Raw genomic sequence first — 56,134 nt, 5'->3', positions numbered from 1 at the left:
TCCGACCTCATTACCAATTGGCGGGTAGGCGGTCCCATCGTCTTCCGCAATGAGTGGGAGGGCGCAGTCTTTGAGCAAAAAGGCACGATCCTGGAAGTTGAGCCAGAGAAGTTGGTCAAGTACACTCTCTTCTTTCCTCACCCGGGCCTGGAGGATAAGCCAGAGAACTACTTTACCATGACCTACCTGCTAGAAGACACCAGCGACCAGACAACACTCACTATCATTCAGGATGATCCCAGAGAGATGCTGCCACAGGAATCGTCTGAAAAAGGTGATAATGGGGTAGGTGAGGAGAGCGAGAACAGCGTACTGACTACCCTGAAGCGGCTCATCGAGGGATAACCTTATGGCAAGTACTGAAAATTTGCCCACCATTGGGTTCACCACACAACAAGACTGGGAATCATGGCTACACGAAAAACATGACGAGGCAAAGGGCCTCTGGCTTAAGCTCGCAAAGAAGGAGAGCGGCATCCCATCTATTTCGTATGCAGAGGCTCTGGATGTAGCCCTCTGCTACGGTTGGATCGATGGGCAGAAGGCCTCATTAGATGAGCAATACTGGCTGCAAAAATTTACACCGCGAGGAGCCCGGAGCATGTGGTCGCAGGTCAATCGCGAGAAGGCAATGGTGCTTATCGCGGAGGGCAGAATGCAGCCAGCGGGACAGAAACAGATAGAGCGGGCGAAAGCTGATGGACGCTGGGAGCACGCCTACGAGTCACAGAGCAAAATAGGTATCCCTGACGACTTCCAAAGCGAGCTGGACCAGCACCCACTGGCAAAGGAGTTTTTTGCTACCCTAAATAACAGGAACCGCTATGCCATCCTCTATAGTATTCAAACAGCGAAGAAGGCTGAGACCCGCTCAGCCCGCATCCAGAAGTTTATAGAAATGCTCTCTAGACAGGAAAAAACCTACCCATAGTACTTGAAACAAAACGAGGCAGCCACTCGCCTGGGAGGCACCGCAGATTTAGCAAACAAGCCATTTAGCGCCTCCCTTCCCACAAAACGCGCTCGGCCTGGTGAGGATCGTCGATGACCTCTGAGAGAGTATTGAAGTTCATCGTAGCACGCCGCTTCAGGTCGTAGCGCGGCCAGCCTGGATCGCCATATTTGGCGAAAGTCACCCAGGAGGCATGCATCTCGTTGGCTAGCTCCTGCGGAGGATTGTCGCCCAGAAGGTTATAATATTCCGGCATATGCAGATTATCAAAGACAAAGGGAATTTCCAGGGTATGGGACGCGCCCAGGCGATCATCAAACTGGCGTGAGCGCCAGGTAAACTCATACATATAGGCCGCGTCTCCACGTTCCGCGACTGCTTCGGCCAGGCGTATAGCCGGAATACGGAAGACCTGGTCCGTCATAATGGATGTCAAGATATCACCACGGCTCCCCTCCGGCAGCAAGGCGCGATAGGTTGCCAGCGTCTCCTCTAAGGGAAGTCCATACGCCGCGATGATCGTGGATAGGTATTGATCGGTGACGGCGTCGACCAGCCCAGGAGGGACAGTGAAGAAGCGATACTCTTCGCTATTCGTCCCCACCAGCACCTCAACACCCTTACCGGCCCCGGCAAAAATATGCTTGATCGGCAACTGGGGCAGGACATTACCATCAATGGTCGGCTCAAATGGCATCAGGTTGACAAGCACCTCGCCCCAGAGCTCAGGATCAGGGCGCTTAATAACATCATTCGCTAACTCTACCTGAGCCGCGACCAGGCGCTCAAGCGGAATAGCCGCCAGGGCATCGGGAGCAGCTTCGACCTGGAGTAGTTCAGCGAGATACTGTGTCACCAGTCGCGCGGTCTCAGGTGTATGCGCATGGTGGCCCGCGCCACTCTGCGCGATAGCCCGGCGGAAAAGCCCCTCCGCGCGCGGCATGGAAAGTAGCGAAGTAACGCTCATACCACCCGCGGATTCACCAAAGATCGTTACATTACCAGGATCACCGCCGAAGGCTGCTATATTCTCGTGCACCCATTCAAGCGCGGCGACCTGGTCAAGCAGGCCACGATTGGCGTTCCCATCGCCCAAATAGAGAAATCCATCGATTCCGAGGCGGTAATTAATGGTTACGCACACCACGCCATCGCGCGCGAAACGACTGCCATCATAGGTTGGGATCGCGCCCGTCCCATTTCTAAAGGCTCCGCCGTGAATCCAGACCATGACTGGCAGACTGGCGTCTCCTATGCCAGGCGTCCAGATATTCAGATTCAGACACTCTTCGCCAGCGATTACTGGCTCAGGAAGCAGGACATCGAAAGGTGGAAAATAAGGTGGCTTAGGTACGGTAGGGCCATAGGTAAGCGCATCGCGAACGCCATCCCAGGCCGGAGCTGGCTGAGGTGGCAAAAATCTACGCGAGCCAAAGGGTGCAGCCGCATAAGGAATTCCCTTGAAGGCGAACACGCCATCTACCAGGCTCCCGCGCACCGCTCCCTGGCGTGTCCTGACAACTGTGTTCATAGACACCTCCTGTGTATTGGCAGGTCTTCCTCGACCTACCTGCTTATAAACCAGCAAGGGCATACTCTTAAAAGCAGAAATACTTTACTGCTTGTTTGTGCATCAAGTGTATCACACGCGTATTTCTCTTTTCAAGAAACAAACAGGCAAAAAAGACTGGCTTCCCGTGGCAAGCATAAGAAGCCAGCCCCCTACAACTTGGTAGTGGGAGTGTAGATAAGAAGGAAACAACTTAGCTTACGCGAAGCGCGAGCTCTTTACTGGCGAGCTATCCCATAGTCGCTGGCGGCGACCCTCTGTTCTCAAAGCCGCAGATACGGCGCTACCATACGCGCCAGCCATCGTTTGTGTCAGCGTTTGCAGCTACGGCACGCCTCCGCATTTAAGCCTAAATGCTCCAGGGCGCTTACTAGCTCATTGAGCACGCCTGGGGAATCTGGAGCCTGGGCGTGAGCCTGTGCCAGTGCTGTTGCCGCCAGGTCTGGAAGCTCCTGCTCAATCAGTTGATAGCCCAGATCATACAGCGCGCGAACATCCTCGGGGTTACGTACGACTGCGCGCACAAAATTGGCAAATTCCTCACCCGCCAGGGCCGCTGCGATCTCTGCAAAGACGCTCCACGCCTCCACAAAGTCGCTTCGCCCCAGGTCTTTCCCGAATAGCTCAACACGGGACGAAAAATACGAAAGGCCTCCTGCGGCTTCCCCTCTCGCAACTCCTGCCGCGCCTGCTGTAATATGGCCATATCATCGCTATGCATAAACCCTCTCACAAAAATAATGATCTACTCGCTTTAACAAACGAGGATACGACTTCTCCATATGAGAAGAAGCTACTGTTGATGCAGGTGGCAAACCTTCAGAATCTCTTCTTACTACGCCATACTGTAAAATACAGAACCAAGCGTACGCAACGTCTCCTCAAGCACAGGGAAGAGCTCGGGCGTAATCGTTGGTGGCTCCGGGGCAAATTTGAGCTGGAAATAGAGGCTACGCACAAATTCCCTGATATTGTTAGAAGCCGAGACATCAGTTTCTTTAAAACTAGCCTGAAACCAGTTGGATAGCCCCTCTGACGCAGTCAAGCGCTCCAGCCAGGCAGTGAGAAATGGCATTTCTAGCAGGTCGCGCTTCAGGGCTTTGCGTACGGCATAGGCCAGGCGATCATCCTCACCATAGAGGTAAACATGTGCCACGCGCTTACGCACCTTGTCCGCAATAGCATTGAGGATGCGCTCCAGATCAGCCACGCCGAGATAGCGATTCTGTGCCAGTATCATGAGGAGGTCAGCAGTATGGGCAGCCGAATGCGCCCAACCTTTAACCTGAACGTATCCACGCAGATCCTGTTCCTGCTCCAGGTACTGCAATGAAGCCTCCAGCCAGGCTCGCACCTCCTGCTCTTCGAGAAATGGCTGAAGCTGATCATACTCAATCACACATTCGAGAATCAGGGCCGAAAATGTGCGCAGAAAAACAGCATCACTCCCAGGCTCTGTGATGCCTACCTTCAGGTTATCCTCCATCTGTCGTCCCATGGCTCGCAATTCTGCGGGGGTATAGAGACCGCGCTCGATCCAGACTGCCAGGATCGGATAGCAATACTCATCACGCAGAACCGGGTCTGTCGAACCCAGCATGGCCAGTAGTTCTGGCAGGAGCGCACTTGCACTTTGCCCTTCAGGGACGGCATAATCAGCGTCAATAATAGCTTGCCAGAAAGTATTTTCCAAGAAAATTCTCCTCAAAAAGGGCATTGGTGCTACCTCTGCCCTGACAGGCAAAAAGAGAACATCTTCAGCACCTGGCATGAAGATGCTCTCTTTTACTAACTTAGTGCTTACTTGCTAAAAATACTCAGGGGAAGGAAGGCTCCCACGAGAAAGTTAGGCATATCGACTACTTCGCAGAGCTTGAGATCAACAGCTACGCTACAGAGCATATAGGACTCCACCCGCGATAAGCCATAGGTGGTGTGTAGATGCTCAATCATATGGCGCACGGCGCTGCGTGTGGCCTCCAGTAGATCGGGAGCGATGCCATCAGTAGCATAATATCTATCGGTATTCGTGCGTGGCGTCAAAGGACCGGCGGTCAGAAAGTGGGGCTGCTGGACCTTTTTGTCTTTATGCACCGTGAGGCGAACGGTCGCCCGCATCGGTGTTTCGATAGCGGTACCACAGACCTCGCCATCGCCCTGGGCGGCATGCCCATCGCCCATCGAGAAAAGCGCGCCGGGAACTTGCACGGGCAGATAGAGATGCGCACCCTTCGTAAGATGCTTGGTATCCATATTGCCACCATGATGATATGGCGGAATGGTCGAGAAGGCGCCAGGCTCAGCGGGAGCCAGGCCGATCTCGCCACAGAAGGGGCTCAAGGGAATGCGAATACCAGGCGCGAACTCGCCCCAACCATCCGCTCCAGCACTCAAGTCCCAGATCTTGAGCGCAGGCTCGGGAAACTCATCGGCAAGCAGGCCAAAGCCCGGAATATTCGCGGTCCACCCCCAACTAGCTGGCTGCAAATCGAGCATCTCGACTTCGAGCGTATCACCAGGCTCGGCCCCTTCAACATAGATAGGCCCATTGACCTGGTCCACCCGCGAGAAATCCAGCGCCCGCAGGGTATCAACCGTGCTATCTGGCTTTATTTCGCCATTGGAAGCATCCAGCAGGTCGAAGAAGACCTCTTCGCCCGACTGAATAGTGGCTAGCGGAGGAATGCTGTTATCCCAGGCCTGGTGCCACTGGTGCTGGTGAATCGTACGCCTCGTCTTTTTTCCGGAATCCGTTGTCATAATACGTAACCATCCTTCCTATTCAACTTCGACAACCGTGCTATCGCTCTCCTCCAACAGATGAGGAGCGCGCCTCGTCAGCACAGCTACGGCGATAATCCCAACCACCAGCCATACCGCCACGATGGGGCCAGCCAGGTTCAGGGGTGCCGCTGGCAGGGGCACAAACTGGAAGTACAAGACAAACAAGAGGATGATAAAGGGAATAAGCGGCACAATCACGTGGCGCAGAATGTTGAACTCCTCTGGATAACGCCTGCGATAGAAGAAAGGCACCGAGACGCAGGTAGCCATATACACCAGAATGATAGGCAGGGTCAGGATGGTACCCAGCAGGGCGAACGCCGTGGTTGTACCATAAATGAAGCCCGGCAGTAGTGAGAAGACGAGAGCAATCACCATCGCGAAAATGATCGCCACATAGGGAGTGCGCGTGTTGTTGAGGCGGGCCAGAACCTTTGGTAGCGCCCCGGTACGCCCCATGGCGTACAACATGCGAGATGATGCTGTCACGCCTGCATTCGCATTCGCCAATGCACTATTGAGAATAGCGAGAATAACAATAAAACTGAAGCCACCCCAGACATTCTTAGCCATTGTGCCCCAGGGATCGGCGTCCGCCGAATACTTGGCAATCTGCGCCGGTCCCCAGCCTACAACACCTGCATAAGAGCAGAAGACATAGAAGATACCAATGCAGAGCGCCGACAGAAGGATGGCCCGTGGAACTGTGCGGCGCGGATTACGCGCCTCCTCCGCCAGTGGGGCCGACGACTCAAAGCCCGCAAAGGCCAGGAGCACGAAGATCATGCCAAAGAACACGCCCTGCCAGCCATTGAGACCAGGTAACAGGCTGGAACCTGGATTGAAGACCGCCAATGTATTGTTCGGCGAAGTAGCAATCAACCAGATAGAGAGCGCGACAAAGACGACAATTTCAATGACGCCCAGCACGATACCTGTATCGGCAGAAATTTTGATGCCAAATATCGTCAGCGCAAAAATGAGAAGTGCAAAGGCCACGGTCCAGAACGGCCATCCCAACGAGACATGAAAGAGGCCACTCATAAAGGAGTCCGCGACCGGCCCCAGCACCAGGAGCTGAAAAGGCACAATCAAGAGATAGGCCAGGTTAAACAGCCAGCCCGTCAGCCAGCCTGCCTGTAAACCAAGCGATTGCCCCACGTAGGTGAAATAGCCTCCAGCCGAGGGCAAGTGTTTGGCCAGGGAACCAATGCTCAAGGCAATCAGGCAACAGACCACCAGCGCAATGATGACCGCCAGAGGCAAGGCGCCTCCCGTAAAGGCGATAGCAGCTCCCAGGCTGAACGAAACGGCGGAGGCCGGCGCCATAGTGGTAATGGATTGAAATAAAACACCTGGAAGACCGATTGTGTTTGCCCGCAACTCTTGCGGTGCTGAGGGTTTAACAGAAGAAGTTTCCATAAATGCTTCACGCTCCTTCTCATGAATAAATGCATACGATGTACATAGGCGAGTTTGGGCGCTTTACACATTTGCATATGCTTGCCTCTAGGAGGCGACCAGGCTATAGGGATAATTATATCTTTTTGATTTGTACAGTTTCAACAAAAAGCGCTTTTAAAAGCAAAGTTGCGAGATTTGCTACCTGGCGCTTATGACAAATGTCATAAGGAGCTTATGACACCCTTCACTACTGGAAACAGCTTCCTCCAGCTACACTTAGAACTGTCGAGGATACCTGAAGCATAGAGCATTCAGACCTCACACAACACTTTGGCAATCCAACATACTCATAACAAACATCTATACGCTTTATACAGCAAGGAGGCACTTATCATGACCACACATCGCTCAACCTACATCCTGGTTTCACTCTGTGGTATTCTGGGAACGATCGCTCTGACGACCTACTTTGCCGCCCCGTGGACCTTTATGCCCCTGCCTGCCGCCAACGCCACAATTGCCCAGCTACAGTCCTTTGGCATTCAATACCACAACACTATTCTCTTTGATGCCTGGCTACAAGCAATTGGTTCACTGCTCAGCGTCATCTTTAGCCTGGCTATTATTCACCTGGCCGGTGCGTCACAACGCTTCTTTGGGCGTATGACTCTCCTGACGGCTGGCACCATTATGGCCCTCTCGCTCGCGGAGGTAACCTTTGAGATTGGGGCTGTTATGTCTGGGGACAACGGTCATCTCCAGGCCGCGCAAACCTGCTTTGACCTGACCAATACCTTTATTCACGTCTTCCTGCTCGCGCCCTCGCTTTTCCTGATGCAAGGCCTGGCACTGTGGAACACACGCCTGCTCCCACGCGCCTTTAGTTACCTGGCCATCGGCCTGGGTATCCTCTTCCAGGTTCTAGGCGCCCTGGGACTCTTCAATACCGCCTTCCTGCTCATAGTGATCATTATCCTGATGATCCAGAATATATGGACTATCGCCGCCGCTATCACGCTACTCTTCCGTATGGACAGGGGAGCCAGGAAAGAGTACGCGCTCTTTCCTGCAGATAGTGTAAAATAAAGCTAAGCATCAAGCGGCAAGGAGGCTTCCGAAGTTTGCTAGATACACAAAAAGCTCAAGACACAAAGATAGATTTAATGGAGAAGGCCCCTGGCCCTTCTCCTTATCTCTTATGGTTGATCTGGGTAATCTGGCTGCCTTTCTTCACCCCTGGCATCATAGGCCTCTGCCTGGCTCATCCGCCGCTACCGATCCTGCTTATCAGCTTCCTCGGCGTGGCACTCTTCTTCACGCTCTACCTCAGGGAGACACTGGTGAACGCCCAACGCCTCACAGGGCAGATACGTTTAACACCTGGCAGTCATGTTCGGAGCTGGCTATCCTTTGCAGGCATGGCAACCTTAAGCTTCGCGCTTCCCCTTATCTCGCATGGAGATCCCGGCGACTGGCTCGACTTTTTTATCTTCACAGCCTCCTATGTTGGAGGGCGCTTCCAGACGCGGCAAACCACGCTGATGCTGATCCTACTCGTCCTGTTAAATGTGGGGACTGGCTGGCTGGTGCATTTCTCCTGGATAGGCATTGGTAGGTCAGTCGTATTTGTCATTGCAGTCGGCTATGTCGTGAAGGCTATTGTCTGGTCCTTGACTATCCGCCGGGAGCTACGCCAGGCGCGAGAAGAGATCGCACACCTGGCTGTGATGAATGAGCGGCTACGCATAGCTCGCGATCTACATGACCTGCTAGGCCATAGTCTCTCGCTCATCGCCCTTAAAAGCGAGTTGGCAGGACGCCTGCTAGTAATGGCGCCGGAGCGAGCCGCGACCGAAGTCAGGGATATCGAGCAGGTTGCGCGTACGACGCTGCAAGAGGTTCGCGAGGCCGTTACCAGTTATCGCCAGCCTACCCTTGCCAGCGAGATCCAGGCGGCGCAGGAGATCTTAGCCGCAGCAGGCATCGTCTATAACTATGAGGGTGACGAGAAAATTATTCATACACTGCCAGCCACCATTGAAGCCGTCCTGGGCTGGGTGATACGTGAGGGAGTCACCAACATTATCAAACATAGCCGGGCTCAGCACTGCACCCTAAGCATTTCCCAGCATCCTCACAAGATCCACCTTGTACTTACTAACGACGGCCCTGTAGCAAGTAGCACAACAAAGGGAAATGGGCTGCATGGTATCACTGAGCGCGTAGCAATCCTGGGTGGAACATGCGAAGCCAGAGCAGGCCTCAAAGGCGGCTTCTGCCTCACAGTTTCGCTACCTACACCTTGACATGGCGATAAGAATAATGAGGAGAATTCCAACTATGATTCGCGTACTGTTAGCAGAAGACCAGGCCATGGTACGTGGTGCGCTCGCGGCCCTGCTCACGCTAGAAGGTGATATCGAGATTGTAGCGGAAGCGGGGTCCGGCGATGAAGTGCTTCCTAAAGCCCTTGAGAGTAAACCCGACATTGCGTTACTCGATATTGAGATGCCTGGATGTGATGGACTTACCGCTGCCGCCTCTCTACATGCGCAATTGCCCTCCTGCCGCATACTCATTCTCACCACCTTTGGGCGTCCTGGTTATCTACGACAGGCCATGCAGAGCGGCGTCGTAGGTTTCCTGCTCAAGGATGCCCCTTCTGCTCAACTCGCTACAGCCGTTCGTCGCGCCATGGCCGGTGAGCGCATCGTCGATCCAACCCTGGCCCTCTCCGCTCTCAGCGAGGGAAGCAATCCGCTTACAGAGCGGGAGCGCGCCGTGCTCGCCGCCGCGACCGAGGGTGCAAGCATCGCTCAGATCGCAGCTAAACTTTTTCTCTCTGAAGGAACTGTACGCAACTATCTCTCGGTCGCCATCCAGAAATTGGGTGTACGCAACCGCATCGAAGCCGCGCGCATGGCCGAGCAGAAGGGTTGGCTATAGTATCTGCCTAACGTAGGTAACGCAGGGGGTCATTTGCAATGTGATGCTCCCTGGATAGAAACCAGAGTTACTCACGTGCAGATCGCACGCCGGAATAAAAGCTATAAGCGATAAAGGAGACAGCCCTTGAGCCAGATCACTATCAGCCAGCTCACCGGGGATGAGTGCTTCACTGTTTCTCGCGACCTTATGAGCTACGCCTTCAGAGCCACACCACCTCTTCCTTCGCTAGAGGAATGGTCAAACCCTGATTATATGAAAAGCGCTACGATCCTGGGTCTCTTCAGTGATGAAAAGCCTCTTGCCTGTGCGGCCTACTCCACTATGATGCAGAACGTGCGCAGCGAGCTCTACCCGAACGCTGCTGTGTGGGGTGTGGCGACCCATCCAGCGGCAAGACGCTCCGGATACTCACGACAGATACTCAGTGAGCTTATGCGCCATATGCACGAGGCGGGCATTCCCTTCTCTAATCTCTATCCTTTCCGGGAGTCTTTCTACGACCGTCTTGGCTATACGACATTCCCCCAACCACGCACGGTACGCATCCCCGCTGAGGCCTTCGCGCCACTCCTGCGCAAAGAGCTCAAGGGACATGTAGAGCTCACCTCAGATAGCGATGGATTCGGCACGCAAAAAGCTTATCTGGCTCATCAGCACCAGCAAACACACGGCATGGCCCTCGATCCCTCTGCAAAGAGCTATGGACATACCTCCTGGCAAGCAACCGCAATCATCAATGGCGAGCCACACGCGATGATGCTCTACACGATTATAGGCGAAGAGGAGGACAGGGAGATGGAGGTTCCCTGTTTCTTCTACGACGATAGCCCCGGCAAGTATCTGCTGCTCGCCTGGTTCGCTCGCCATATCGACCAGGTGAAGTATGTCAAACTTCACCTGCCACCTGGCGAGCTTCCCGAGACCTGGCTCCCTGACCTGCGCCCTACGATCCAGGCAGAAGAGGCCCCCATGGGACGCATCATCACGGTGGCAGACATCGGCGGAATGCGTTGTGGAGGAGGAGAGTTTAGTGCCCATATCAGCGATCCCATCTGCCCCTGGAACAACGACACCTACCATTTCGCGTGCCTGGATGGCACACTGCAAGTCAGCATCACCACTCTGGCTGACTGCCAGCTCACCATCCAGGGCCTCACCGCCCTGGTCTATGGCACACACGATCCCGAGACCTTCGCCCTACGCGAATGGGGCGATCCCTCGCCCGAACTACAAGCGCGCATGCGTGCCATGTTCCCGCCACAGCTCCCTTACCTATATAGTAGGTATTAAGCGTGCTACTTGCGTACGCACCTACATTTTGCAGTAGGTGCGTACGCAAGTAGCACTCCCCCTTCTATCCCTGATAAGCCACTGGTTTGCCGCTGCCGGGCTGGGCAAGCACTCTCCCCTGGTCATAGGCCAGGGTGCCACGCACGAAGACGCGCTGGACCTTGCCTTTGATACGCGTTCCAGCGAAGGGAGTCCAGCCACAGCGCGAGAGGATCTGCTCGTTGCTAATAACGTACTCCTCCTCGGGATTGACCAGGACGATATCGGCATCCTTCCCCACCTGTAACGCGCCCTTGGTCTTGAGACCAAAGATCTCCGCCGGGTTGACGACACAACGCTCGATCACGGCCTCCAGGCTGACTTTACCCTGGCTTACGGCATTGAGCAGCAGGGGGAGCATAGTCTGCACACCCGTCATACCCGATGGTGCCTTGCTGTACGGCTGCTCCTTCTCTTCACGGGTATGGGGAGCGTGATCGGTACCAATAGTATCGATGATATTGAAGTAGCGCCAGAGCGCCGCCTGATCGCTTTTGCTTCTCAAGGGAGGGTTGACCTTGCCAAAGTTGCCCAGGCGATGCTGGTCCTCCTCGTTTAAGAAGAGGTGCAGGGGTGTGACCTCGCAGGTGACGCGTACCCCCTTCTGCTTGGCCTCGTGAATCAGTTCCATCTCACGCTGGGTCGTGGTATGCGCAACGTGGAGACGCCGCCCGGTCTTCTCGGCGATGGCGATGGCTCGGCTCAAAGCAATCTGCGCACTGACAGGGGGACGCGCCTGGTTATGGTCTTGGAGACCCAGCGCACCAAAATACTTGAGCGATTGCTCATCCTCTGCATGGACGACAATGGGTTTCTCCAGGGGAAAGGTCGAGAAATGGCGGTAGATGGGAGAAAACTCGGTCACCAGCAGCGAGCCAGTGGAGGAACCCATGTAGAGCTTCATGGCCGCGACCTCGCGCGCGATGGTGGCGGCCTCTTCAATATTGGTATCGGTCGCGCCCAGGTAGAAACCATAATCGACCACGGCCTTGGTGCCGGCAATAGCTGCCTTCTCGGTCAGATGCGGCAGACTATCGGTTGGCGGTTGGGTATTGGGCATATCCAGAATAGTTGTCACGCCACCCGCCAGCGCGGCCAGCGTTCCCGTATAAAAATCCTCTTTGTGAGTCGCGCCGGGATCGCGAAAATGCACATGCGTATCAATAAAACCGGGCAGAACAAGCAGGCCTTCGGCGTCAATCACGTCCTCGCCCGGCTCAGGCGTAAGTTCGGGCGCAATCTGGACAATACTTTCATTCTGCACACGAATATCGAGCCGCGTTGGCGCATATGTCGAGGCCACAAGCCCATGACGAATCAACATATCCATCTCTCTCCTTCTATACCTGAGTCAAGTGTATGGGTTCTGTTTGCTGGCCTCCGGCTAGCAAACAGAACCCATACACTCACCTCCTATTGCCCATTTCTTGAATTACCATTATACTTGAAACGCTGTTCTATTGCTTGATGAGTTTGGAGAGATAGGAGCCCATGCTATATAAAGCCCTTATTCGCCCTGTTATGTATCGCTTATCCGCTGGTGACCCCGAGGACGCGCACCACTGGTTGATGAATCGCCTGGCCTGGATCTCTCACTATCCAGCCCTGCTCAAGACTATCGAGGTAGCCAACGCGTACAACTCACCCAGCCTGGCACGCGATGTCTTTGGCGTACACTTTCCCAACCCGATTGGCCTGGCGGGCGGCTTTGACAAGAATGGGATTGCGCTTCCGGGGCTGGCTGCAATGGGCTTTGGCTTTATCGAGGCCGGCACTGTAACGCGTTATGCCCAGCCCGGCAATGAGCGGCCACGCATCTTCCGCTTCTCAGAGAACGACGCACTCATCAACCGTATGGGTTTTCCCAATGATGGAGCCGACGCCATTGCGCAACGCCTCTCCCGACTTCCTCGCCCCTCGATTCCCATTGGCTGGAGCATCGGCAAATCTAAGGTTACGCCTCAAGAAGAGGCCATCGAAGACTATCTCTACTCCCTTCACAAGCTACACGACTTCTCCAACTTCTTCACCGTCAACGTCAGTTCACCCAACACACCCGGCCTGCGCAAGCTTCAGGATAAAGAGCCACTGGATCGCTTGCTCCACGCCGTCGTCCAGGAAACACAGAGCATCGCCTCAGAGAAGGTCACAACGCCCAAGCCAGTCCTGGTCAAGATCGCGCCCGATCTCACCCAAGAGCAGATCGATGACGTCATTGAAGTCTGCCTGGCGCGTGGCATTCGGGGCATCATCGCCACCAACACCACGCTCTCACGCGAGGGCCTGACGCGCAGCACCAGCGAGGCTGGCGGGCTGAGCGGGCGCCCCCTGCACACACGCTCCCTGGAGATCGTGCGCTACCTCTGTAAAACGCTAGACGGACGAATTCCTGTCATCGGGGTCGGCGGCATCTTCGGTCCAGACGACGCCAAACGCATGTTTGACGCGGGCGCCAGCCTGATCCAGATCTATACCAGCTTTATCTACGAAGGACCCGGCATCGTCAAACAGATCAGTAAAGTCCTAGACAGAAAATAGGCTGCCCGACGCACAGGGCCGTTTAGCCAACATCCCGGCGCTGGAAGCCGAGCAACCCGGTGAGGGTGAGTATCGCGGCTACACAGACCAGACCCACGAGGGGCGCGATGCTCAGTTGCGCTGCTGGCAGACGGGAGGCGTAGACAAACGGTGAGATGATCAATATGGGTGAGTTTGCTAGATGCAGCTCAACAAGTAGTTCCAGGACCAGGAAACCCGCCAGTACAATCCAGCTTAAGTATCCGGCCACACGAGGCCAGAAGCCGTATAACGCCATCGTAATCCCGACTAGCACCCAGATTGAGGGCAGCCGTACAAGCGTAGCAAGCAAGAGGCGCAGGAGCTCATAAACTACATCGCCCGTGCTCAATCCATATACAAGGCCCATCGCCAGGCCAAGCGCGCCCAATACAACCGCTGGACCAGCAAACGCCAGAAGCAGATGACTGGTTACCCACTGTACACGACTAACTGGGGTCGCCAGGACAAGATCAGCATGCGTTGCCGTCTCCTCAGAGCGCAGCCGGAGCGTGGTCTGGATCGCGTACACTGAGAGAGCCTGGGTCAGGAGATAGATGATCAAGGCGAAGAAGCCATCGACCGGGCGCGCGTTAGTGCCTACATTGGCAATCAGCGCGTTAAGCTGGCTACTGGCGTTCAACTGCTCTGTCGCACTCTGAGCGACACCACCTAGAGCCGCACCAAACCCGGCAAAGGCGATAACCCAGATAAGCAGCGTCCCCCGGTGTAGTCGCCAGGCTAAAGCAGGTGCGTTACGCAAGCCTGGTGAGGCCGTCGCAGAGGCGAGCCGTGATGGCAGCAAGCCAGCGCCAAGGTCGCGTCGTGAGGCAAGTGTATAGGCCACAGCAATAAGTATGATGGCAAGGCCAAGCATAGGTACGAAGAAACCCCATGATTCGTGAGCGAAGGGATGAGCATTTTCAGCCCAACTGAACGGCGACACCCATACCAACCAGGAGGCTCCGCGCACATCACCCAAGGCGCGCAATACATAGAGCAGAGCCAGAAAGGCGCCCGTGATGCCCCTGGCGGTTCCAGCGCTTGTCGTCAACTGAGCGGCTACGCCTCCAAGTGCGGCGAAAATCCACCCGGCGGCGGCAAACGATAGGCCGAGCGCAATAGATCCTGAGGCTGGGAGACCCAGGCCAATCAATCCGCCAGCGATAAGAGCGAACACTACCAGGTTAGCGGCAAATGTCACGATCAGGCTGGCCGATAACGCTGCATGCCGACCCACCACAGTCGAACCCAACAATTCACTTCTGCCTGATTCCTCTTCTGTGCGGGTATGGCGAATGACTGTGAGCAGGCTTGCCAGGCCTAATCCGAGTAAGCCCCATCCTCGTGTTCGCCACGCTGTAAGGCCACCAATGGATGGGTCGAATACGGGTCCGATCATTATGATCTCCGTTGGATTGTTTGTCGTCTCATTGGCAAATGCCTGGCGTGCCTCAAAGGTGGGATACGTTTTGGGTAAGGCTGCCGCGACGCCAATAGTGAGTGCTGCCAACGTCACGATCCAGATGAGTAGTATGAGCCGGTCCCGCCGCAAGATCAAGCGGATCAGCGAGCCGGTGCCAACAAGGGTATTCATTTGGATATCTCCACGGACCTGCTACGCGAACCATTGTCCGCCGATTCCTGCGTCTGGTAATGCCTCAAGAACAATTCCTCCAAAGTCGGTGGCTGGCTTACCAGGCTTCGCAGACCAAGCGACGTAAGGTAGTGCAGCACACTGTTCAGCTCAGCAGTATCTACCTCGCAGCGCACCTGGCTCCCCTCGACCCGCAAGCCATGCACGCCGGGCAACTCGGCCAGCCCGGATGGCACCTTTGCCAGCTCAGCCCTGAGCGAGGTGCGTGTGAGGTGGCGTAGTTCGGCCAGCGTCCCACTCTCCACCGTTCGACCATTGCGAATGATGCTAACCCGGTCGCAGAGGGCTTCCACCTCGTCGAGAATGTGACTGGAGAGCAAGACGGTACGCCCTTTCCGGCGCTCCTCCGCGATGCAATCACGGAACACAGCTTCCATGAGCGGGTCGAGACCGGAGGTTGGTTCATCCAAAATGAGAAGCTCCACATCGGAAGCCAGCGCCGCGACCAGGGCAACCTTCTGCCGATTCCCTTTCGAGTAGGTACGAGCCTTTTTCCTTGGATCAAGCTCAAATCGCTCCAATAGTTCCGCACGACGTTGCGGGTTAAGGCTGCCTCGCAAACGACCAAGCAAGTCAATCACCTCGCCACCAGAGAAGTTGGGCCACAGAGTGACATCGCCGGGAACATAGGCAAGGCGGCGGTGCAGCTTGATAGCATCCTCCCACGGGTCTCCATCAAGCAGCCGAACAGAGCCAGCATTGGCACGTAACAGACCGAGCAGTATACGCAAGGTCGTAGTTTTTCCGGCTCCGTTGGGACCCAGGAAGCCATGCACCTCACCGGCACGCACGGACAAATTAAGTCCATTCAGCGCGCGCGTCTGGCCAAACGCTTTGACCAGGCCAGCGACTTCAATCGCTATTGTCATGACTATTCTATCTCCTTATATTGGCGTGCGATGGCGTTGGCAAATTGGTCCAGTAATTGATTAAAGATGTGCATTGCCTTATCAAGGGCCTCGGGAGCGGGCGGTCCTTCGGGCTCAAAGGTGCGATGCAGCGTTAGCGCGAGCGCCTCCGCTAGCTCTTCAGGGGCCAGGCGAGAACCAGGTGGCAAGAACCTGTCTGCGACAAAGAAACCAATATTGATAGCCGAGATCATCTTAATCTGCGTCTCCATATCGATGTCGCTGCGCAACAGGCCATTAGCGTGTAACAGTTCCAGGTATGGCATAGATGTTCCCAGGCGGATCTGTACGAGATTTTGTCCCGCGCCGGAGTGGATCAAGTCGCCCAGTGTCTCAGTATCACGTAGCAGCACGGCCCGAAACAATGAATTGTCGACGGCAATCAAAACCAGGTTCCTGGTCAGTGAGCTGAGCATCACCCCAGTAGGATCGTTCGCAAGCCGCTTCCGGAGATCCGCGAGGACGGATAGCCACTCGCGTACCAGCAGCGCCTCAAAGAGGACTTCACGTGTCTTCCAGTGCAGATAGATTGTTCCCTTCGCCACATTGGCCTGTTTCGCGATATCGTCAATTGTCGTCTTTTTGTATCCCCAGCGTTGTAACAGTTCCTTCGCGGCATCCAGAATACGATCAGCACGCGCCTGGCGTCGTGAGCGTTCCTCGCCTCTCTCCTGCTCCCTCTCATCTAAGCTCGGCAATCTCTATCTCCTCTTTTATTCCATGACCAAATCATCAAAATTAGTCACCATGCTTATCTGGTCATAGCGTATATCTTTGGAAGCTAAAAGTCAAGGGCAGAATAAAGGGTCAGGTTATCTGGAAGCAGGGCTTCCAGATAACCTGACCCTTTATTCTGCCCTTAAAATTTCAAGCCTTATTCGAGCAGGAGTGCTTTGTAGAAGATAATGGTGCCATCCAGTTCGCCGTTCGCGTTCAGGGCATAGGAGGGAATAACGCCGACTTCTTGATAGCCAATTTTGCGATAGAGCTTCTCGGCGACATCGCCCTCACGGGTATCCAGCACGAGCAGGGTACGCTTATGCTCGCGTGCCACCTGCTCGATTGCCTGCATAAGGGCGCGCCCCGTGCCGCGACGGCGCTGACTCTGCAAGACGAAGAGCTTCTGCACCTCGGCTCGGTGCAGAGCGTTGGCCTTCATTGCCAGTTCCAGCTGCACACTACCAACAACATGCCCATCCTCACGCGCCACAAGCAGAATATGCGTACCATGCTCTACATTGCGGAAGACTCCCTGCCAGTACTGGTGCGCCTCGTCCTCACCCAAGGGTGGGATAAAGCCCACGGAGGCGCCCGAGTCCACAGCATCTTGCAACAGTGCTACCAGCCCGGGTAGGATGCGCTCTGCCTCCTCTGGACGAACCACGGCGATTGATGAATCAGTAAACGAAGTCATGCTACAATACCACCTTTTCTTTGAATGTGACAGCGGGGCGTAAAAAAATTAATCTCGTACTCTCGGTTGACGCGTGCTTCAGCAGCGTTGTGCCACTTTATCATTGCACATTCTCATGGCCTGATACCAGTAATATGCTGTACAAGCATCCTGAACACCTCGATGTTTGGCACGTCACCTAAACTGACAGAAGCCCAGCGAAAGAGCTTCCCATGCTTTTTAATAACGATGTTGCCATGGCTTTCGTCGATGTTGATGCTTTTCAGTTCGCTCCAGGACAACATATCATTTCTCAGATAGAAAGCCTGGGGAGTGAGAGATACCGGACCGAATTGAACTGTCTGATAGGTCTGATATGTGCTCAATGCCGTGGGGAAGATAAGACGGGCTGTCTCGACTTCGATTGTCTTGCCGAGTTCACGCAGTTTAGCAAAGGTCTCATCAAGCTTAAGCGTCGACCCGTCAGTTAAGGCCAGGACATAGACATGGTTATATGTTGTTGTTGTACTCGTATGCCCCTCGCCATCGGTCGATGTATGGGTCTTCACAATCACGTTATGCCAGACGGCCTGGATACTCTGCCAACGTACGGCCTGGGTAGATAGGCGTCCTAGGTAGAGCAGGCCCGCATCGTAGACAAAGACGCGCAATACACGATTACGATAAGCCTGAACAATACCTACACCGGGAAAAATAATGAAAAGTAGCCCGACAACTGTCGCGATCAGCGGGAACAGGCTATTCGCCATGAAGACAAAAGCTATGCCAAAAAACGTCGCCAGGACGCCCATAGTCACCAGTATTGCAAGCATAATGATTAAACATGAGGTTGACGGCTTATAAGTAGCTCTCAGATTACCTAACTCGTATTGAGAGCCAAGAAGGAGGGAATCATTTGTTATAGACGAGGATGCCTGCATATGTAAGACTCCTTTACAGAAAACGCCTCTCCCTTGTTACCACAGCTATTCATAAAGAGAGAGACGCTTCTGGAGGCTATACATCAAATAGCTCTCATCGCGTGGTTGCCATTTCTGCACGGATGCTCTGGAGCAAGCCCTCATAATCGTAGTCGCGCACATTGGTGGTGTCGAGGTCGATCACGGGGCCGCCAAGGGCGATGTCGGCCAGGCGCCTCTGCATGAATATGCCCCGGTTGTTTTCGGCAAAGGCTACATCGCGATGATAGGGATGCCGCTCCGGCGTACCAATGCGAGCTAGAAAACGCTCGCGTAGCACATTCCCATCCGCTTTACATTGAATCTGCAAGGGGGCAAAATCGTGCTCTTGCTTCAGTTGTAAAAACTCGCTGGTCGCTAGCTCTGCATGGCGGAAAAAGCCTTCTATAATCAAGGGCTGGCCTGCCGCCAGGACCTGGCCTGCGAAATAGTACATCATTTGAAAGCTGGCCGGTCCAATCATAGGCGGGCGACCATGAGTCTGGCTGTCCAGCGCGTCAAATATTTTCTCCGCCACCTCATCGCGATGAATGACAGGAAAATTTAGATCGGTCGCCAGTCGCTTTGCCAACGTGGTCTTGCCCGCTCCAGGTGGACCATTGACGATGATTAGCCAGGGTTTCTGCATTTTTAAGTTTACCTCCGCCCTAGTTTAACATAATCTATAACGCGAGGTGGATCTCCTTCGCCTCCTCTTCCTCTTCGTCCTCTGCGGCGCCGAAGACCTGGAGGTGCTCGTTGACGCGGCGCACGGCAGACCAGAAGGCACGCGTCTGGCGGAAGATGGGCTTGATGTCGGGAATCAGCACACAGACGCAGAGCAGGAAGACCGGGATGAGCTTGCTGAGAACCATGAACTGCCAGGCCCGCTCGCCTGGGATAAGCCCCCAGTAGCCCTGGTTGGTAACATCGATGTGCAGGACGTTGAGGAGCGCAAAACAGCCTGGCAGGCAGACCAGGAGCATGCAGGCCTTCGCCCAGCGCGTCTGGAACTCGGGGCAGCAGACGACGCAAATGGGAAGTACATAGGCCAGCGTGCTCCAGTGATATTCAAAGGTCATCTCGTAGAAGAAGAGATAATAGACTATCACCAGGCAGATAACTTTGCTCCTATGCACACGACGAAACGCGGCCCAGAAAATAGTTATAACCAGCATACTATACTGGATAATTTTATAGACAATGTCAGGCCAGTGCGTAAATGAGGTATGCCGCAGCAGGGCATTCAAGGTGATGATCTGGTTAGGTCCCGCGCCCCCTGGGCCAAAGAGCGTCGCCTTGAGGTTATCGATATAATAGCCTCCAATGCCAGATAAGATCCAGGTTGTCAGGCCAAAGCAGAGAGCGCCAACCACGATGGTGCGCCATCTCCCCTTCGCAAACAAAAATGGAATAAAGAGGAAGCCAATTGGCTTCACAATCAGACTCAGCCAGTACCAAATACCACGCCAGACCACGTCTCTATTCTTTACGAGATTGATCAGGAAGAGCAAGAGAAAGACATTGAGCACAAAATGGAACTGCCAGGCCGCCAGCTCCAGGTAGACGCTAAAGTTGGCGAGCAGCATCAAGACGGCAAAGCCCAGGTGCTTACTCTCACGAAAACTCCAGATGAAATAGCCTGTGACCAGTACCGTAATGACCAGCTTACTCCAGAGCCAGATATAGGGCGCAGAGGCGGGATCAAACTGCATCAGAAAGGTACCAACAATAATGGTAAAGAATGGGTGATAGACATTATTCTGTGAGAACTCCGCCTTCGCATACTGCGAACCATTCCAGAGCGGCTCGCCCGTCAGCGAACCGCCATGCCAGAAGGCCCAGGCTCCACGCGGGACCTGGTAGAAGTCTATACCCTTGGCCCCCTCATGCAGCGCAGCCCCGCTGAAAAAGAGATTGAACCAGCCTGTCTTGCTCACAGAGATATAGAACAGCAGATGTATAATACAGGCGATGTAGATCAAGTAATAGGCCGCGAGATGCCGCGCAATACGTTTCATCCGTTTTCCTTCATACATATACTTTTTTAGCGCCCGCGACGCTGTGTTTACTGGCTGGCACATAAAGCCTGCTCCTAGCGAACTACCTATCTCATATCAACCAGCCAGTATAAAATAGACACATCTATATATATTAACGCTCGGACCAAGAAAAAATTACCGCCTCGCCAAAAAGCCAAAAATTAAGAGAAAAGCCATGACTCGTTTAGCTGGAAAAGTTGCCCTGATTACTGGCGGTGCTAGTGGTATTGGCCTGGCAACCGCAAAGGAGTTCCATGCTCAGGGCGCAGAAGAGGTCTGATTGGCCTACGCGTCCGTTTCCCTCAACTGTTCCTCAATATCCCCTTCTCATCAAAAACACATGGCGATTCTACAAAATCCTGCCAGCTTCGCAGCACTGTCGCTTCGAGGGTGGAAGGATACTCAAAGCCATACTGCTGAGCCAATTGGCGTCCAAGCTCGGCGACCACTTTACGATTCATCTCAATTACCTGAATGAGTTCTTGGTGATCCCTCATGGGAGCGCCAAGGATACGAAGTGCATGCGGGACTTTGGCACGTACTGTGCATACCACCTCTGTCAGGCTATGCATTGTCTGTCGTGCTGTACTGTAATCCCTCCCACTACTGTGAATATACCAGAACCTCAAGAGGAGATCTCGTTCGTGTTGAATGCGTCGTATACACAGAAGGTCGAGGTCACGATACAAGACTTTGCAATGCTTATGGGTATTGATCCAGAAATCAATGAGGAGGCGACTGAGTATCTCTGGGCTAGGTGGGTGAGACTCCATACCGGTCGATGCTCTCTGGTTTTGCAGAAGTCTACTGGCAAAGAGATCGCTGCGACAGCCTAAAATCTGTCGCGGCTCTGGCATCAATTCACGCTCAGTGCTCTGAATGCAAAAATCGAAGAGTTCTCCGTTGGAGAGGAGTAGGTGATGTAAAAAATCGTCATCGTCAAAACGGAGAAATTGCTGCCCCACGATAGAGGTATGCTCAAATATCTGCTCAAATAATGGTGCTTCCCAGCGAGCGAGATGGCAGGGAGCAACAGCGATACGAAAGTCAATGTCGCTAAAGACATCCCCCGTTCCGCGTACTAAACTGCCACCGAGCCAGAGTGCGATCACCTCCTTCTGCTGCCAGAGAGCCGTTGCAACTTCTCTGATGGTTTTCTGCTGAGGCAGTTCAGGCAGGTGATTCAAATGCAATTCTTCCATGTTTCTCTTTTCCTTCGTTTACCCCACTCTGCTCATTCTTTCTCCCTCCTCTGTCTTCCTTGCCAATCTCATTAGTGTTCTGTCAATCTTCATGGAAAAGGTTTCATGCCGCCTGCGGCGGCATGGAATTGAGACGCAGAGGGGCTGACGCCCCTCTGCACTCCCCACATTTCCAATCTGAGTACTAGAAGGTCGAGCGAGTACTGTAGCGAAAACTGTCTGCTGACGCCAATTCGGAAGCTGCGTACCAAGATGCTTATCAGAGTGAAGACGATTATCCCTGTGAAAGGTAACATGCTCTTTTTCATCTGAATGAGCAGCATACAACAGAGAAACACGATGTATTAAGCACGCATCACCACTATCGAGGGCAAAAGGAGAAGGCAACCACTCACGCCAATTAACGTACCCTATCATAGCACCTCGTTGCACAACCCGTGGGCCTGTAGGGTCCAAGCAGGCTTGGACTCCGAGCGAAGCGATCTTCCAGCGCCAGGGTATCGGCCTGCGGACCTCGGAGTCCAAGCCTGCTTGGACCCTACAGTTTGGTGATTTCGCTAGCTAGTGAGTCTGGTACCAGTCAGTGGTCGTCAGCGTGGGATAGTTGACCGTCTTTTTCACAACATCGGCAGGTGGAGCGGGGAAAGCCTTCACAGGGGTATTGCCCTCCGCCAGCAGCATTGTATCATGCCAGATCTGCGCAGCCCCATCCAATCCTGTAATCCCAGGCATCATCAGTGAATGATTGCTATTGCCGGTCCAGGCACCGACAACCAGATCGGGAGTATAGCCAATAGCCGAAGTATCCTGAAAGTTTGCGGACAGGCCACCCATCACGGCGGCAGGTCGCACAGCGCCGGGATTACCAGTCTGACATTGTGAGTGACTTGTAGAATACAGTTCAAAGGGACTGCATGAAGCAAAAAACGAAGCCTGCTTGGCTGTACCACTCAGGACATCCGTAATCATAAAAGCCGCTTCAGGGCTTAAGGCACGCGTTCCCCGTGTGGACTCTTGGTAGAGAACGTGGTTATCAGAGGAGGTAACTTTTACAATAGAGTGTGGATCCATGCGCATACCGCTATTAGCCATTGTAGCGTAAGCTGATGTTTCATCCAGTAAGTTCAGCGAAACCGCTCCCACGGCCCAGGAATAATAAGGTTTCCCCACGTTTTTTATCCCTAACGCCTGCACTTTCTTGCTTACTGTTTGAAGCCCAAGTCTGACAGACAGTTTGAGCGGCGGAATGTTCAGCCCGGTCTGCAAGGCGGTTCGATATGACATAAACCCATGAAATTTTTGGTCGTAGTTATAAGGGGTATAAGTGCTACCATTTGTGCTTCCACCAGTTACAGAAAAGGGACCATCATACACCACCTCACCCGGGCTGATGCCCTGCTCAAAGGCGGTCGCGTAGATAAGAGGTTTAAAGGCCCAACCTGCCATAAATGGTTGAGTTGTCAAATTAGCCTGGCTTCCCCCATAGCTCGCATCCATGTTGCCAATCAGCACACGGATGCCGCCACTATGTGGATCGAGGGCAACGACCGAGGCATTATGCATGTTGAGAGTAACAGCCATCGTCGCGATATACTGGCGTGCCTTCTGGTATGTCTGCTGTTCCAGTGCAAGGTCCAGTGTGGTCGCGACATGCAGCGCGGTCGTAGGCAAATGGTCCACATCTACATGTAGATCGCTGGCCAACTCACTGACCGCAGTGTCGATAAAATACGCTGGCGACAGGTCTTTATGTTGCAGGCAATCAAGCTGCGAATTCTGGCCATGCAACTGGCAGATAAGCAGGTTGTGAATGTCATAAAACTGAATAGGTCCATTTTGTGGTTGAGGCCGACCAAGGCTAATGTTGTTTGCACAAGCGCTCAAAAGGCTGAGTAGCATGCTTATCAATAGCATATAAAATGCATATGTTAAACGCTTCTTATACATAATATCTCCTCACAGATCAGGTAGTGCTTGTAAAACCCCCATTCGGGGGCACGGCGGCACAACCTACCCTCACTTCCCAGGGAACGCCCCCGCTCATGCAAGAGGGCCAGGTAGCACATCTTCTTGTAGGGTCCATGCTGGCATGGACTGCGAGCGTAGCAATCTGCCCAACGCCAGGGTATAGGCGTTTAGTCCATGCCAGCATGGACCCTACAATATACTGGATACACCTGTCAGGGTTTAACGGAGTGAAGTATCGTTGAGACATCCGCGTTCAGCGCCTCAGGCGATGGCGCGTTAAGCTCGACCCCAATGAGTAAATGTCCATTGCTTTGGGGCGTGAAAATGGCATGATAACCAATTTCCTTATCATGTCCAGACTCAACGCCTGGCTCGCTTCCGAGTGGTGGATTGGCATTCCCCCAGACATAGGCATGATTATATGCTGACGCTTGCAGTGTCCAAATTGTCCCAGTGATATCTTCGCTAAAAATTTCCAGCTGCAGACCATAGCGCATCATACTCGCCAGATCGGCGGCGCTGGTGTAGTTGTCTGCGCTGCTAATGGCATAGGGACTGCTAAAATGAGTGTCGTTGAGCTGCAACTGGTGTGCCTCTTCGTTCATCATGGCGACAAAGTTTTGCGAATTGCCTCCCACTGCGCGTGCAATCACACCTGCGGCATCATTACCTGACGGAAGGAGTAGTCCATAAAGCAGAAATTGCAGTGGGATCTGGTCACCAGCGACTAGCTGAGCCGTGCTTAATCCCTTTGGTACCGCGTCCAGGCTCGCCTGGTCTATGGTGATCATTTGATTGGGGTCGGCATTCTCAAGCGCGGTTATGGCGACCATATATTTAGCGAAATGAGCCGCTGACACACGTGTATGACCATTCACATCTACCAGAACTGTACCCTTATCCGCATCCAGGAGAAAGGCGTTACTCCCATGCAAGACCGGCTTCGCAACGACCGTTGACGTCTGCTGCTGAATCTTCGGATGGGTCTGCTCCTGCTGTGGTTTGATGCGCGCGAAAACTGTGAGCATGCTCACGAGGAGCAGCACGGCTACCAGGCCAGTTAAAACTGTCACCAGGCGGCGCCTGGCTCCCGGCGCTTTTCGTGTGCGAGGCTGAGAACCTGAATGAAGGGGGGGAGCCGTTTCCGCTTGATATTCTCGAAGGTCTATAGGCTTACGCTTCTCTCCATTCTCCACAGCATATCTGGCAAGACGCGCTCTCACCTGCGCGATCCGCTGGACATCCTGCTCAGCTATTTGCTGCAAATCCTTGAGCATCCGCGTATCTAGTGAGGTATGCGAGGCTATAGGTAGCTGTTGCAGGTGCAACTCAATCTGCTCATCGACGGTTTCAGGAGCAAACTTTTCATCGTGATGATCCATAACTATACTCCCTCCTGCCGACGATAGAGCTTACGTAAGAGATTGAGGGCGCGTGAGAGTGTCACCCGGATAACCTCGTCACTTTTGTTCAGGCGTTGCGCGATCTCCTTTGTGCGCAGGCCATGCCCAAAGCGCAAACGCACGATCTCCTGTTGCAGGTCGGAGAGATTCGAGAGGTGTGCACGCAGCACCGCATGCGCCTCGTTGCGCAGCGCGACCTGTTCTGGTGAGCGCTCATCATCGCTAAAGTGCGTCACTATGATCTGCTCCAGAGCCACGGATGGATGACGGGCATTACGTCGATAATAATCGATAGCTTTGTTGTAAGCGATGCGGCGAAGCCAGGCAAGCTGCTCCCCCTCACTCCAGGTCAACCAGACCTGGTTCTCCAGCGCCGCGACATATACGTCCAGTAACAGGTCATCGGCGTCTTCCCTGGAAGAAATATAGCGCGCGATATACATCAAGATGATGGGCGCGTAACGATCATATAGGAGCGCAAGTGGTGAATCCTCAAAACCTACCTCCGCTTGAAACTGGCGCATGTGTTCCCTCAGCATTGCTTTTTCTGCTTTATAAATCGCTCTGCTAGCAAAAATGTTAACACATCCCTGCTTTTTTAGCTCTTCCACACTTGTGGCGCTCCCTGTGAGCACTCCTCAGAAGAGAAAGAGCAAGATAGAAGAAGTTTTAGGCCCTCCTGCACGCTATGATTACCAGGTCACCACTCATGGCAGCACAACACTAGAAGCAAGGAGCATATACATATTGAAGGAACAAGCACTCCCACTTATTACGTTCTACAAGGGCTGGCAAACCTACCAGCGCAACCTCGTCGAAATCATCGCGCCGCTTTCATCCGAACAACTGGCATTACCCGCCCCGTCGCATCAATGGACGATTGGGATGCTAGCCCAGCATATAGTAGCCAACCGGGTCTGGTGGTTCCAGGTCTGGATGGGCGAGGGAAGCCCCGATCTGGCCCCCATCGCTCACTGGGATCCCGCGGATAAAGTGGAGCAACCCCCGCTTACAGCCGCTGAACTGGTTACTGGGCTTGAATCCACCTGGCATATGATTACCGATGCTCTGGCACGCTGGACGCCCGCCGATCTTGAGCATGTCTTCCAGCCTCCAGCAGCCTTGAGAGAAGAAGAGCGTGAAAACTTCCCTCCATTCTCACGGCAATGGATTATCTGGCACGTTCTCGAACACGAGATCCACCACGGAGGCGAGCTTTCCCTCGCCCTTGGCAGCCATGGCCTGACGGGAATCTATGGCAATATGTAACTGACCCTTTCAAGAACTTAGAGAGTAATAGGAGTGATGCCGGTTGCTGGACAAATCCAGCAACCGGCATCACTCCTATTTTATTACGCAAGAAGGGGCTACTCTTGACAAAATCAATACCTCGCTTTACTATATAGTTATGCGTAGTAAGTAATATAAAGTAATGGCAGGAGATAATCAAGTATGCGTATCACACGCAACTCTATGTCGGATCTGGGGCGCTTCTCTGATCCTTCACTCCTCATCCTGTCCAGCCTGGCGAGCGGCCCTAAACATGGGTATGCCATGATACAGGATATTGAGCAATTCTGTGGTACACACCTGGAGGTGGGAACGCTCTATGGCGCGCTTGCGCGGTTGGAGAAGCAGGGCTGGATTGAAGCCCTAGAACTGGAGGAGCGGCGGCGCCCCTACCGTATAACACAGTTGGGCGCAACCGTGCTGCGCGAACAGCTCTCAACGATGAAACAGGTTGTCAGCACTGGCCTGCAACGGCTCGCCACGTCCTGAATACAGAGAAGAGGATATTGTAGGATGCATGACACTTCTACCCCATCATTCTATCAACGCTGGGCCTGCAGATTGATCGGTTTCTATCCTGCTTCCTGGCGTGAGCGCTATGCCGACGAAATGCTTCAAATTCTGGAAGACTCGCCACCCTCGCTAAAAACTATCTTTGATCTCTCATTCAATCTCTTTGATGCCCATACTCACCAATCTCTTATACAAGGAAGGATCCCTTCAATGCTACAAAAATTGCGTACTAACGAACTTGCGGTGTATGCCTCGGCTATCTTCTTCTTCCTGGCCTGGATAGTGGAGCAGACTCGCATCATACATACCATTATTCCCAGCACCACGCTTTTCAATTTTAGCAGCGCCTCGCCTACACTGATGCAGTGTCTCGCTTATGGTTTCTATATCTTATTAGTGCTTATTCTGCTTGGTGGACTTCCTTTGCTTCTTGCTGCCTGCTGGCAAGCTCTCAAAGGGAAAAATTATCGCTTCCTGCTTCTTTGCTTACTGGCGCTGGTGAGCCCAATCCTCGCGACAATAGTTACGATTGCCTCCACAATTTTGTTTTTTAGATCTGGTATTGCGGGGTTTACCTCTAGTTGGGTCGAGCTGGTCGTTTTTGCGATCTGCATGGGACTGAGTGTAACTTTCATTATCTCTACCATTAAACGTATAGAGCCCATCCGGCTTATCACCCATTACGCACTCTACGTTGCTCTCATACTGACCCTGGCAATGCTCATTGGCGTTGTGACACTGCTTATCGCCTTTCTACCAACGCTCGTCAATTTCTCCACCGTCCCTGGCGATGAGATTTCATACCCAGCGCGCCATCTTCTCCTGTTACTGGTCATGATAGTAACTACTGGAGTAGCAATCAAATCGCTTATCAATGCCTTCCAGACCAGGCAAGGCGTGCGAACCACCGCCTGATAGAAAAAATCAGTTCTGAATAAGAGATGGGCTGGATACTGCTTGCATCCAGCCCATCTCTTATCTATCAACGCGAGTGGCACAAGCACCAAAACAGTTACTTCAATATTTTTTCCATGAGGATGACATCAACCCATTGCCCATCGAGCAACCCCTGCTCATGATAGACGCCCACCTTGCGGAAATCATGGCGCTCATATAAGCGCATCCCTGGCGCGTTGCTTGGGAAGGCCGCCAGCACCATCTTGTGATAGCCCAGTGAGCGCGCACGCACCTCCAGGGCGCTCAGCAGAGCGTCGCCAATGCCGCGCCCCCGCTGCTCGCGCGCGACATAGACGGAGAAGTCTACCACATAATCGTAAGCTGGTCGCGGGTTAAAGGCATTCAGCGATCCCCAGCCCACCACTGCTCCCTCCGCATCCACCGCGACCAGCACGGGATGGCGATGCGTGCGCGAGTTCAACCATTCGGCCCGCTCCTCTGGCGTGCGCAGTTGCGTCTCCAGCGTCGCCGAGCGATCCTCTATGCCTTGATTATAAATACCTGCAATAGCTGCCGCGTCCTCGCGCGTGGCCTCACGAATCTCCATATGCTGCTCCTCCTGAGTCTTCTTTACCAGTTCCGTCCATGAGCGCGACCGCTGGCCCAAACCACCGAGATAGGCCCCCAGAAAGTCAAGGGTTGCCGGGTCCAGGCAGTAATAGCGGTTAGGTCCATCACTGCTGACCTGCACAATTTCGGCCTCACGTAGAAGCGCGAGATGATCAAAGAGGCTGGACTGCGCAAGTGGCAGGATCTCGGCAAGCTGCGCCGAGGTACAGTCTTTACGCTCAGCCAACAGGGCAACAATGCGAAAACGCGCCGGATTCGCCAGCACGCGCAACATACGCAACACCCGCGCCTCCAACGCCGTCGGGACCAATTCCTCCGTTTTCATACAGACCTCCAGTTCATACTATCCCGTATTTTCCCGATTATCCGGAGTATATCCTTTACGCAACAAGAATGTCAAGGCGTTTCGAGCGCCTTGACACGGAGGGTATGGTACGATGAAGAAAAAATACGTAGAAAGAGCGAAACAATTATGGTTTCAGAACAGAAGTTGGGGTCCATCATCGTGACGGGAGCAAGCCGTGGGATTGGAGCTGCCATTGCCAGACTCGCCGGAGCCCATGGATATCCCGTTGCTGTGAACTTTACCAGCGATGAGGTCGCTGCCCAGGAGGTCGTTTCGCATATTGTTGCCGCTGGCGGTCGAGCCATTGCCGTTCAAGGGGATGTTGCTCGTGAAGAGGACGTAATGCACCTCTTTGAGAGAGCGGAGCGAGAGCTGGGACCACTCCAGGGACTTGTAAACAACGCCGGAATTACAGGTGGCCTTGCTCGCGTCGAAGAGATAAGTACAGAGGTTCTCACTCGGGTACTTGCAGTCAACGTCGTTGGAACGATCCTGTGCGCGAGAGAGGCCGTGCGGAGGATGTCACTGCGCCATGGTGGCACAGGTGGGGCCATTGTTAATATTTCCTCTCTCGCCGCGCGCCGGGGTGGCGCTGGCGAATGGGTCCATTACGCCGCATCCAAGGGCGCTATTGATAGCTTTACTATCGGCCTGGCACGTGAGGTCGCCAATGAGGGCATTCGTGTCAATGCCGTCGCTCCTGGACTGATTGAGACCGATATTCATGCCACAAGTGGCGCGCCTGATCGCCCGGAGCGATTGGCGCCAACCGTTCCTATGCAGCGGGCAGGCACAGCAAATGAAATAGCTGAGGGGGTTCTCTGGCTGCTTTCTTCGGCAGCCTCTTACACAACAGGAACTATTCTGGAGATTGGTGGGGGCCGCTAATAACTGCAATGCTTGAACCTCGGCTTCGCACGAATTTCTTCGTGTGAAGCCGAGGTGCCCCATCAGCTAGCTATTGTAGCGGCGAGAGAGGCCGACTTGATTGCCGGCTGGATCTGCGAAAACAGCCCATTCAAGAATATTGGGAATCACTGTCTTGGGGACGATGGTTTTGCCTCCATGCGCCTCTATCTCGGCAAGAGCAGCATCGATATCATCAGCCGCGAGGTAGACCAGGAGTCTACCAGGTTGATATGCCTTCTCGTGGGGTCCTTGAAAACCTCCGCGCAGGCCATCCTCCGCCTGGAATGTCACATAGTTATGGGCTGTGTTCGTGACAATTTTCCAGCCAAAGACCTCGTTATAAAACGTGCTGGCCTCGCTAGCATCCACCGCGGGAATCTCAATATGCGCAATTGAATAATTGGCCATAACTTTTTCCTTTCCTGATCTCATCTATTCTTCATTGGTGACAAAATCATCAATACCAGACTCCCTTATAGAGAGGACGAGAAGATATAGATGCCTTCTATCGCTCTCCCGAGGTCATCTATACAGGGAAGTATACGCAATGAATGGTGACACTCTTATGTCACCATTCGGCGTAGTTATGGGCAATTTCGTGCGCCACTTGTTGCACTCGTAGACGCAGTTCCTCTGGCGTAAGCACCTTGGCATCTGTTCCCAGGCCCAGAACAATACTCACGAGCCAGTCATACTCCTCCGGGCGCAGTTGCAGGCGAAGCCATCCATCCCCTGCCTCAGTTCTCTGTAGACGCGGCCCCAGGTGTGGCTCGTGCTCTAGCCGCAGCATACCACGGGCCGTCAGGTGGATACAGACCTCTGGATAAGAAGCATCAACATGCAGAATGGGAGTGGCCGGGTGTTCCAACTCGGGGGATTCCATGGCTGTCTTCACCTCCAGGAAGCGATCCACGCGGTACACACGCGTTGCCTGGCGTTCATATGAGTACGCCTCGCAGTACCAGAGTCCCACCGTGGTGCGCAAGTGCAATGGCAGGAGCGTTTGTTGTGAGACACCCTTCTCAGAGCGATAGCTCACGGAGACCCAGCACTCTTCCTGGGCGCATTTCAGCAGCCGGTCGAGAAATGGCGTAGGATAGGAGCGCGAGGATGGTACATCAAGCGAAACTGCTTGCTGCAACTGCTCAAGGTTTACGCGCTCATGACGAGGGAGCAGAGTTTGGATCTTGAGCAGCAACGACTCGCGTTCTCCCTTAAAAGGCACATCACCCAACTGCGAAAGGCTGCTCAGGGCCAGGCGCAAGAGAAGGGCCTCGTGCAGAGTCAGAGCCAGTGGGGGCAGAGAGTAATCGGGAGGCAGGGAGTAGCCGCCAGTAGAACCTACTTCTGCCACAATCGGGATGCCCATCTCCCCCAGGGCATCGATATCGCGCAAAATAGTACGCCTGGATACCTCAAAACGCCGGGCGATTTCTCCGGCCGTCCGTTTGCCGCCCTGCAAATACAAAAGCATAGCAGTCAATCGATCTACACGATTCATTTTCCAACGACTCCCTTTTAGCACCGTGCTCAATAGTATACAAAAGGCGTCAACCCAGGCGCATCGTTCAAATGAACGGTGTATTACTATGCGCTTGCTGATAGAATCGCTCTGTGTTCTAATAAATATAGAAAGAGTGAGACATGCCAGAATCTTATTTGTACATACTATGTGGCTTCCCTTTTGCCGGAAAAAGCACACTTGCCAGGGAGCTTGAAAGTTGGTTAGGAATAAGACGCGTCTCAATTGATGAGATTAATAACGAGCGAGGCATCTGGAACGACGAGACCGGTATGTCAGCAGAAGAGTGGGATCAAACCTATCAGGAAGCCTACCGGCGCATCGCCACGCATCTCAGCCAGAACGTAGACGTAATCGATGAATCGGCAAATTTCACCAGGGAGCAGCGTGACCGCCTGCGATATATAGCCGAGCGGCATCACGCCCAGGTCAGAGTCATCTTCATAGATATCCCGCTATCTGAGGCCCGCCGCAGATGGCAAGCCAATCGCCAGACCAGGATACGTGCGGATGTGCGGGATGAAGATTTCGCCCATGTCGTAGACAATTTCGCCCCACCAACCCAAGATGAACATGTAATCCGCTATGACGGCTCACTTCCGCTCGCAGAGTGGATCCGGCACACATTTCCTAAAGAGAAAGGGCTAGAAAGTTAATTCACATGATTGACAGACATAGCCAGCAAAACTTTGATCAGGCCATACTGCTTGAGCTTGTCAAGCAGTATTACCGGGTTCAGGTCGACACACTCCAGCAACTGCCAAGCGCCACGGGCAAATTGATCTACCAGGTAGGGCTAACAGACGGAACAGGCTGGATACTTCGCCTGGCGCCTGCACATGACCAGGCTATGCTTGGCGAACTGGGGCAGCTCCTGCGCTTCTTTGAAGAGGCCGACTATCCCGCGGAGCGCGTCATCCCAACTACTGAAGGGGCGATGTTAGCCACAGTAGGGAATCGCACGCTCTGTATGACAACGTATCTCACAGGCGCGCCGCTGGACTATTCACCCACGTCCTTTAAGATGCTAGGGACGGCCCTGGGACGGCTGCATGCTCTCAAGCCAGCACTTACCTATACCCCACCCAAAGCAGGCATGCTTCCTGCGGGCGAACTGGCCTTCGCCCGCCAGCAATTGACCTCAATAGAGCATGCTGTGCCGCACGATGCCCTTACACAATACCAATGGCTCGACACAGCCCTCAGATCCATCACCTATGGCAGCGATCTTCCCGTAACGCTGATTCACAACGATTGCCATCCCGCAAATGCTCTTTTAAGCTCACCTGGGCAGGCGACGCTGCTAGATTGGGAGGGCGCCGGCATGGGACCCGCCAGTATAGATATGGGTTTCCTGCTGACAAACTGTGATGGAAAGGTTCCCTGGGACCCCATCACAAAGGCTTCTTCCCAGGCAGAAGATGCGCTTATTCGCGCCGCCATCGAAGGCTACGGCCTTCATCACTGCCTGGCCCCAGTCGAACTCGACTATCTACCAGATGCGATCCGCTTCCGATCCCTGGTCTTTGGCACTGTCTCTTTCGTTCAGGCTATCAAGCAACATAAAAATACAGCATTTTCGCAGCAGTGGTGGAGACGCTACTCCTCAGCGGAAGAGATTGCAGAAAAAGTAAGAATGTATTTTTCATAGAACATTCCTCCAACGTCGTTGTTGGCGGAAATCCTGCAAAGATGCTCAAGCAATTGTAGGCGGTCCCAGGCGGATGCGCGTGCGAACCTGCTCAAGTGAGTAGTTCCAATCGAAGGCCTCCTGCCACCAGGTCACGCCAGCCTCGGCAAAGGGTTGTATAGTTGCCTGATCCTGCACTTTATCACTGCCCGTGGTATGGCCAGCGGCGATCACATCGAAGGAGTCATTACTCTGGCGTTGTGTTTTGAGATAAGCCGTTAGCTCCTGGTAATCCTCAGGCGTCAGTTCTCGTCCCTCAGCAATGGGACTGACGCCATCCCAGCGCGCGGCGCGGCGGAAGGGTTTCTTGTTGGGCCAGACGCCTGCGACCCAGATGGGGATGCGTGGCTGCTGCACAGGCAGGGGCAGGAAACGTGCCTCTGTAAGCTGGTAATGCTTCCCCGTGTAACTAAAGGTCTCGCCGCTCCACAGCCTTGTAAGTACCTCCAGGCTCTCGTCCAGCATCTCTCCATGCAGGCGGTCTTCGCTCGACTCGCCAAAACAGCTAAACTCCCGGCCAAAATCGCTGCCAATGCCCACACCCAGGATCAGGCGCCCACCTGAGAGGTGATCGAGGGTTACGGCCTCCCGCGCTACCTTCCACGGCCTGCGGCGCGGTAAGGGAGTCACGATGGGCCCCAACTTGATGCGCTGGGTGCGCATAACCATCGCCGTCAAAGTGATCCAGGGATCGGCCATCGGCACCTCCCAGCTTGCCCCAATATGATCCCAGATAAAAAAGGCATCCCAGCCAGCCTCCTCGGCCTCATAGGCCAGTTCGGCCAACAGCCTGGCATCGCCATACAGGCCAAAATTGGGCGTATTGATAGCAAAATGCATTTCTGCCTCTCCTCTCACCTTTGCATATATCGAGAGAAGTATACCCTGCATTCCTGACATCCTCTGTCTACATTTCCGCTTTTTGCCTCTCCAAACAAGGAAATATCACTAATACCCAAATAGGCTATAAATAAACCGAGATATCCATTACAAAAATGTAATATTTGTGCATAAAACTCAACCATAAAGCATAAACACAGTACGATTAAGCATTGTTTATCTAGTTAAAACTGTTTCATTTATCCTCTCCCATGTTTACTCTTTTAATAAATCATTCACATTAAAAACAGACTAGTGAATATAAATATGGTACATTTATTTCTACTGAGTAGGTAGAGCAAAAAAGCTCTACTCTATCCTTATCTATTTTCTTACGCAAAAGTTTTAACTAGAGCCTGCCACTTCATGGTAGGCAATAAGCTGTCAAAAGGGCGAAGCGTTCAAGCGCGAGCACAGGAAAAGTCAACGAGTTAATATCGTCACCGTCCCATCAAGACAAGGAGGAGAAAATGAATACGATATCAAATCACCCATGGTCTCCCGGCGAGCTTATAGAAACACAACAGGATGCGCCTTCAAAGGGCTTGTTTCAGTGGTGGTACAGCCTGACTGCGCTTCCTGATGCCTCTGTCACTGCAAGTGTCGTTCAGCGAGAGGCAATACGTAAATCGCGCTTAATCAGTGTTATCGTTGCCTGCCTTCTGATCAGTTTCACCGCTTTTATCCCAGGCTGTTTAGCACTCCCAAACCACTATGTCATTGTTGCGGATCTGGGCATGATGCCTTTCTGCATTATTGCTTTGATACTGAACAAAACCCAGAAGCCAACCCTGGCTGGTGTATTGCTAACTGTGGCTTTTGAGCTTGCACTTATGCTCGTGATATTAACATCAACGCCGTTCGACGAGCCAAGCCTACAACAGTATGAGTTGTTTGTTTTCGGTGAGCTCCTGGCGGTCTCCTTAATCACACCTGCTAGCGTTTTTGCAGTTGGCCTCTTTAACGTTGGCTTTATCTCATGGAGCTTAGTGTTTCAAGCCCCAAAGGACCCTCATCTAATAGCTGTTTTGCAGACACAGTTTGCGCCTATCTGGATAAGACCTGTTGCCGTTCAGTTCCTTGTGGCAGGCGTGACCTACCTGTGGGTGATAAGTGCGACGAAAGCCATTGCACGTGCCAATCAGGCAGAGATGATCGCAAAACTTGAACACGAAATGGCCGACCAGAAGCGCAGCCTCGAAGCAGGTATCCAACAAATACTGCAAACGCACGTTCAGGTAGCCAATGGGCATTTCAACGCGCGTGCGCCCCTTACGCAGGATAATGTGCTCTGGCAGATTGCACAGGCATTGAATAATTTGCTTATCCGTTTTCAGAGGGCAGTGCAGGCAGAGAGAGAATTAAAGCGCCTGGAAGAAGCAATAAGTGCTTCCGTGGGTAGTATCCAGCAAGCTGACCTTGACAAGCAAACGCCCGTTCTCCAACCCACACGAACATCACTAGATCGTATGATCGCGGTTCTTCAGGGACGTACTCTTGGTAAGGCTTCAGCATATCCAAACCAACCAGCTAACCGGATTGCGCCACCTCAAAGTAACCATGGTGATTGGCCGCAACTCAGGCCCTGGAGGGATAGCATAATGAGCCAGACCAGCAATACACCTGATATGGACTCATAGTTTATTGTAGGTGAAAGGAGATCTCTTCGATGCCGTCAGCCATCCACGTCTTGCTACAGGCGTTAGAAGAAATCGGTGTGAAGCATATTTTCGGTGTTCCAGGGGGACCACTCGTCCCCCTGTTTGAAGCTCTCGCCGAACGACAACATATCCAACCTGTTTTAGCCAAACATGAGGAGGGCGCAGCCTTTATGGCCGAGGGCTATGCGCGCGTGCGGGGCGGGCTAGGCGTCTGTTGCGGCACAAGTGGACCAGGGGCAACAAACGCCCTCACCGGCATTGCCAGCGCCAATAGCGATTCCATCCCGGTGTTAGCACTTACCGCACAGGTAGCCACCAGTGTCTTTGGCAAAGGAGGCTTGCAAGACAGTAGTAGTGGCAATCGGACTGCGGACGTTGTCGATATATACCGTTCGGCAACAAAATTATCGCTCATGCTCCAGAACAGCCAACAAATGCAACATATGGCCCGCCGCATGATACGAACGGCACTTACCGGGCGTCCAGGGGCGGTACATTTGAATCTTCCGGCTGATATCGTCAAACAGCCTGCACCCGATGATGGACTGCCAACAACCCATTTTTTTACACGCAGTACCTCTACCGGAGATCTCGCGGCTATTCAGAAGGTTGCTAGAATTTTAAGGGACGCGAAGAGACCAGCCATATTTGCCGGACATGGTGTCAGCGTTTCGCGCGCGTGGTCTCAACTACAACGAGTCGCCGAAACCCTACAAATTCCCGTAGCAACGACGCTCAAAGGGAAGAGCGCCTTTCCAGAACGGCATCCACTCTCTTTAGGGGTATTTGGCTTTGGCGGGCATCCTCTAGCAGAGACCTACCTCTATGCGGAAGATGTTGATGTGCTGCTGATCATTGGCACCAGCCTGGGTGAGTTTCAAACCAATGGCTGGGACCCACGCCTGGCCCCCTCCCATCGTACAATTATTCAAATCGACCTCGATCCGCTGGCTATTGGCAATATCTATCCTGTTAACCACGGCATTGTCGGCGATGCCAAAGCCGTGCTCAAAATACTTGCTGCGACGCTTACTGGACTCGTTCCAGCTAGCCGAGACTCAGTGAGTGCTCTGGATCGGCTACGGAAGACGATCCCGCGCTACTATAATGCAAAGGCGCTTCAGGGTGATGCCTCCCTCCTCAAGCCTCAGGCTCTTGTGGCAAAAATGAACGAAGTACTGCCAGATAATACGCTGCTATTCGTGGATAACGGGAACTGCCTGAGTTGGGCGGGACAGTTTTACGAGGCCAGGCGACCTGGAACGGTGTTTTTTGCGACGAACACAGCTTCCATGGGCTATGCTGTGGCTGCCTCCATCGGCGGCAAAATTGCCGCGCCCGATAAGCCTGTTGTGGCATTGCTTGGCGACGGGGCCTTCGGCATGCATGGGATAGAGGTACACACAGCAGCGGATTACAACATTCCGGTAATCTGGGTGGTCCTCAATAACGGTGGGCACGGAATGGTGTATAATGGGGAGAAGTTGCTCAATGGCACATCCTACCTGACCATCTTCGACAAGCCGCTAAATGTGAGTGGCATTGCAAATGCTGCCGGGGTCTCCGCGGTGAGAACCACCAGCCTTGACAAGTTCGAAGATAGCCTCCGCCAGGCGATTGACGCGAGAGTCCCCTGCGTTATTGAGGCAATGGTAGACCTTGAAGAGGTGCCGCGTTCCCTGCAACAACGCGCCGATACCTTAACAGCTTTCTTTGGAAAACAAAAAGAGCGCGCGCTCGTGTAATTAAAGGCCTCTCGTCTCAGGCCTTTGACAATGCTAGCCGCCAGTTTCATCAGGAATTTCCAGTTCTTGCCTCGGCTCGCAACGCGAGTCTCGGGGTAAGGGGTGTGGGTGGAAAACGACAATGCCATTTTCCACCCACACCCCTTACCCCAGTGGGCCAATGCCATAAACCGGAATGAGTTGCAGATGAACATTATTGAGAATCTTAAAAGTACGCTCTCTATGAGACATGATTTGGGAGCAAAGGGAAAGCCACGCGTTAGATCAAAAAAGCGCAAGAAACGGATAGGTATCAAAGGATGCAGCTACTGCATGCCACCACACATACGCGGTAATGATGATCCCATTTTTCAACAGATCACTACTCAGGCCAATGCACAGGGAATTACCGAGAAGGACCTTTTCGTCGGCATGAAGGAAAGACGGTACCTGGATAAAGATGAACGGATTGAGCCGCTCATGATTGAAGCGTCTCGTCTGGCGCTTAAACAAGCCAATATCGCCCCGGAAGCGATTGACCGGCTCTATGGATACACCTCAGTCCCAGAATACTACACGCCAAATAGCCTCTATGTTGTGCACAACGGCCTACAACTTCCCGAGCAAACGTTAGTTGTGCCACATAATGCAGAATTTAGCACCTTCCTGCTGGGTGTGCTAGAAGCCTACAATGCGATTACAGCGGGTTGGAGCGATCATGCATTGGTCTGCTGCGGTTCAAATTGGACACAATATATGGATTACACGCAGGGACACTCACTTAGCATCGGCGATGGGGCAGGAGCCGCGGTTATTGGGCCAGAGGCAGACTTTGAGATTATTGACTATGAGACGCAAACACTCAGTGACCAATATGGCGCGATGACAATGCAGGCTCGTGACTCACTCCGCGCGACATACAAAATAACCGAAGATGTTGGCTTTTATTCCTTCCAGGTTTCGGCAATGGAAGGAATACCGAAGATGGTGCAACATCTACTATCCAGGAATAAGCTAACGGGCCGAGATATCGCGTTAATAACACATCAGGCCTCCCGTGTCCTTATGGATCACTGGCAAGAAAGCCTTCAACCACGAGAATACCCGGACACGCTAGAACTATTTGGCAATCTAACACTGGCATCCTATCCTGTTACGCTGGCCTATCATTATCTCACTATCTCTTCTAAGTATCTTGTGTTAGCTGCCTTAGGCGTCGGTTATCACCAAACAGCGCTATTATTGAAAAGGACAGGCTCGTGAACATGAATGGCTTTTGTGTCATCAATTGATCAATTGATGACACAAAAGCCATTCGCTACTGATTAATTACCCATTTGCCTTGGTGCAAAGCGAGTTCGTCGAGATATAGATATTGCCCCAGTCTTCGGGAGGTGTAATACCTTGAGCATTATCGACGATACCCATGACGCAAGGCTTACGCACAACCAGGGTATTACTCTGGCTTATGGGCAGCCAGGCAACATCGTTGACTAGTTGTTGCTCTGCCTTATTGTACAACTGTACACGCTGCTGCTGGTCAAGCGTCGTATCTGCCTGCTTGATCAGTTCTTGCGTCTGTTGTTGTGATGATACATTCGCAGACTTGTTATGAGCATAGTTAAATTGATTGCCACCATTCTGATTATCCAGGAACAAGTCAAGCCAGTCCTGGGGATCAGGATAGTCTGCCCCCCAACCACTCTGCCATATTATGGGGCTGTTGGAATTACCCTGTGCTGCGCCGATATACTGGTTGCGCTGGTTAAAGTCAAGATCATTAAGTGTCACATCAACGCCTAGGACAGCTTTCCACATCTGCTGCACTGCCTGAAACTCATTCTTGGCATCGGGCGAACCATTGGTGGCTACAGTAAACGTGAGCTTTGGCAGAGACGAAAGCGTCATGTTCTCTTCTTTAAGTCCTTCCGCAAAAAGTTGTTTGGCTTTTTGAGCATCACCACGCGTACTTGTGACTCCGTCTGGACCAAGCAACTGCGTGTTATATCCAAGCTGCCCTTGCGGAATTATATGGTTGGTAGCAAAGACAGTATCTTTGCGAATATTATGCGCAATTTTCTCTTTATCGATGGACAGGGCAAAAGCCTGACGAACCTTGATATTGTTGAAAGGCTTGACCAGGTAGTTCATCGCATAGTAGGAAATGGTGAGCGCAGGTGTGATATGTAACTGCTTTTGTGGCAACGATTTGGCCGACTCGATATTAGCTGTCGGCACCGGGGCATCATCCGTTTGTCCTACCTGGTAGGCTTTAAAGGTTGTAGGAGCATCCTTATAGAAATAGAAAATGACTTTACCAAGCTGTGGTTTCTTCCCAGCATAATGGGGATTCGGCACGAAGGTAATTTGGTTGCCATGAATATAACTGGCCACGATCCAGGGACCCGCTCCGCCTCCTTCATTCAGGTGATCCATGAATTTTTGATTACCATATTTCTCTATAAGTTTCTTCTCAACAACCCACGAACTGGTGTAGGTTAAAGCCTGAAGAAAATATGGAGCCTTTTGCGTAATAACAATCTTCACCGTCGTCGGATCAGGAGCAAACAAGCTATCATTAATTAATGTTGTGACCTTCCCATTGCTACGTTTATCCCCATCCTTGATAAGCCCAAGATAAAAGGGAGCCGTCGTGGATTTAAGGGCGGGATCAAAGGCACGGTCAATGCTCCAGACAACATCCTCTGAGGTCAGGGGAGAACCGTCACTAAAAGTCAGGTTAGGCTTCAACTTAAATGTCCAGGTCAAACCATCAGGGGATTGTTCCCATGATTGGGCTAGCTGACCATAAACCTGGAGCCGATCGTCAAGCTGAACTAAACCGCTAAAGACCATATTAATAGCTGACGTAGAAGGTCCGTCTCCAGCCAGCGCGGGATCAAAAGTCGCAATATCACTGATACCGCTGATGGCATGGTGAAATACTTGCTTGTCTGCGGTCGCCTTCGTGGTAGTATTGGTGGCGTTCGAATCTCCACCACAGGCTGCCAGGCACAAAGCAAGCAAACAAAAAATAAGAGGGAGGAAACGACGCATGTTTGCTGTGTTCACGTGCATGTATCTCATCTCCTTCGAAGGTGATAGGTTCCTTTGTAGGGATCTTTACATGGGGTAATGTTTTTTATTGTAATCTGAAAGCCAGAAGACTCGCAATCCGTAGATACGACAAAAATATAGAATATAACGACATTAGAAGTATATCTCATTACATTGTCATAGGAGCGCGAGTTATATATTATTTATAAGCACAACTATTTGTAATCATCCAGGAGAGCCTGACCTTGTAAAATCAGCCGGGTTCAGCATAGGCTTTTTTTCTCTAATAAAAGAGATTTCTTCCATGTCGCTCGACATGGAAGAAATTGCCCCTATGCTTACGCGAAGTGCTTAACCAGGTCAGTCACAAGAGCTCGGAGGATGCGCTTATTTCCCTTCAGACTCGGATGCAAGCCATCCCAGGAGACCAGTTCAGCATCGGCAGGCTGGCCGAAAAGCTCCCAGAGATTGACGGCAGGGTCAGGCTGCTTGAGCACGGCTTCGGCTACACACGCGGAGTCTTCGTTGTAGAACATGATCTGCCCAAGCTGAAAGAAGGGGAAAGCGGCAATCTTCTCCTCGATCAGCGAGGTAGGCGTCATCCAGATCCACTTTGCGCTTGTCTGACTGGCAGCGAAGTGACGCAGCATGACCAGGTTCTTCTCCGTCTCTTCAGGGCTTACCAGGGGCTTGGTTGGAGAGACACCATGCCTGCGCCCATCGTTGGAGCTGATGTGGCAGATAATCCAGTCGGGCCGTTCATTCACCACGGTGCTAAAACGGGCGATCTCATGCGTGCTTGTATCCCCGCTGACGCCCGCGTTGACAAAGCGAACGCCATCCTGGGGGCGGCGAAGGGCGAAAACGGCACGCAGGATTTCGAGCCAGGATTGCAGGTCATCGGTTGTGCTAGAACCAAAGCCAACCACCTTAGCACCAGGAGCAAAGGGAAGTCGGTCCACAAGCGCGGCGAAGTCCGCGTCAGCCAGTAACTCCTCGGCCGCCTGGCGCACACGAGCCTGAAAGCCCCGGCGAATCTCGTTATATGTCGCGACATCGATCCCAAACATGCTGGCAACTATGCCATCATTTATGCCAGGAAATTGAGCTAGGACCTTCTCGGGATGAGTCAGTTGAATCCAATATTCAAGCATCTGGCGCTGAGAAATAGAATTGGTCATACGAAATTGCTCCTTTTATTTACTTCAATCCATTGTGTCATATTTTTTTGCATCCTAAACAGGCCTCAGGCATTCACAAACTACCGCTTCAGTCGGATATAATCAGCCATATGCGGTTATCGGTCTTTGGGACAAACCTAGCGAAGCCAACAGCGAAACTCGTAAACAACTTGCAAAGCTCAGCGAGTTTGTCGCGGCTCACACAGGTCTACGGTTACAGGATCTGCGCCCCAAATAAATACATAGGAGTGGAGGCGCAATGAACGTGTTCATTGCGCCTCCACTCCTGACAACTCAACGATGGAGGATACAAGTAGCCGCGTACGCCAGTAGCGGACTTAAGAAACCGGCGTCTCCTCAATATCAGAGGACTGATAGACCTGCTCAAGGGTCTGGTTGCGGGCGCGAGCAATGCGAGCCAGTCGCTTCTCAAACTGTTGGCGCGCGTAGTCACGCACGGCTTCGGGAGTGCCATTCTGCTGCTGATCGCTCTGAATGGCGCCGAAGAGTTCGTTCATACGATCCTCGACGACGGGCCAGAGGGACTTGTCCTGGGCCACCAAGCGCGAGATCAGGAAGACCCCGTAGGCGATGTGTCGCGACTCATCACGCTTGATATACTGGATGCCTTGTTGCAAGCCAGGCATGATATTGTTCTGAGTAAGCAAGCGGAAGAAGCTGAAATAACCTGTCTCGGCAAGCACGCCCTCAACAATCATGTTATAGAGCACTGAGGCCCGAGCCTGGTTCGCTGGCGAGGGATCGGTGAGCAACAGGTTCATCTCGCGCGGCAGGTCGTCGGAGAAGAGGTCGCGGGTATTGTTTGCGGTGCGCACACCATGCAAATCACCCTCGGCCTGCATGACCTCGTCGAGGATGCGGCGAAAGAACTCGGTGTGCTTCCCCTCCTCCCAGAGAAAGGTCGTGAGAAAGAGTTCCTCTTCCAGGCGCCCCTCGCGCGCCACAGTCATGATCAGAGGCAGGAGATCCAGGGTTACAGCCTCCTCGCCTGCCTGAAAACTAAGAATCAAGTTGCGCAGCCGTGTCCTGGGATCCTCCGCCAACTGCTGCCAGTCCAGGCAGTCCTGGCTTAGATCAATATCGCGAGGATCCCAGGTTCCCAGCTTTTTGGCCTTGTGGTAGAGCCGCATAGGAAGAATGTCATGCCGCAAACCACGGCTGCTTAGCGTAGTATAGGTTCGACGAGGCATCGTTGCCATAGGAGCCAACTCCTTCTCTTGCTTCTTGCTTCTTGCTAAAAACGGACTGTTTCAGACTGTTTCGCATATGGGTTCATCAATCACTATAGCAAGTGTAGTTTTCAACTAAGCAAAAATCAAGTAGGCTCAAGAGCGCGCTATTTTAAAGTTGCCTGGACTGGATGCCTGAGAACCGTTGGCATCTTTTCGGGGGCGGTTTTGCATGGATCAGTCATGCCCGTGAACTACGTTAGTAGCTTGCTTCGCCTCCTGAGTAAGGAGGATAAGGAGGAGTATAGGGCGAGTTATAGTACGCGACCTGCCGACGTCGACGTAGAGCAACAACGATGGCTATCACAAAAAGAATGATAGCCACCAGCACCATGACTCCACCGATGGCGCCAAAGATGAGCGGGAGAAGCCAGAGTGCAATGAAAGAACTGATACGCGCATCATGTGGATGCGCGGGATGATAGCTGACAGGAACCTCGTCGCCTTCATTCATGGAACTACTTGAGAAATTAGAGGTAAACTGTATCACCTCTCCCTGCTGCGTACGAAAGCGCACGACTGGCTCACAGGTTGATGACATAAGCTGTGCATTTATCTGTGAGTCATATTGCATGTTACAGGCAATAATCGAGCCCTGTGTCGTCACAGCGCCTTGCATAAAATCCACTGATGATGTATAGAAGAAAAACGCGATTATCGCGAATGGTAAACCAACGAGCAGAAAGATACCTCCGATCAGGCCGAGGGCAAAAGTGGCAGCACGCCTCATATCCAGGTTCCCTCCAGGAGCAATGCGAATATCTTCGACTAAAGGTAGTCCTATGAGATAAACGCGCACATGTATAACTGCTTGCGCATAAGCTAAGTAAAAGGTACATCTATTATCATAACACAAAGTCTGTAAAAAAGATGTGCTTATATGTTATTCTTTTAGTAGTTCAGGCGCCTAACGTTTCTAATGGTATTTCAATTGATGGCGCAAGTAAAGCGCTATGTATGGAGGGCGAAATCCGCATGGATCCCATTCACAATGAGGAACAGCAACCCCAACCGCAACATCAAGACGAGCAAAATCTGGCGGCCGGCAAACAGGCTGATACACCCGAGAAAGACGTTGTTCTCCCTGAGCAGCAGGAAGCGTTATTTCCAATCAGTCAGGACGAGGATACCGCTCCCAGGCCCAAGCGCCCTATAGAAGACCATCCAACCTTTCAAGAATATGGATCATCAACGCCTGCAGCCGCAGCCGCAGAGTCCTATGGAGAAAGTACACAGGTTGCGTGGCAGGAGGCGCCCTACGGGCCAACACCACAGCCAGCGCCACCGCCACAAACGCCCCAGGCCCAGCCCGTTCCAGGGCCGTATGATCCCTACAATAGCCAGCCTTCCTGGCCAAATTATCCTCCACAAGCAAACACGGTCCCAACAAATCCATACAACCCATATGCCAGCCAGCCAGGCGTTGGCTCAGGCGTAAACTATGCAGCCACTTCTGGCATGAACTATCCTCCAGTCGCGCCCGCGCCTGCCTCAAAGCCACCCAAACAGCCAGGAAAGCTGGCTCGCCCTCTGCCACACTGGGGGTTCTGGGAGGCCTGGGCCTGCTGATCGTCCTCTTCGTGGTCCTACATCTCACGGGAAGCGATTGGGCCGCTGGATCAGCCCATGCCAGTGGCGCGGCGCTGCTACTGGGCCTTCTACTGCTGATCGCGCTCGCCATTCGTATGGGGGATGGGATGGGTTCCATCCTCAACAAGACTCGTGTGCGCCAGGCTATAACTTCTGCCATTATCATCGTTGTACTCTTCATCTACTCGGGCGTGGCCTTCAGCATTCAGCCCTCTCTGCACATCGCGCAGGCCCATAGCCTGGAGAATCAGCAGCAGTGGCAGCCTGCTATCGATGAGTATACTCAGGGAGGCGAGCAGGCTCCCGATGGGGCTGACTTGGCCCGGACCTATACCTCCTGGGGCCTGGCGCTAAATAAATCACAGCATTATAACGAGGCCTTAACCAAATTTGATACGGTCATCCAGAAATTTACCGCTAGCTCGGCCCAGAGTGAAGTGCATCGCGCCCAGGTGGGAGATATTGCGGCGCGCCTCAGCCTGAGTCGCCAGAGCCTGGACGCCAAAGATTACGATGGAGCAACGAAGAGCCTCGATACAATTCTGGGGATTCCTTACTGCGATAACACCTGCCAGACCCAGGCCAGTGCCCTCGATGCCACAGCCTACTACAATATTGGAGAAGGGAAGCTACAGACGCAAGATTATGAGTCAGCGGTCAACGCCTTCGATAAGGTACTCACTAAATTCTCCAGTGCCCCTGAAGCCGGGCAGTTACATGGCGACATGGCAAAGGCTCTGCTGGGAATGGGAAAACAAGAACGCTCCTCATCCTGCTCCAGCGCTATCCCAACCTATCAACGCCTGGGCAAGGAATATGGTGATACTAACGAGGGCAAGTCAGCGCAAAAGGATTTGAACGCGCCCCAGGACATCACGGGACACTTTACCAATATCGAAACCGACGTCCCCTTTAATCAGATCGGGCTGACGACAGGTCTGAAGGGTGGAATGGGAAAGGACGAACTCTTCGCCAAATGGGATGGCTCAAAGAAAACAAATATCCAGGACAATGGAAACTTTGCCTTTCATGGCATTTCCCAGGGTAACTACGACCTGATATGGTACGCCAACAATGGCTCCTATGAATATGTCGAATTCATCTATCACCAGGTATCACAGGAACCAACCTATGTAGCGGAAGTCGGCCCCCTCTGTCCCGTGAACATGGGCAATGTCACCAACGTTCACACAGTGTAGAACGATAAAACATGCATATTTTCCTGGTGAAGCACATGTGCTTCACCAGGAAAATATATTATTTATCTGCGCCGATCTGGCGGAGCAGGGCCGGTAGGTCTAGTAAGCCCCGGTGCGAAACGATCTTACCATTGACGACTTTGAAGAAGCGGTAACGGCCAACTTCAAACTTTTTGCCTGACGCTGGTATACCGCGAAATGGTCCAGAATGTGTTCCACAGAACGTCTCACAAACCGCGACAGTATCGCCTTCGACAATAATTTCTTCAATAATAGTCTTATGATCAGGAAACGCCTCATTTACAATTGCCAATAAGCGCTCAAGTCCCTCACGGTTGCGTGGCTCAGATGAATAATCGTAATAGGTTGGATCAAGGATCTCATCGAGCACACCCAGCTTATTTTCGTTCCAGGCTTCCGTGACGAAACGTTTAATGACATCCCTATTAGTGCTATTAGACATCTTACCCCCTGTGGTTATCAGTAAAAATGTTCTCAGAAAAGAGAAACTGCTGTATAATAGTCAAGCAATTTGACTACTTGCGTAATATACAACACCCTTGCAATATAGTCAAGCAATTTGACTATATTGCAAGGATAAAAAGGAAATTGACGATGATGGAATTTGCACCCAATTACGAACTGACACCTCTACTGATGCTTGGCTCTCGGACGGTAATTGACGACTTACATAAACACATGGCCGCGCTTGGCTATGATGATGTGCGGCCCGCACACGGCTTTGCATTCCAGCGGCTCGCACCATATGGCGCAACAGGTAACGAGTTGGCCGAGTTTCTGGATATCACCAAACAGGCTGCCAGCGAAATGATTGACTACCTGGAAAAGCACGGCTACGTTACACGCCAGCCTAATCCAGCCGACAAACGCGGCAAGATCGTAACCCTCACAGAGCGAGGCTGGGGCTGCATCCGTGAGACAGAGGCCTTTCTCACACGCCTGGAGGCGCAGTGGGCAGAGATTATTGGTCCCAGGCGCATGGCAGAGCTACGTGCTGACCTGCGCCAGCTTATCATGGCGGCCAATGGAGGCATCTTGCCGCATAAGTTCCGCCCGGTATGGTAAAGGAATAACTGTAATACACAATATTGGTGGCTAAAAGCCTTGACAGGATAGTGAAATTTATGGCATTCTCTGAATGAATACTCATTCATTACTCTGAACAGCCATTCACAAAAGGTAAATTGTATGAAGGAATCCATTCAGGAGCAGCTTATCGTCGCGCGGCGCAATCAGATCCTTGACGCGGCCACAAAGGTGTTTGCCCAGAAGGGCTTTCACCCCACAACGATTCGGGATATCGCTCGTGAGGCTGGTATCGCGGACGGCACCATCTATAACTACTTTGAGAATAAAACCGCGCTGATGCTAGGCATCCTGGATCGGCTGAATGAATCTGACCAGAGGCATGAAGACTTCGCGAAATTTACTGAGGGTGACTTTCGCAGCTTCACTAAGGCTTACTTCCGCCACAGGCTCACAGCACTCAAAGCAGATAACTTCGAGATCTTCAGGATTGTCATTTCGGAGGTTCTGGTCAATCGGGAGTTGAGAGAGCTTTATTATCGGAAGATTATAGAACCGACTTTTACTATGGCCGAAACGTACTTTCAGCAGTGGGCAGAGCAACACATCGTCAAGTCAACCAATATGCGTCTCGCCATGCGCGCCATATCGGGCATGGTACTTGGCCTGATCATAGAATATCTTATGGGAGACACGACCCTGGAAACAGCCTGGGATGAGCTACCAGACGTGCTTACCGATATGATCATGGATGGATTAAGGAGCGAGAAGCCATGACGAAGAAACAAACGCTACCAGCAACCGCGTCCACAACTTCTATCGCACCCGTCGACATTACCAGCGCCAGGTTCAAGGCCAATCCCTTTCCCTTTTATGCCCAACTTCGCGCCGAGGCGCCGGTTTTTCCGGTGATCCTACCCACGAAACAGCGCGCCTGGCTTGTGACGCGCTATGACGATGTGCTCAGTGTCTTGAAGGATAAGCGCTTCGCCAAGGACCGCCATAATGCGATGACGCCTGAGCAGCTAAAAAAGGCTCCCTGGGTACCGCCCATGTTCAAGCCACTTGAGCGCAACATGCTCGACCTGGACAGCCCGGACCATACCAGGCTGCGCGCCCTCGTACACAAAGCCTTTACACCACGTCTGATTGAACAAATGCGCGAGCAGGTACAGACTCTGGCCAACGAATTACTGGATAAAGTAGAGCCCAAAGGCAGTATGGACGTGATCGCCGATTTCGCGCTGCCACTACCACTCACGGTTATCGGGCGTATCCTCGGGGTACCAGTTCAAGATAACCATAAGTTCCATCGCTGGACCAAAACCCTCATTTCAGGAGGCACCAACCGCAACCTTTTCGTGCTCATTCCTAGCATCATGGGCTTTATGGCGTACTTAAAGAAGCTCATCAAAGAGCGACGTACCCGTCCTCAAGATGATCTCATCACGGCGCTCGTGCAGGCCAAGGAGGGCAGCGACCAACTCAGTGAAGATGAAATTCTAGCCATGGTCATACTCCTGCTCATCGCGGGCCATGAGACCACCGTCAACCTGATTGGCAGCGGAACACTCGCCTTGCTGGAGCATTCCGACCAGCTGGCGAAATTACAGAGCGAGCCAACACTCATCAAGCCTGCCATTGAGGAGCTGCTACGCTTTGTCTGTCCGGTTGAAACAACTACCGAGCGCTATGCCAGCGAAGACATCACGATTGAGGGTATCACCATTCCACGCGGGGAACTGGTCCTGGCGGCGATTGGCTCAGCCAACCGGGACGCAAACTACTTTGATGATCCCGACACGCTGGACATCACCCGCGAGAACAATAAGCACCTGGCCTTCGGCCAGGGCGTGCATTACTGCCTCGGCGCTCCCCTATCCCGGCTTGAAGGGCAGATCGCTATCAGTACCCTGATCCAGCGCATACCTGATCTCCGGCTCAGCATCGCGCCCGAGCAGGTCCGCTGGCGCGGCAGCTTTGTACTGCGCGGATTAGAGGCGCTCCCAGTCTCGTTCTAACAGGTTAGCCTCAAGCAACCGGGCGGCACCGATCTTCCTCTCGTCGTCGAGGTCAGCTCTGAAAAGCACCTGCGACGCGTCCTCAATCAGATCCTGAATAACGCGCTCAAGGCGATAGTACTTGAGCGCGCGCCAATCAAACGCGACCTCGCCATAGCCCTGAAAAAAGGGTGCGGGCGGATCAGCTGCCTGGGCATCGCCCACAAAAATAAAATCGCGCTCTCTGGGAGCCAGCATAATATCATCCCAATCAATGATAAATACTTCTCCGTCTGAAGTGCGTATAATATTGGCGGTATGCAGGTCCGCGTGACAGATGACCAGTGGCCCGGCCTGTTGCCGCAGGTGGTCCGCCAGCTTTTCCATGGAGTCCATCACGGCATGAATCGTGGCTTGATACTCCATCCAGTTCCTATAAAGAGACTGCTCAGACGCGCTATCACCCACAAATTGTGCCAGCCTGGCCTCAATTGTCCGCACCCCACGACGGTACTCCGCCAACTCGAAGGCCTCTTTACGTACCCCCTGGAAAACTTCGGCTGGCTGATTGATCCGGTGAATTTGCTTAAACGCAGCTCCCAGGCTACGCCAGTACGTATCATCCATACCAGGATTCCAGCTGCTATCACCATCGATAAAGGGATAGAGCATAAGCGTCCACCTGTCGACCGTGACCCACAAGGCCTGTTCCTTCGTAGGCAGGGGAGCGACCACCGATGTGATTCCCTGGTCCCTGAGATAACGCGGGACACGGCACGCTGGCTCGTAGAGCGGTCCCTGCCTGGCTTTCAGCAGATAGGCATCTCCCTGCTCACACACCACGCGATATACCCTGGCGTTCACATCGAGTCCCTGCGACAGCAACTCAAATGTGGCGGCATTGAGAGCATACTGCTCCTCTAAACAGTGGCGTAGGCTCTTATCTGGAAGACCTGGCTCCTTACTCATATCTCGCACCCCTTCTATCTAGTGAGAATCATTCTTTTACAGGGTTCTCGGGCTTGAGCATACGCCAGAAGATCTCTGCAGCAGGGAAGTGCTCGATGTATTCTTCTGGATAATACTCAGCCCAGTGGGTAAGGCCATCAAGACACGCGTAGATAGCTCTCAGCAATTGATCTGGATCGCCTGCCACGATCTCACCGCTCGCCTGTCCCTCGATGATGCCCTGCCTGATCACGCCACGTAAGGCATGCGCGCGCTTATGTACGAGCTCCCGTAGCTCCTCCGGCGTGGCCTCAGAGTTGCGCATACGATCTAAGAGCTGGTGGTACTCGGGGTGGCGCCTGCTTTCTATAAGCCCTGTCAACAACACCCTCAAACGCTCTCCTGGGGTCTTCGTCTTATCCAGCTCCTGCACCACCGTTAAGGGGTTGGCTTGAAAGGCTTGCTCAGCTATTGTGTGCAGGATTATATCCTTGCTCGTGAAGTAACGATAGGCCAGTCCATGGCTGACCGAGGCCTCAGTGGCGATATCATCCATAGTTGCAGCCGGTCCCTTGCGCGCAAAGACGCGCCTGGCAGCCTCTAGAATATGCGCTCGTTGCTCATCACGCAGACGTTGTTTGGCTTCCTCTGACCGAGGCATAAGAGTGCCTCCTCCCTCTTTCCAATAATGACTGACTTAGTCAGTCATTATTATATACAGAAGAGAGAAGAGTGTCAAGTCTTGAGTGTTAACTGCCAGATCCTATGCCTCTTTAACAGCGCGGGCGAGAATTTCCTCGACGACCAATGTTTTGGCGTCGGCGTAGTTCTGCGTATACTTCCAGGTCTTACACGCAAGCTCGCGCTTGGTATGCTCATATAGCAGTCGGTCAGCCTCATTGCGACGGATCCAATCACGGAAGAGGAGCATACGCTCAACCTCTGGGCAGCCAGGTGAGAAGACATGGAGGTTAACGGCTGGATTGTCCCCTTTAAGCATACGGTGCTCGTGCCATTCTGGCTCACGAATCCGTAACACATAGCCCGCGCCCTCCAGGGCCGAAACATAGGCGGCTTCATCCGCCGAGTTCGGCACTACCAGCAAGATATCTAAGATTGGCTTGGCGGCCAGTCCTGGCACCGAGGTCGAGCCGGCATGCTTCAGCAGCACAATTCGCTCGCCAAGCGCAGCCCTGATCTTCTCAGCCTCGCGCTCAAAGAGTTCAGGCCAGGCTGGGTCATAGTCTGCAATTGTCACAGATCCATTCAGAGGCTTGCGTTCCCCCACAGTTACTGCTTGCAATTGTTCTTCAGTAGTTACTTTACCAATTGCCTCTGGAGTTTTAGCATGTGTATTATCAATTTCAGACATAGCATCCCCTTTCACTGCCAAATGTACCTTGCATCAGATCTTCTTCTTTTTTTATGTTATCATCTTTTTCGATATTTTTCATCAATAACTTTTCATTGACAGGCTCACATACCTCTCTTAAACTATGGTTATTATATTTCTCTTCAAAAAAGGACACAGGCTCTCTCATGGACGAAACTTCATAAGCGGTGAGTAGTCCTGAGTAGAAGATACCTGGCAAGGAAAGAGCTTTATGGATAAACGTGTTCAATTTGATTTCGAAATCGAGTTTACCAATGGCGGCGGCATCCAGGGACAGGACTTCCGCCTGGATATCACGGGCGATAATATAAGCGACCAGGAACTCGCTGACTATCTTGTTAGCGATATGCGTCTACTCATGGTGGGAAGGGTCAAGATTCTTAATAAAACCATTCTAACAGAACAGCACAAACGCACTCCCATCAATATCCAGACCGGGACAGAGAGGCTAATAGACTTGAGCCATATCATTGAACATGGCCTGGTCACCTATAAGGGTTTGCCTGCTCCCATTATCTGCGATTATTTGAGCCGCGAGGAATCCAAAAAGCAGTATGCCAGCGGGACTGAGTTTCAGATTGGTAAGATCGAGATGGTGACCAACACCGGAACCTATCTGGATTGCCCTTTTCACCGCTATGAGCATGGGAAGGACCTCTCGGAAGTCGGTGTAGAGAGGCTCGCGGACCTGGAAGGTATTGTTATCCGCGTCGATCATAAAGAGACATTTGCCATCAACGCCGACTTCTTTCGTGGCAAGGAACTCCGAGGGCGGGCGGTGCTGGTGCATACCGGCTGGGACAATTACTGGAACACAGAACAGTATTTTGAGCACCATCCCCACCTGACAGAGGATGCCGCGCTCTATCTCGTCGAGTGTGGGGTCAAGCTGGTTGGCATCGACTCCGTAAATATCGATGATACCAGGGGCGGAGAACGACCCGTGCATACCCAGCTTCTGGGGGCCGAGGTTCTGATTGTTGAGCACCTGTGCAATCTCCAGCAGCTGCCGGATGAAGGCTTCACCTTTAGCGCCCTTCCGCCAAAATTCAAAGGCGCCGGAACCTTCCCAGTAAGAGCGCTAGCCAGGCTACACCAGGTCGCCAGGTAAGTGAGTGCGAGCCACGCAGCGGCGTGAAGTTGTATATTAAGTTCTCGGCTCATCCGTGATTATATATGCAGCATAGTATATGTAATCACGGAAGGGGCCATATATGCAACAGACAAATACTCCCTCATCGTTTCTGCCAGTGAGCAGGAAACGCGGCGTCGCTCCCACAAGCGGCTTATCGTTAGCCATTCTTGGCGCCATCATTATCTTTGGCATCGGCATCGTCAGCGGGTTCCATAACATCTCTGGCACCAGCGAGTTTAGCCAGATCGCGACCTGGTTGATCCTCTTCGCCCTGTTTGGCACGCCTCTGCTGGCTGGACTCGTGGGAACTCTGCGCTCAGGACATCTGGGTACAGGCACGCTCTCAGGCCTATGGAGCGGCTTTCTGGTTGGCCTCTGCCTGGCAATCTATATCATTATTCTCTACCTTACCAACGCGCCCACCCAGGTCTCACCAGAATCAGCCAGACAGGCACAGGACGCCCTGGCACAGCAGGGCGTCCAGGTCTCTATCCAGAGCATCCAGGCCAACGCGACGCGCCAGATTGGTCTCACAGGCCTGGTCATCGCCAACGTGATTCTGGTCTTGCTCTGGCTGGGCATCGGTGCAGTGCTGGGAGTTATCGGAGGGGCCATTGGCAAGATCTTTGTGCGCCAGCCACGCGACTATGTCGTGCCTGCGGCAGCTGTGGCACCTCATTATGATGAGACTCCTCTCCAGGAACAGTATGTAGAGCCATCTCCCAACTATACCACGCCACCCGTTGAGGAACCCCCAATCGAACCTGCTCCCCAGGAAGAGGCACGCACCACTGAAGATTTCGAAGATTTCCATAAAGGTTCCTATAATACCACCCCATCAGCCAGATCTTCACGCGATGAAGTGCCTCCCCAGGAGAGCTAGTCCGGCGCTATGTATGTACGTACCTCCACTGACACGGAGGCACGTACATACATAGCACTCACCTCACCCTATCTCCCGACTGGAAATTGAACCTCGACGACAGATACATCCTGGTGCAGGCCTTGCAGGTAGATTTGGCGCGGCGGCCCTACGAGCCAATAGCTGTTATCATCCAGCCAGCGATGCAGGACGGCAAAGGCCTGGCCGCTGGCAAGGACATCACCGGTGAAAACGGTGCAGGCCATCAAATGCTCGGGCAGCGTGTGGACGGTAATGTGCTCATTGCCGGGAAGGAGCCTGCGCAAAGGCGTGGCAAACTCTACATCCGCGTATAGCCCGTCCTCACGCGCTTCATGGCGCGAGTACCAGAGCAGCATATCTGGACCAGAATGTGCTATCTCTTGCTGCTCCAGGTAGGACTGAAGGCGCGTCCGTGGCTCCGCAAAGTTACTTCCAAGCGCTACGAGACCTCGGGTTGAGGCCACAAGCAGCGGATCGACCTGTTTTAAGCGTACTTCATAGTCTGGCATATTCTCCTCCTGTTCAATCTGGCGCAAGCGGGCGGCGATACGTGCCAGGCGGGCCTGCTCGGTATCAATAATCTGCTGCGTCTGGGCCTGCTTGAGCCTGAACATACCATGTAGCACCTCCAGTGGAAGTGACTCCTCTAGCTGTTGCGCGATCTGTTCCAGGGGAAAGCCTAGGTCTTTGAGTGCGAGGATACGGTTTAAGCGTGGAAGCTGGTCCAGTGAGTAGTAGCGATAGCTGGACTCGGGGTCCAGCGCCGAGGGCTTGAGCAGACCAAGCTGGTCATAGTGGCGCAGCGTCGCGATGGACACCTGGCCTACGCGAGCGAACTCGCCGATTTTGAGCATACTCCTTGCTATCATTCTTCTTATTGAGAACCTCCAGCCAGAGCATACACTCTCAAGTAAGGTGAGAGTCAAGAGGAAATAGATACAAAGAAAGCGGGGGTGTTCGGGCAATAGTTGATCAAAGGATAACCATCTATTGCAATGATTATCCTTCTCACTTTAACCTACGCCTGTTTACCAAACAGCGGACTAGGCGGGAGGATGCACTACGAGCATCCTATGCACCCCTCTCTACTGAGAGATGTTCACTCGTGAGATGATTCCAGGAACATCTCTGGGGATCCCAGAAGCTCAACTGGACGGGAGGCCCGGCATCCTGAATCCTCTGCTGATTCTGCTGTTTCCACGCTTCATGCCGCGTCATGAGGAGCGCCTTGACCTCCGAGGTCGAGCGACATGCCGCCAGTTTCCGATCCCCCCAGCGTCCCGCGAGCGTCTGTGCGGCTTTGCGGTCGGCCTGGTCTGCGTAACCACAGACCAGGCACTTGAAGGTTTTCTGGTTCGGCCGATTAGCGCGATCGACATAATGGCAGCGGGGGCATTCCTGAGAGGAATAGGCGGCTCGGACCGTGTGGGCTGCCATGCCCTGTTTGGCGGCGGCCCAGGCCAGCTGCTCTGGGATATGCCCCAGGTGAGAAGCATACAGATAACTGTTCATCACCCTTGCTTTGAAGCGCATCGAGGCCACATTGAGGTCCTCATAAATGAGTCTGGCATCTGGATGATCTTTGACCAACTCATTGACCGCCCGGTTGATCTCTTGCTTGACGTGACGGCTCAAGCGTTGCGACGTTTCAGAACGTGTCGAAGGAAGCTTGCCCTTTGGGACGCCTTTCTTTTCCAGACAGGCTCGCAGTTTCGCCTTGCGGCGACGCTTTTCCCGATCGTGCTTGTGCTGTCGGGCCATCTTGCCATGAAAACTGCCATACTCTTTATTGGTGGAGGTCGTGAGGAAATGGGCAATGCCCACATCGACGCCTACTGTAGGGGCGTCAGGCTTGGTTTGAAGAGGAACGTCCTCGTCAAAGGAGAGCGTCAGCCACCAGACTCCATTGCGCTTGTGAAGTGTTGTGGATGCATTGAGCGTGCGGCCTTCGAGTGCTCGTTTGTGATAGGAGGCGAGTTTGACTGGGACTCGAAGCGGATTCCCGAAATCTAAGGTGGACACGCGCAGCCAGTAGTCGAACGTGGAGTCCTCCGACTTCTCGACCACCACCACGTTGACATTGGCTTGGATGACTGGCACACGCAGCACAGGGAGATCCCATTCGGTCCAGGTCGGTTCGCGGCGTTTGAAGGCGGGCATCCGGCCTTCCGCCTGAGCTTTGGCCTTGGCCTGAGCGTAATCAGCCACATCTTCCAGGTACGCCTGATAGGCGTTCGCTCGATTAGTGCGAAAGCTTTTGGCAATGCCTGCGGCTTGCTGTATCGCCACTCGATGCAAGCGGTCGGAAAGATCGGTTTTGAAGACGGTTTCTTGGTACTTGTCCGGGCTTGTCTCGGCCTCGCAAAACAGGGTGGTGTACTGTTGGCACAGCGGCAAGTAAACCGCCACAAGCTGATCGAGCGCCTCAAGTTTGCCAGGATTGGCCTCAATGAGAGGGATATGGGTCACCGCTCGAGTGATGGTCTGCTTCGTCTTCTTTTTGCGCTTGCGCTTTTTTTTCTCATCAAGCGAGGCTTTTTGGGGCTTCTTGCTCACGGGCGGGTCCATTCTGCTGCAAAGCCGCTAGCACTTGTTCCGTCTTGCGTTTGGCTCGTCTGCGACCATAAAGACGAGCGCAAAACGAGGTAATGATGCTGATAAAATCGCCCATGAGATCATCTTCGGCGGTATCAGCTGTGTTGACGATGACCAGTTTCCGTCCTTGCATAGCCAACAAGGTCTGAATATAGGCCACGCCAAAGCGAGAAGCGCGATCTTTGTGTTCAACCACGATCTGCCCGATTTTGGGATCTGCCAGCAGCGCCAGAAACTTGGGCCGCTGATCGTTGATGCCACTGCCGCACTCTTTGACGACTTTGCTGACCGACCAGCCTTGGGCATTGCACCAGGTCACCAGCCGCTCGGCTTGCCTTTCCAGGTTGTCTTTGTTTTCGCTGCTTGAAACACGAGCATACACAGCGACGGCGTGGACCGGAACCGAGCGAAGCTCCGGCGGATCAATGATCACGGTGCCGGTGGGCAATTGATAGCCGGGAATCTGGCCGCGTTTCCACATACGCCAGGCGCTGTTATAACTGATCCCAATCTTCTTGGCATAACTCGATAACTTCATACATCCAAGTTTACTCTATCTGCTTGAGATATGCAAGAGATGATGATACTTTGTGATGGTTGCTTATACAAAATGGATACTCGATCATCTCCGCTTTCTTTGTTGGTTAGCCTCTTTCTTCGAGGCTAGAGATCGATTGCGGGAATCTGATGCACGCCTA

At 53.0% G+C, this 56,134-nt stretch carries 56 protein-coding genes and 2 pseudogenes (2 of these 58 only partly in view); 24 read left to right on the top strand and 34 right to left on the bottom strand.

The window, feature by feature from the left end; all coding sequences use genetic code 11:
• Both JMJ04_RS28525 and JMJ04_RS28520 read left to right on the top strand, forming a co-directional pair.
• A protein-coding gene (locus JMJ04_RS28525) for an SRPBCC family protein (protein WP_201373803.1) crosses the window boundary here: on the top strand, positions 1-345 show its 3' portion. Its footprint begins 105 nt before the window's first position; the window shows 345 of its 450 coding nt (coding positions 106-450); its start codon lies off the left edge, out of view; it ends in the stop codon at positions 343-345.
• A 4-nt stretch (positions 346-349) separates the two neighbouring features.
• Complete coding sequence (locus tag JMJ04_RS28520) at positions 350-931, top strand: YdeI/OmpD-associated family protein (RefSeq protein WP_201373802.1); 582 nt, start codon at positions 350-352, stop codon at positions 929-931.
• A gap of 64 nt (positions 932-995) precedes the next feature.
• Here JMJ04_RS28520 and JMJ04_RS28515 read toward each other — a convergent pair whose 3' ends face one another.
• The 5 genes from JMJ04_RS28515 to JMJ04_RS28495 form a co-directional block, all read right to left on the bottom strand.
• A complete protein-coding gene (locus tag JMJ04_RS28515) occupies positions 996-2,483 on the bottom strand; it encodes a carboxylesterase/lipase family protein (protein WP_201373801.1) in 1,488 nt (495 codons plus the stop codon).
• A 350-nt stretch (positions 2,484-2,833) separates the two neighbouring features.
• A complete protein-coding gene (locus JMJ04_RS28510) occupies positions 2,834-3,112 on the bottom strand; it encodes a hypothetical protein (RefSeq protein ID WP_201373800.1) in 279 nt (92 codons plus the stop codon).
• Positions 3,113-3,357: 245 nt separating this feature from the next.
• Positions 3,358-4,215 carry a DUF2785 domain-containing protein gene (locus JMJ04_RS28505; RefSeq protein ID WP_201373799.1) on the bottom strand — a complete coding sequence of 286 codons (858 nt, stop codon included), beginning with the start codon at positions 4,213-4,215 and terminating at the stop codon, positions 3,358-3,360.
• Between the two features lie 107 nt (positions 4,216-4,322).
• The gene (locus JMJ04_RS28500) at positions 4,323-5,282 is read right to left on the bottom strand and encodes an acetamidase/formamidase family protein (protein ID WP_201373798.1); all 960 of its coding nucleotides are present in this window, start codon (positions 5,280-5,282) and stop codon (positions 4,323-4,325) included.
• Between the two features lie 18 nt (positions 5,283-5,300).
• Positions 5,301-6,728, bottom strand: a complete 1,428-nt coding sequence (locus tag JMJ04_RS28495) for an APC family permease (protein ID WP_201373797.1) — start codon at positions 6,726-6,728, stop codon at positions 5,301-5,303.
• A 375-nt stretch (positions 6,729-7,103) separates the two neighbouring features.
• Between JMJ04_RS28495 and JMJ04_RS28490 the strand changes: the two genes are divergently transcribed.
• The 4 genes from JMJ04_RS28490 to JMJ04_RS28475 all read left to right on the top strand — a co-directional run bounded on the left by JMJ04_RS28490 (position 7,104) and on the right by JMJ04_RS28475 (position 10,949).
• Positions 7,104-7,796 carry a hypothetical protein gene (locus JMJ04_RS28490; protein WP_201373796.1) on the top strand — a complete coding sequence of 231 codons (693 nt, stop codon included), beginning with the start codon at positions 7,104-7,106 and terminating at the stop codon, positions 7,794-7,796.
• Between the two features lie 35 nt (positions 7,797-7,831).
• Entirely contained in the window at positions 7,832-9,016 is a 1,185-nt protein-coding gene (locus JMJ04_RS28485) for a sensor histidine kinase (protein ID WP_201373795.1), read from the top strand.
• A gap of 34 nt (positions 9,017-9,050) precedes the next feature.
• Positions 9,051-9,656, top strand: coding sequence for a response regulator transcription factor (locus JMJ04_RS28480; RefSeq protein ID WP_201373794.1), 606 nt, complete (start codon positions 9,051-9,053; stop codon positions 9,654-9,656).
• 126 nt (positions 9,657-9,782) lie between these two features.
• Positions 9,783-10,949 (top strand): GNAT family N-acetyltransferase, encoded by a 1,167-nt coding sequence (locus JMJ04_RS28475; RefSeq protein ID WP_201373793.1) that lies wholly within the window; start codon positions 9,783-9,785, stop codon positions 10,947-10,949.
• Positions 10,950-11,013: 64 nt separating this feature from the next.
• On the opposite strand, the gene JMJ04_RS28470 is transcribed toward JMJ04_RS28475, so the two are convergent.
• On the bottom strand, positions 11,014-12,312 hold the full coding sequence (locus tag JMJ04_RS28470) for a dihydroorotase (RefSeq protein ID WP_201373792.1): 1,299 nt from the start codon (positions 12,310-12,312) through the stop codon (positions 11,014-11,016).
• A gap of 167 nt (positions 12,313-12,479) precedes the next feature.
• Between JMJ04_RS28470 and JMJ04_RS28465 the strand changes: the two genes are divergently transcribed.
• Positions 12,480-13,526 (top strand): quinone-dependent dihydroorotate dehydrogenase, encoded by a 1,047-nt coding sequence (locus JMJ04_RS28465; RefSeq protein WP_201373791.1) that lies wholly within the window; start codon positions 12,480-12,482, stop codon positions 13,524-13,526.
• Between the two features lie 22 nt (positions 13,527-13,548).
• Here JMJ04_RS28465 and JMJ04_RS28460 read toward each other — a convergent pair whose 3' ends face one another.
• The 7 genes from JMJ04_RS28460 to JMJ04_RS28430 form a co-directional block, all read right to left on the bottom strand.
• Positions 13,549-15,141 carry an ABC transporter permease gene (locus JMJ04_RS28460; RefSeq protein ID WP_201373790.1) on the bottom strand — a complete coding sequence of 531 codons (1,593 nt, stop codon included), beginning with the start codon at positions 15,139-15,141 and terminating at the stop codon, positions 13,549-13,551.
• Positions 15,138-16,070 (bottom strand): ABC transporter ATP-binding protein, encoded by a 933-nt coding sequence (locus JMJ04_RS28455; RefSeq protein ID WP_201373789.1) that lies wholly within the window; start codon positions 16,068-16,070, stop codon positions 15,138-15,140. Before JMJ04_RS28455 ends, JMJ04_RS28460 begins: the two co-directional genes overlap by 4 nt.
• 2 nt (positions 16,071-16,072) lie before the next feature.
• Positions 16,073-16,807 (bottom strand): TetR/AcrR family transcriptional regulator, encoded by a 735-nt coding sequence (locus JMJ04_RS28450; RefSeq protein WP_201373788.1) that lies wholly within the window; start codon positions 16,805-16,807, stop codon positions 16,073-16,075.
• Between the two features lie 176 nt (positions 16,808-16,983).
• Positions 16,984-17,523 carry a GNAT family N-acetyltransferase gene (locus JMJ04_RS28445; RefSeq protein WP_201373787.1) on the bottom strand — a complete coding sequence of 180 codons (540 nt, stop codon included), beginning with the start codon at positions 17,521-17,523 and terminating at the stop codon, positions 16,984-16,986.
• Between the two features lie 113 nt (positions 17,524-17,636).
• A complete protein-coding gene (locus tag JMJ04_RS28440; protein WP_201373786.1) occupies positions 17,637-18,443 on the bottom strand; it encodes a DUF6585 family protein in 807 nt (268 codons plus the stop codon).
• 94 nt (positions 18,444-18,537) lie between these two features.
• Positions 18,538-19,110: a P-loop nucleotide/nucleoside kinase family protein gene (locus JMJ04_RS28435; RefSeq protein WP_201373785.1), complete on the bottom strand. Its 573-nt coding sequence runs from the start codon at positions 19,108-19,110 to the stop codon at positions 18,538-18,540.
• 34 nt (positions 19,111-19,144) lie between these two features.
• Complete coding sequence (locus JMJ04_RS28430; protein ID WP_201373784.1) at positions 19,145-20,482, bottom strand: glycosyltransferase 87 family protein; 1,338 nt, start codon at positions 20,480-20,482, stop codon at positions 19,145-19,147.
• 196 nt (positions 20,483-20,678) lie between these two features.
• On the opposite strand from JMJ04_RS28430, the pseudogene JMJ04_RS28425 reads away from it, so the two are divergent.
• Positions 20,679-20,771: pseudogene (locus tag JMJ04_RS28425) on the top strand (SDR family NAD(P)-dependent oxidoreductase); the annotation flags it as partial.
• A 34-nt stretch (positions 20,772-20,805) separates the two neighbouring features.
• On the opposite strand, the gene JMJ04_RS28420 reads toward JMJ04_RS28425, so the two are convergent.
• From JMJ04_RS28420 to JMJ04_RS28405, 4 genes are all read right to left on the bottom strand, one after another.
• Positions 20,806-21,705: a nucleotidyltransferase domain-containing protein gene (locus tag JMJ04_RS28420; RefSeq protein WP_201373782.1), complete on the bottom strand. Its 900-nt coding sequence runs from the start codon at positions 21,703-21,705 to the stop codon at positions 20,806-20,808.
• Between the two features lie 561 nt (positions 21,706-22,266).
• On the bottom strand, positions 22,267-23,652 hold the full coding sequence (locus JMJ04_RS28415; RefSeq protein ID WP_201373781.1) for a transglycosylase domain-containing protein: 1,386 nt from the start codon (positions 23,650-23,652) through the stop codon (positions 22,267-22,269).
• 233 nt (positions 23,653-23,885) lie between these two features.
• Positions 23,886-25,055, bottom strand: coding sequence for a D-alanyl-D-alanine carboxypeptidase family protein (locus JMJ04_RS28410; RefSeq protein ID WP_201373780.1), 1,170 nt, complete (start codon positions 25,053-25,055; stop codon positions 23,886-23,888).
• 2 nt (positions 25,056-25,057) lie between these two features.
• Positions 25,058-25,615 carry an RNA polymerase sigma factor gene (locus JMJ04_RS28405; protein ID WP_236038449.1) on the bottom strand — a complete coding sequence of 186 codons (558 nt, stop codon included), beginning with the start codon at positions 25,613-25,615 and terminating at the stop codon, positions 25,058-25,060.
• A 208-nt stretch (positions 25,616-25,823) separates the two neighbouring features.
• On the opposite strand from JMJ04_RS28405, the gene JMJ04_RS28400 reads away from it, so the two are divergent.
• The 3 genes from JMJ04_RS28400 to JMJ04_RS28390 all read left to right on the top strand — a co-directional run bounded on the left by JMJ04_RS28400 (position 25,824) and on the right by JMJ04_RS28390 (position 27,794).
• Positions 25,824-26,345, top strand: coding sequence for a DinB family protein (locus JMJ04_RS28400; RefSeq protein WP_201373779.1), 522 nt, complete (start codon positions 25,824-25,826; stop codon positions 26,343-26,345).
• Between the two features lie 183 nt (positions 26,346-26,528).
• Positions 26,529-26,855: a PadR family transcriptional regulator gene (locus JMJ04_RS28395; RefSeq protein ID WP_201373778.1), complete on the top strand. Its 327-nt coding sequence runs from the start codon at positions 26,529-26,531 to the stop codon at positions 26,853-26,855.
• 24 nt (positions 26,856-26,879) lie between these two features.
• The gene (locus JMJ04_RS28390) at positions 26,880-27,794 is read left to right on the top strand and encodes a hypothetical protein (RefSeq protein WP_201373777.1); all 915 of its coding nucleotides are present in this window, start codon (positions 26,880-26,882) and stop codon (positions 27,792-27,794) included.
• A gap of 97 nt (positions 27,795-27,891) precedes the next feature.
• On the opposite strand, the gene JMJ04_RS28385 is transcribed toward JMJ04_RS28390, so the two are convergent.
• A complete protein-coding gene (locus tag JMJ04_RS28385) occupies positions 27,892-28,731 on the bottom strand; it encodes an arsinothricin resistance N-acetyltransferase ArsN1 family A (protein WP_201373776.1) in 840 nt (279 codons plus the stop codon).
• A gap of 147 nt (positions 28,732-28,878) precedes the next feature.
• Between JMJ04_RS28385 and JMJ04_RS28380 the strand changes: the two genes are divergently transcribed.
• Positions 28,879-29,640: an SDR family oxidoreductase gene (locus tag JMJ04_RS28380; RefSeq protein WP_201373775.1), complete on the top strand. Its 762-nt coding sequence runs from the start codon at positions 28,879-28,881 to the stop codon at positions 29,638-29,640.
• Between the two features lie 66 nt (positions 29,641-29,706).
• Here the strand turns inward: JMJ04_RS28380 and JMJ04_RS28375 are convergent, their stop codons facing one another.
• Both JMJ04_RS28375 and JMJ04_RS28370 read right to left on the bottom strand, forming a co-directional pair.
• On the bottom strand, positions 29,707-30,069 hold the full coding sequence (locus JMJ04_RS28375; RefSeq protein WP_201373774.1) for a VOC family protein: 363 nt from the start codon (positions 30,067-30,069) through the stop codon (positions 29,707-29,709).
• A gap of 160 nt (positions 30,070-30,229) precedes the next feature.
• Complete coding sequence (locus tag JMJ04_RS28370; RefSeq protein WP_201373773.1) at positions 30,230-31,162, bottom strand: helix-turn-helix transcriptional regulator; 933 nt, start codon at positions 31,160-31,162, stop codon at positions 30,230-30,232.
• A 143-nt stretch (positions 31,163-31,305) separates the two neighbouring features.
• On the opposite strand from JMJ04_RS28370, the gene JMJ04_RS28365 reads away from it, so the two are divergent.
• Both JMJ04_RS28365 and JMJ04_RS28360 read left to right on the top strand, forming a co-directional pair.
• Positions 31,306-31,839: a P-loop nucleotide/nucleoside kinase family protein gene (locus JMJ04_RS28365; RefSeq protein ID WP_201373772.1), complete on the top strand. Its 534-nt coding sequence runs from the start codon at positions 31,306-31,308 to the stop codon at positions 31,837-31,839.
• Positions 31,840-31,844: 5 nt separating this feature from the next.
• A complete protein-coding gene (locus tag JMJ04_RS28360; RefSeq protein WP_201373771.1) occupies positions 31,845-32,834 on the top strand; it encodes a phosphotransferase enzyme family protein in 990 nt (329 codons plus the stop codon).
• Positions 32,835-32,879: 45 nt separating this feature from the next.
• Here the strand turns inward: JMJ04_RS28360 and JMJ04_RS28355 are convergent, their stop codons facing one another.
• Positions 32,880-33,713: an LLM class flavin-dependent oxidoreductase gene (locus JMJ04_RS28355; protein WP_201373770.1), complete on the bottom strand. Its 834-nt coding sequence runs from the start codon at positions 33,711-33,713 to the stop codon at positions 32,880-32,882.
• A 509-nt stretch (positions 33,714-34,222) separates the two neighbouring features.
• Here JMJ04_RS28355 and JMJ04_RS28350 point away from each other — a divergent pair.
• From JMJ04_RS28350 to JMJ04_RS28340, 3 genes are all read left to right on the top strand, one after another.
• The gene (locus JMJ04_RS28350; RefSeq protein WP_201373769.1) at positions 34,223-35,392 is read left to right on the top strand and encodes a hypothetical protein; all 1,170 of its coding nucleotides are present in this window, start codon (positions 34,223-34,225) and stop codon (positions 35,390-35,392) included.
• A gap of 29 nt (positions 35,393-35,421) precedes the next feature.
• Positions 35,422-37,158, top strand: coding sequence for a thiamine pyrophosphate-binding protein (locus tag JMJ04_RS28345; RefSeq protein ID WP_201373768.1), 1,737 nt, complete (start codon positions 35,422-35,424; stop codon positions 37,156-37,158).
• 312 nt (positions 37,159-37,470) lie between these two features.
• Complete coding sequence (locus JMJ04_RS28340; protein ID WP_236038448.1) at positions 37,471-38,400, top strand: 3-oxoacyl-[acyl-carrier-protein] synthase III C-terminal domain-containing protein; 930 nt, start codon at positions 37,471-37,473, stop codon at positions 38,398-38,400.
• Positions 38,401-38,466: 66 nt separating this feature from the next.
• Here JMJ04_RS28340 and JMJ04_RS28335 read toward each other — a convergent pair whose 3' ends face one another.
• From JMJ04_RS28335 to JMJ04_RS28320, 4 genes are all read right to left on the bottom strand, one after another.
• On the bottom strand, positions 38,467-40,215 hold the full coding sequence (locus tag JMJ04_RS28335) for a peptide ABC transporter substrate-binding protein (RefSeq protein ID WP_201373766.1): 1,749 nt from the start codon (positions 40,213-40,215) through the stop codon (positions 38,467-38,469).
• Positions 40,216-40,532: 317 nt separating this feature from the next.
• Positions 40,533-41,375 carry an SGNH/GDSL hydrolase family protein gene (locus tag JMJ04_RS28330; protein WP_201373765.1) on the bottom strand — a complete coding sequence of 281 codons (843 nt, stop codon included), beginning with the start codon at positions 41,373-41,375 and terminating at the stop codon, positions 40,533-40,535.
• 338 nt (positions 41,376-41,713) lie between these two features.
• The gene (locus JMJ04_RS28325; RefSeq protein ID WP_201373764.1) at positions 41,714-42,595 is read right to left on the bottom strand and encodes a R2-like ligand-binding oxidase; all 882 of its coding nucleotides are present in this window, start codon (positions 42,593-42,595) and stop codon (positions 41,714-41,716) included.
• A gap of 229 nt (positions 42,596-42,824) precedes the next feature.
• Positions 42,825-43,424, bottom strand: a complete 600-nt coding sequence (locus tag JMJ04_RS28320) for a DUF3592 domain-containing protein (RefSeq protein WP_201373763.1) — start codon at positions 43,422-43,424, stop codon at positions 42,825-42,827.
• A 176-nt stretch (positions 43,425-43,600) separates the two neighbouring features.
• Between JMJ04_RS28320 and JMJ04_RS28315 the strand changes: the two genes are divergently transcribed.
• Both JMJ04_RS28315 and JMJ04_RS28310 read left to right on the top strand, forming a co-directional pair.
• Positions 43,601-44,194 (top strand): hypothetical protein, encoded by a 594-nt coding sequence (locus JMJ04_RS28315; RefSeq protein WP_201373762.1) that lies wholly within the window; start codon positions 43,601-43,603, stop codon positions 44,192-44,194.
• 11 nt (positions 44,195-44,205) lie between these two features.
• Positions 44,206-45,414 (top strand): tetratricopeptide repeat protein, encoded by a 1,209-nt coding sequence (locus tag JMJ04_RS28310; protein ID WP_201373761.1) that lies wholly within the window; start codon positions 44,206-44,208, stop codon positions 45,412-45,414.
• Between the two features lie 58 nt (positions 45,415-45,472).
• Here JMJ04_RS28310 and JMJ04_RS28305 read toward each other — a convergent pair whose 3' ends face one another.
• Positions 45,473-45,877: an ester cyclase gene (locus tag JMJ04_RS28305; protein ID WP_201373760.1), complete on the bottom strand. Its 405-nt coding sequence runs from the start codon at positions 45,875-45,877 to the stop codon at positions 45,473-45,475.
• A gap of 155 nt (positions 45,878-46,032) precedes the next feature.
• Here JMJ04_RS28305 and JMJ04_RS28300 point away from each other — a divergent pair, with 155 nt between their 5' ends.
• From JMJ04_RS28300 to JMJ04_RS28290, 3 genes are all read left to right on the top strand, one after another.
• Positions 46,033-46,500, top strand: a complete 468-nt coding sequence (locus JMJ04_RS28300; RefSeq protein WP_201374505.1) for a MarR family winged helix-turn-helix transcriptional regulator — start codon at positions 46,033-46,035, stop codon at positions 46,498-46,500.
• A gap of 123 nt (positions 46,501-46,623) precedes the next feature.
• Positions 46,624-47,238 (top strand): TetR/AcrR family transcriptional regulator, encoded by a 615-nt coding sequence (locus tag JMJ04_RS28295; RefSeq protein WP_201373759.1) that lies wholly within the window; start codon positions 46,624-46,626, stop codon positions 47,236-47,238.
• On the top strand, positions 47,235-48,482 hold the full coding sequence (locus tag JMJ04_RS28290; RefSeq protein ID WP_201373758.1) for a cytochrome P450 family protein: 1,248 nt from the start codon (positions 47,235-47,237) through the stop codon (positions 48,480-48,482). Before JMJ04_RS28295 ends, JMJ04_RS28290 begins: the two co-directional genes overlap by 4 nt.
• Here JMJ04_RS28290 and JMJ04_RS28285 read toward each other — a convergent pair.
• The 4 genes from JMJ04_RS28285 to JMJ04_RS28270 form a co-directional block, all read right to left on the bottom strand.
• Complete coding sequence (locus JMJ04_RS28285) at positions 48,456-49,430, bottom strand: phosphotransferase enzyme family protein (RefSeq protein ID WP_201373757.1); 975 nt, start codon at positions 49,428-49,430, stop codon at positions 48,456-48,458. The genes JMJ04_RS28290 and JMJ04_RS28285 overlap by 27 nt on opposite strands.
• Positions 49,431-49,458: 28 nt before the next feature.
• Complete coding sequence (locus tag JMJ04_RS28280) at positions 49,459-50,070, bottom strand: TetR/AcrR family transcriptional regulator (protein WP_201373756.1); 612 nt, start codon at positions 50,068-50,070, stop codon at positions 49,459-49,461.
• Positions 50,071-50,172: 102 nt separating this feature from the next.
• Positions 50,173-50,781 (bottom strand): GrpB family protein, encoded by a 609-nt coding sequence (locus JMJ04_RS28275; protein WP_201373755.1) that lies wholly within the window; start codon positions 50,779-50,781, stop codon positions 50,173-50,175.
• The gene (locus JMJ04_RS28270) at positions 50,774-50,950 is read right to left on the bottom strand and encodes a hypothetical protein (protein WP_201373754.1); all 177 of its coding nucleotides are present in this window, start codon (positions 50,948-50,950) and stop codon (positions 50,774-50,776) included. Before JMJ04_RS28270 ends, JMJ04_RS28275 begins: the two co-directional genes overlap by 8 nt.
• A gap of 63 nt (positions 50,951-51,013) precedes the next feature.
• Between JMJ04_RS28270 and JMJ04_RS28265 the strand changes: the two genes are divergently transcribed.
• Positions 51,014-51,913 carry a cyclase family protein gene (locus JMJ04_RS28265; RefSeq protein ID WP_201373753.1) on the top strand — a complete coding sequence of 300 codons (900 nt, stop codon included), beginning with the start codon at positions 51,014-51,016 and terminating at the stop codon, positions 51,911-51,913.
• Between the two features lie 103 nt (positions 51,914-52,016).
• Positions 52,017-52,820 carry a hypothetical protein gene (locus JMJ04_RS28260; protein WP_201373752.1) on the top strand — a complete coding sequence of 268 codons (804 nt, stop codon included), beginning with the start codon at positions 52,017-52,019 and terminating at the stop codon, positions 52,818-52,820.
• Positions 52,821-52,888: 68 nt separating this feature from the next.
• Here JMJ04_RS28260 and JMJ04_RS28255 read toward each other — a convergent pair whose 3' ends face one another.
• The 4 genes and pseudogenes from JMJ04_RS28255 to JMJ04_RS28240 form a co-directional block, all read right to left on the bottom strand.
• Positions 52,889-53,695 carry a MerR family transcriptional regulator gene (locus JMJ04_RS28255; protein ID WP_201373751.1) on the bottom strand — a complete coding sequence of 269 codons (807 nt, stop codon included), beginning with the start codon at positions 53,693-53,695 and terminating at the stop codon, positions 52,889-52,891.
• A 245-nt stretch (positions 53,696-53,940) separates the two neighbouring features.
• Positions 53,941-55,409 (bottom strand): annotated as a pseudogene (locus JMJ04_RS28250) (RNA-guided endonuclease InsQ/TnpB family protein).
• Positions 55,366-55,974, bottom strand: a complete 609-nt coding sequence (locus JMJ04_RS28245) for an IS607 family transposase (protein ID WP_201373339.1) — start codon at positions 55,972-55,974, stop codon at positions 55,366-55,368. Before JMJ04_RS28245 ends, JMJ04_RS28250 begins: the two are co-directional and overlap by 44 nt.
• A 125-nt stretch (positions 55,975-56,099) precedes the next feature.
• A protein-coding gene (locus tag JMJ04_RS28240) for a DinB family protein (protein WP_201373750.1) crosses the window boundary here: on the bottom strand, positions 56,100-56,134 show its 3' end. Its footprint extends 460 nt past the window's final position; 35 of the gene's 495 nt are visible here — the last part of the coding sequence; its start codon lies off the right edge, out of view; its stop codon occupies positions 56,100-56,102.

This window comes from Ktedonobacter robiniae, from assembly GCF_016587375.1.
GTDB lineage: Bacteria > Chloroflexota > Ktedonobacteria > Ktedonobacterales > Ktedonobacteraceae > Ktedonobacter > Ktedonobacter robiniae.
Note: the sequence above shows the minus strand (reverse complement) of the source record. Positions and strands in the feature narration are given on the sequence as shown.

What these genes read in the sequence shown, in the direction of transcription:
- JMJ04_RS28300 (WP_201374505.1), top strand. Translation starts at nt 46,033, where the DNA reads ATGGAATTTGCACCCAATTACGAACTGACACCTCTACTGATGCTTGGC.
- JMJ04_RS28495 (WP_201373797.1), bottom strand. Translation starts at nt 6,728, where the DNA reads ATGGAAACTTCTTCTGTTAAACCCTCAGCACCGCAAGAGTTGCGGGCA.
- JMJ04_RS28395 (WP_201373778.1), top strand. Translation starts at nt 26,529, where the DNA reads ATGCGTATCACACGCAACTCTATGTCGGATCTGGGGCGCTTCTCTGAT.
- JMJ04_RS28365 (WP_201373772.1), top strand. Translation starts at nt 31,306, where the DNA reads ATGCCAGAATCTTATTTGTACATACTATGTGGCTTCCCTTTTGCCGGA.
- JMJ04_RS28295 (WP_201373759.1), top strand. Translation starts at nt 46,624, where the DNA reads ATGAAGGAATCCATTCAGGAGCAGCTTATCGTCGCGCGGCGCAATCAG.
- JMJ04_RS28455 (WP_201373789.1), bottom strand. Translation starts at nt 16,070, where the DNA reads ATGACAATAGCGATTGAAGTCGCTGGCCTGGTCAAAGCGTTTGGCCAG.
- JMJ04_RS28420 (WP_201373782.1), bottom strand. Translation starts at nt 21,705, where the DNA reads ATGGAAGAATTGCATTTGAATCACCTGCCTGAACTGCCTCAGCAGAAA.
- JMJ04_RS28360 (WP_201373771.1), top strand. Translation starts at nt 31,845, where the DNA reads ATGATTGACAGACATAGCCAGCAAAACTTTGATCAGGCCATACTGCTT.
- JMJ04_RS28445 (WP_201373787.1), bottom strand. Translation starts at nt 17,523, where the DNA reads ATGACTTCGTTTACTGATTCATCAATCGCCGTGGTTCGTCCAGAGGAG.
- JMJ04_RS28275 (WP_201373755.1), bottom strand. Translation starts at nt 50,781, where the DNA reads ATGTCTGAAATTGATAATACACATGCTAAAACTCCAGAGGCAATTGGT.
- JMJ04_RS28500 (WP_201373798.1), bottom strand. Translation starts at nt 5,282, where the DNA reads ATGACAACGGATTCCGGAAAAAAGACGAGGCGTACGATTCACCAGCAC.
- JMJ04_RS28245 (WP_201373339.1), bottom strand. Translation starts at nt 55,974, where the DNA reads ATGAAGTTATCGAGTTATGCCAAGAAGATTGGGATCAGTTATAACAGC.
- JMJ04_RS28405 (WP_236038449.1), bottom strand. Translation starts at nt 25,615, where the DNA reads ATGCTGAGGGAACACATGCGCCAGTTTCAAGCGGAGGTAGGTTTTGAG.
- JMJ04_RS28390 (WP_201373777.1), top strand. Translation starts at nt 26,880, where the DNA reads ATGCATGACACTTCTACCCCATCATTCTATCAACGCTGGGCCTGCAGA.
- JMJ04_RS28305 (WP_201373760.1), bottom strand. Translation starts at nt 45,877, where the DNA reads ATGTCTAATAGCACTAATAGGGATGTCATTAAACGTTTCGTCACGGAA.
- JMJ04_RS28285 (WP_201373757.1), bottom strand. Translation starts at nt 49,430, where the DNA reads ATGAGTAAGGAGCCAGGTCTTCCAGATAAGAGCCTACGCCACTGTTTA.
- JMJ04_RS28330 (WP_201373765.1), bottom strand. Translation starts at nt 41,375, where the DNA reads ATGACCAATTCTATTTCTCAGCGCCAGATGCTTGAATATTGGATTCAA.
- JMJ04_RS28335 (WP_201373766.1), bottom strand. Translation starts at nt 40,215, where the DNA reads ATGCACGTGAACACAGCAAACATGCGTCGTTTCCTCCCTCTTATTTTT.
- JMJ04_RS28340 (WP_236038448.1), top strand. Translation starts at nt 37,471, where the DNA reads ATGCCACCACACATACGCGGTAATGATGATCCCATTTTTCAACAGATC.
- JMJ04_RS28490 (WP_201373796.1), top strand. Translation starts at nt 7,104, where the DNA reads ATGACCACACATCGCTCAACCTACATCCTGGTTTCACTCTGTGGTATT.
- JMJ04_RS28265 (WP_201373753.1), top strand. Translation starts at nt 51,014, where the DNA reads ATGGATAAACGTGTTCAATTTGATTTCGAAATCGAGTTTACCAATGGC.
- JMJ04_RS28315 (WP_201373762.1), top strand. Translation starts at nt 43,601, where the DNA reads ATGGATCCCATTCACAATGAGGAACAGCAACCCCAACCGCAACATCAA.
- JMJ04_RS28430 (WP_201373784.1), bottom strand. Translation starts at nt 20,482, where the DNA reads ATGAAACGTATTGCGCGGCATCTCGCGGCCTATTACTTGATCTACATC.
- JMJ04_RS28480 (WP_201373794.1), top strand. Translation starts at nt 9,051, where the DNA reads ATGATTCGCGTACTGTTAGCAGAAGACCAGGCCATGGTACGTGGTGCG.
- JMJ04_RS28345 (WP_201373768.1), top strand. Translation starts at nt 35,422, where the DNA reads ATGCCGTCAGCCATCCACGTCTTGCTACAGGCGTTAGAAGAAATCGGT.
- JMJ04_RS28470 (WP_201373792.1), bottom strand. Translation starts at nt 12,312, where the DNA reads ATGTTGATTCGTCATGGGCTTGTGGCCTCGACATATGCGCCAACGCGG.
- JMJ04_RS28465 (WP_201373791.1), top strand. Translation starts at nt 12,480, where the DNA reads ATGCTATATAAAGCCCTTATTCGCCCTGTTATGTATCGCTTATCCGCT.
- JMJ04_RS28385 (WP_201373776.1), bottom strand. Translation starts at nt 28,731, where the DNA reads ATGAAAACGGAGGAATTGGTCCCGACGGCGTTGGAGGCGCGGGTGTTG.
- JMJ04_RS28370 (WP_201373773.1), bottom strand. Translation starts at nt 31,162, where the DNA reads ATGAATCGTGTAGATCGATTGACTGCTATGCTTTTGTATTTGCAGGGC.
- JMJ04_RS28280 (WP_201373756.1), bottom strand. Translation starts at nt 50,070, where the DNA reads ATGCCTCGGTCAGAGGAAGCCAAACAACGTCTGCGTGATGAGCAACGA.
- JMJ04_RS28325 (WP_201373764.1), bottom strand. Translation starts at nt 42,595, where the DNA reads ATGGCAACGATGCCTCGTCGAACCTATACTACGCTAAGCAGCCGTGGT.
- JMJ04_RS28410 (WP_201373780.1), bottom strand. Translation starts at nt 25,055, where the DNA reads ATGGATCATCACGATGAAAAGTTTGCTCCTGAAACCGTCGATGAGCAG.
- JMJ04_RS28375 (WP_201373774.1), bottom strand. Translation starts at nt 30,069, where the DNA reads ATGGCCAATTATTCAATTGCGCATATTGAGATTCCCGCGGTGGATGCT.
- JMJ04_RS28380 (WP_201373775.1), top strand. Translation starts at nt 28,879, where the DNA reads ATGGTTTCAGAACAGAAGTTGGGGTCCATCATCGTGACGGGAGCAAGC.
- JMJ04_RS28440 (WP_201373786.1), bottom strand. Translation starts at nt 18,443, where the DNA reads ATGCAGGCATCCTCGTCTATAACAAATGATTCCCTCCTTCTTGGCTCT.
- JMJ04_RS28350 (WP_201373769.1), top strand. Translation starts at nt 34,223, where the DNA reads ATGAATACGATATCAAATCACCCATGGTCTCCCGGCGAGCTTATAGAA.
- JMJ04_RS28255 (WP_201373751.1), bottom strand. Translation starts at nt 53,695, where the DNA reads ATGCTCAAAATCGGCGAGTTCGCTCGCGTAGGCCAGGTGTCCATCGCG.
- JMJ04_RS28460 (WP_201373790.1), bottom strand. Translation starts at nt 15,141, where the DNA reads ATGAATACCCTTGTTGGCACCGGCTCGCTGATCCGCTTGATCTTGCGG.
- JMJ04_RS28260 (WP_201373752.1), top strand. Translation starts at nt 52,017, where the DNA reads ATGCAACAGACAAATACTCCCTCATCGTTTCTGCCAGTGAGCAGGAAA.
- JMJ04_RS28270 (WP_201373754.1), bottom strand. Translation starts at nt 50,950, where the DNA reads ATGAGAGAGCCTGTGTCCTTTTTTGAAGAGAAATATAATAACCATAGT.
- JMJ04_RS28290 (WP_201373758.1), top strand. Translation starts at nt 47,235, where the DNA reads ATGACGAAGAAACAAACGCTACCAGCAACCGCGTCCACAACTTCTATC.
- JMJ04_RS28515 (WP_201373801.1), bottom strand. Translation starts at nt 2,483, where the DNA reads ATGAACACAGTTGTCAGGACACGCCAGGGAGCGGTGCGCGGGAGCCTG.
- JMJ04_RS28355 (WP_201373770.1), bottom strand. Translation starts at nt 33,713, where the DNA reads ATGCATTTTGCTATCAATACGCCCAATTTTGGCCTGTATGGCGATGCC.
- JMJ04_RS28520 (WP_201373802.1), top strand. Translation starts at nt 350, where the DNA reads ATGGCAAGTACTGAAAATTTGCCCACCATTGGGTTCACCACACAACAA.
- JMJ04_RS28415 (WP_201373781.1), bottom strand. Translation starts at nt 23,652, where the DNA reads ATGTATAAGAAGCGTTTAACATATGCATTTTATATGCTATTGATAAGC.
- JMJ04_RS28435 (WP_201373785.1), bottom strand. Translation starts at nt 19,110, where the DNA reads ATGCAGAAACCCTGGCTAATCATCGTCAATGGTCCACCTGGAGCGGGC.